Here is a 47133-nt window from a genome sequence, read left to right as displayed (position 1 = left end):
GTCCCGGACCTTCAGGATGAACCCGTATCCCTCCTCATGGAGGACATCCAGCCCACGACGGACGAACCCATCCAGTTCCTTCCACTGGCGCGCGTCCAAGGGGTGGGTCGGGAACATGGAGGCCGCCGTGATTCCCTGGGCCGTATTCACCACGACATGGGTGAAGCCCATCTTCCGGACCTCCTTCCCGATCCCCGCGGAATCGAGACCCCGTTCCGCTAGGGAGGTCAAAAAGGAAAGGTCGTAACCGGTATCCGTTTGGAAAGACCGGGGGTAATAGAGCCCCCGGGCATCCCCTACGATCAGGAGGCGCGCGTCCTTGGGCAACTCCTGGCCGACCCATCCGCAAAGCCCCTCGTAAGGATTGCGGACCGCCCTCTCCAAGTAAGCCGGGACGCTTTCGCGACAGGTCCAAACCCCGCCTCCCGGATAGTAGACCGAGCTCAGGCCCGCCAAGAACGGAAAGCAAAGGATGCCGGTAAGGGCGGGCAACCAGGCGGCCCACCTCTTTTCCGCAACTCCATCCCCGGGACCCAGGCAGGCCGCGATAAAAAGAAGGGTCAAGACCAAGGCAGGCAGATGGAATTTAAGGATCCCCGTCACGAAAAGCCCGGACACCCAAAGAAACGGGATCACCCAGGATAGAAAACGGGAGGGGACCTTGCGGAAGGCCAGGAGCAGGCCCAGGGGCGCAAGGGCCAACGGCAGGGGGCCGGCGAAATTAAAGAGCGCGGGCCGGGTCATCAAAAGATACCACGGGGCCTCCCATCCCCTGCCCCCGTGGGTCCAAAGACCCTGATCCTGCAGCATGGAGCGATATCCCACCGCCGACATATGGCGCGCGCCGATCCAATCCTGTAAATAGGGATAAAAGGGATCACCCGTATAGACGAAGTTCTTCAAAGCCCATGACCCCGCCACGATCGCAGCCAAACCGAGGATCCATCCCATGGGTTCCCAATTCCGGAAAGGCCTCGGTCCCCGACCCGCCATCGAAAGGGCCAGGATCCCGGCGGCCCAGCCAAAGACCGAAGTATATTTGATCGCCAACGCCATGCCCCCCAGAAGACCGGCCAGCATGGCCCAATTTCGCCCCACGCCTGCTCTCTCCAAGGCATAAAGGAAAAGCAACAGGAACAGGGATTGAAGGACCTCGACCTGGGAAGTCCAAGAAACCAAATGGGCCAGGGGAAGGGTGAGCACCATTCCCAAAGCCAACCAACGGGCCCTTTCACCACCGATCTCCGCCGCCCAAGCTCCCGCCACCATTCCAAGAACGCCCAAGCTGGCGATGTTCAAGCACTTCGCCGACTCGGTCCCCTGCAGGACGTATCCCGACAAAAAATAGAGTTCGCCGCCGTAAGGGAATCCCCCGAACGGTTGGGAGGGAAGGTCGGCCAACCCGTGCCTGAACATCCAATAGGAAAGGGTCCCCAAGTGATAGACCAATCCGTCCGGATGGGTCTCGGGGAGGAGACCGTGCAAAAGGGTGAAGAGCCCATAGATCACCGCCACCCCCATCAAAAAACGCAAGGGGATCTCCCGGGGCCAGGACCCTAGGATCCCATCCCCGCTCCTTCGCCTCCCCAAGAACGACAGGATCAAAAGCAGTAGGATCACGGCCATCAGGAAAGGTGCGAACCAAAGCCCGACCAACCCCCAACCCATCCATAGCAAGGAAAGGAAAATAGCGCCCAAGGCATAATCCAATCCAAAACCCATCCATGGGTCCAGGCGGCCCAAGCGGAACAAGGGTTGGAGACCCCTTCCGAGCCAGAGGGTCACCCAAAAGACAACGGAGGCGGACAGAAGGATGTGGATGAACCTAATTAAGGAACCCCAAAGGACGGCGGTCCTTTCCCCACGAAAGGAAAAAGCCGAGGCCATTAAGGAACGGGGGTCGACCGGGATGTTCAAAAAATAGCCGACAAGGACGAACAAAGCCCAAAAAAAGCACCCGATCGAGAGGGCTTTCAGGAGGTGTCTCGAAGTGGGACGAATGGATCTCAAGGGTCAGGCCATGGAAGGAACGGAGGATGAAGCACAAGGCATGTTCCCATATTTCTTCCCGGCCTTCAACGGACCCTGGGAACGTACCAGCGACGGCCGAATCCCTTGAAAGCGACCTGGTAGGAAGCCTCGACGGCTTCCACCGCCTTCGCAGGAAGAAGATATTGCCGGTCCAGGTCATAAAGTTCGATGGTCGCGAACTTCCTTTCTCGAATAGCCTTCAAAAAAGGCCCCATGTCCAACTTCCCCGACTCCACCATGGCCGTGTATTCCATGGGCATGATCCAGACCTTCTTCCCGGCCATCAAAGGAAGGTCCGCATCCAAGGCCAGGTGTTCTCCGGGCTGACGGTAGATCGAAAGGGCGGATGATTTCATGGCCATCTCTTCACGGCTCGGCAACCGCGGCAAGGGACGGACCAGGAACAAGAGCAAACCCACGAGCAAAAGACAGGCCACCGTCCATCCGGCCCAAGATGGGGCCTTTGACTTCCCAACGACCCTTCCCCACCCTTCCCCCAGGGCGAAGATCCCGTAAAGCCAGGGTTCCAAGAGGTAATTTTCGGCGGCGCCTTCCCTCCCCAGGGCCAACAAGAGCAAGAAAGAGAAAAAGAGCTGCCACTTCAGCAGGGGACGCAAGTCACGGAGGATCAGTGTGAGACCGACCGCCAGGAACAACCACCCTTCTTCGGGGACCACGGCGGCGCGGAGATAGTAAAAAAAGCCCGACCAATGGAAGGTCAGGGGCAGTGCCCGGAAGTTCCAGAAGAAGAACCAGCCTCCGCTCGACCATTGCAACAACAAATAGGCGGCCGCCACCGGAACGAGGGAAAAGGCAAGGAACCGTGCCAGGACCCGATAATCCCCTTTCCGGATGGCCGAAACGCTATAGGCCATCAAGAGGATCAGCGCGCTCTGTTTGAGAAGAAGGGCCAAGGCCGATAAGGCGGCGGCCAGTGGAAGCCTGCGTCCTTTCTTTTCATCGTCACCGTAAAGAAGGAGGAATGCGCCGAATTCCACCGCCAGAAGAAGGGTGTCCATCCTTCCCATCGTCCCCCAGACCCGCCCGGTGGGAGAGACCCAAAAGAGGAAAAGCAAGGCGGCACACCAAGCCTTGTCCCAACGCCGCCAACCCCAGGCCAGGAGAAGACCGCCGCAAGCCAGATAGCCCGACAATGCCAAGAGCCTCCCCGGAAAAAAAGGGGCGGACAGAAGTTTGGATAAAAAGCAAAGAAGGAGGGGGAACAAGGGAGGGTAGGCCGGGTAGAGGAATGGTCCATGGGCCGGGTCGAAATAGAGGTTCTCCCCCCGGGCCAGGATCCGGCCGAATTCGACATTGGCGGCTTCTCCCTGGGCGACTTGGAAGGGACAGACCAACCGGTCAAAGAGCAGTGGAAATCCGGCGAGCCAATAGAGGAAGGCGAAACCGGCGATGATCCACAACAGGGTCTCCGGAGAGGACCGGATCCCGTCCTTAGCCAACGATCATCCCCGCGGCGACGGTGTTGTTGTTGAGCTCATCGATGAGGATGAAGCTCCCCGTGGCCCGGTTGCGGGTATAGGGATCGAAACAGATGGGTTTCAAGGTCTGCACCTCGACCAAGGCGATATCGTTGAGGTTCAATTCGGAGGCCGGGTTCTTCTCCAGCGTTTTCATGTCCCGCACCCATTGGATGCCCGAGATCATGGCCTTCACCTCGGTCGCGGCCAATTTCAGGACGTATTTCTTCTTCAGGGCCATGGGTTCCTTGACCATCCAACAAAGGTTGGCCTGGAAGCGGTTGGCGACCGTGGGTTTGTTCTCCGGATAGCAGATCATGTCGCCCCGGGAAATATCGATCTCATCGGCCAAACGGAGCGTCACGCTCATGGGGGGGAAGGCCTCGTCCGATTCCCCCTCGAAGGAGTCGATGGCCTTCAGGGTCGAGGTGAAGCCGGAAGGCAGGGCAATGACCGGCTTGCCCTTTTGGGCGATGCCCGAGGCCACTTTTCCGGCGAATCCCCGGTAATCCAGGTTGGGCCTGAGCACCAGTTGGACGGGGAAACGGAAATCGTCCAGGTTGCGGTCCTTGGAGATCTCGATGGTCTCGAGCAACTCCAGGAGGGGTTTTCCCGTGAACCAGGGCATGTTGGGGCTCTTCGTGGTGACGTTGTCCCCTTTGAGGGCCGAGATGGGGATGAATTCCAGGTTGGCGAGGCTCGGGGCCGCCGGGTTATCGGCCACCAATTGGGAAAAGAAATCCGTGTAATCCTTCTTGATCCGCTCGAAAACGTCCTGTTTGAAATCCACCAGGTCCATCTTGTTGACCGCCACCACGATGTGGGGAATGCCCAGGAGCTTGGCGATATAGCCGTGCCGTTTGGATTGGATCATGACCCCGTTGCGGGCGTCGATGAGGATGATGGCCAGGTCCGCCGTCGAGGCCCCCGTGACCATGTTCCGGGTGTACTGCTCGTGGCCCGGGGTATCGGCGATGATGAACTTGCGCTTGGCGGTGGCGAAATAGCGGTAAGCCACGTCGATGGTGATGCCTTGCTCCCGCTCGGCGGCCAGGCCGTCGGTGATGAGGGCGAAATCGATGTCCTCACCGCCCTTGCGCTGGGTGGTCTTGCGGATGGCGTCAAGCTGATCCTCAAAGACACCACGGGAATCGTAGAGCAAGCGTCCGATCAGGGTCGATTTCCCGTCGTCCACGCTCCCCGCCGTCGAAAAGCGCAGCATGTCCATCTGTTCGTAATTGAGGAGGGTCTTGGCACTGAGGGTCAAAAGTAACCCTCCTTCTTCTTCTGTTCCATGGAGCTGTCGGAGCCGTGGTCGATGATGCGGTTCTCCCGCTCGCTCTTCCGCGTCTGGATGAGGTCCTCGATGATGCCCCGAAGGTCGTGGACTTCCTTCTCGTTCTGGACCGCTCCCGTGCAGGACATGCAGCCCAAGGACCGAAAGCGGACCCGCATCTCCTTGATCTCGTCCCCTTCCAGGATGGGGATGTGGGAGACCCAGGGGATGAGCAGGTTGTTGCGCTTGATGATCTTGCGGGTATGGGTGAAGTAAATGGGGACCACAGGGATCTTTTCCATCTCGATATAGAGCCAGATATCCAGTTCGGTCCAGTTGGACAAGGGAAAGACCCGGATGGACTCCCCTTCGTTGATCTTGGAGTTATAGAGGTCCCAAAGTTCGGGCCGCTGGTTCTTGGGGTCCCATTGGCCGAAAGCATCCCGGAAAGAATAGACCCGCTCCTTGGCCCTGGACTTTTCCTCCTCGCGGCGGGCACCCCCGAAGGCGGCGTCAAAACCGTGCTTGGTGAGCCCGTCCAGCAGGCCCTGGGTCTTTAAAAGACCGCAGCATTTCTGGACCCCGTATTTGAAGGGGCTGGAACCCTCGGCGATGGCCTTCTCGTTGCGCTCCACGAAGAGCTTGGCGCCGATATCGGCGATGAACTTGTCGCGGAACTCGTACATCTCGGGGAACTTGTAGCCCGTATCCACATGCATCAGGGGAAAAGGGATCTTGCCGGGGTGGAAGGCCTTCTGCGCGAGGCGGACCATGCAGGAGGAGTCCTTCCCCACCGAATAGAGCATGACGGGGTTTTTGAACTCGGCCGCCACCTCGCGGATGATATGGATGCTTTCCGCTTCCAGTTGGCGCAGGTGGGAGATGGTTCGATTGGAGAGGGTCGTCGTCATGTCGATCTTCCTGTTGTTTTCAGGCCATTATTCGGTCGCCCGCAGGGGCGTTTCCAGGGAGCGGGCCAAAAAGGACCCCAAAAATACACTTTCCCGTGGTTTTCCTCAACCGCCTAGAGGGGGAATACGTGGAAAGCCGTGATAGCGGCATAAACATCCTGACCGTCCTTGAACCCGCTGGCCAGGGCGACCCCCTTGGGGACCTGGGCGAAGATCCTCTTATCACCCCCGATATCCAACTGGTACTCGATGACCGTTCCCTTGAAGCGGCTCTTGGCGATCTTGGCCCGCACCTGCAGGGTCTCGAACTGGGCCGTCACGTAAACGTCATTGGGCCGAAAATAGATCCGGATCTTCTGTTTGGGCGGCAAAGAAGGACTGACCGAGAACCGGAAGGGGCCCCAAACCGCCAATCCCTTTTCGGCCACTTCCGTATCGATGTAGTTGGTCTCCCCCACGAACTGGGCGATGAAATGGGTCGAGGGCTTGTCGAAGATCTCGATGGGCGTCCCGTCCTGTTCGATGACCCCATGGTTCATGATGAGGATCCGACTGGCCACCTCCATGGCTTCCTGCTGGTCATGGGTCACGAAGAGGGTCGTGACATTGGTCTCCTCATGGAGTTTCAGGATCCATTCCCGTAATTCCTCCCGTACCTTGGCGTCCAGTGCCCCGAACGGCTCGTCCAGCAGAAGGACCTCCGGACGCGGTGCCAAGGCCCGCGCCACGGCCACACGCTGGCGCTGGCCTCCCGACAACTGGGCCGGGAACCTTTTCTCATAGCCCTTCAATTGGATCAGGTTGAGGAGGTCATAGACTCTCTCCCGTATCTCTTTTTCCCCTTGTTTCCGGACCCTGAGGCCGAAAGCGATGTTCTCAAAGACCGTCATGTGCTTGAAAAGGGCGTAATGCTGGAAGACGAAGCCCACGTTCCTTTCCTTGGCCGAGGCAAATGTGGCTTCCCGTCCGGTCAGGTGGATCTCACCCGAATCGGGGGTCTCCAGCCCGGCGATCATGCGCAAAAGGGTGCTTTTCCCGGATCCGGAAGGCCCCAAAAGGGCGGTCAAGGAACCGGTCTCCAATTTAACGCTCACACCTTTCACGGCCTTGAACCCGTTGAAGGTCTTGCTCAACTCCCGTACTTCGATGCTCATGCCAACCCTCCATGGATCTCATCGGGCAAATGTTCGCGCTCGAGGGCGTACTTGGCCCCCACCAGTGACTTGGCGATCAAGGTCAGGATGGCGAGGAAGGTGAGAAGGGAAGCCACGGCGAAGGCCGCCGCGAAATTATACTCGTTGTAGAGGATCTCAACGTGGAGCGGAAGGGTGTTGGTCATCCCCCGTACATGGCCGGATACCACAGAGACGGCCCCGAACTCCCCCATCGCACGGGCATTGCAGAGGATGACACCGTATAGGAGCCCCCATTGGATATTGGGAAGCGTCACCTTCCAGAAAATCTGCCACCCACCGGCGCCAAGAACCAAAGCGGCCTCCTCTTCCTCGCTCCCCTGTTCCTGCATGAGGGGGATGAGTTCCCGGGAAACGAACGGAAAGGTGACGAAGATGGTGGCCAGGACGATTCCGGGCACCGCGAAAATGATCTGGATATTGTGGTCCTTCAGCCAATGGCCCATCAGCCCCTGAAGGCCGAAAAGAAGGACGTAGATCAGGCCCGAAACGACCGGTGAGACCGTAAAGGGAAGGTCGATGAGCGTGATCAACAAGCTTTTCCCGGGAAACCGGAACTTGGTAATGGCCCAGGCCGATGCCAGGCCGAAAAGACCGTTGAAAAGGACGGCGAAAAAGGCCGCGATCAACGTCAACCGGATGGCCGCGAAAGCCACCGGCTCCCGGATGGCCTCGAGATAATAATCCACTCCCTTGGCCATCGCCGCCGTGAAGACCTGGGCCAATGGCACGATCAGGAAGAGCCCCATGAAAAGGAGGGCCAACAGGATCAAACCCCACCGGACGAAACGGGGCTCGGTCAAGGCCCGGGTGGGGTCGCCGAGACGGTCTCCCCTCACTACGACAATCAACGTCTCTTGGGGCATGGCGTCTTTCCTTTCCTCAATGGGTCCGGTAATTACCGGCGCGGGATTGAAGCCAATTGATGGTCAAAAGGGAGAAAAAGGAGATGACCAGCATGACCACCCCCAGGGAGGTGGCGCCAACGTAGTCGTACTGCTCCAGCTTCGTGATGATCAAGAGCGGGGTGATCTCGGTCTTCATGGGCATGTTGCCCGCGATGAAGACCACCGATCCGTACTCGCCGACGGCCCGGGCGAAAGCCAGCGAAAAACCGGTGATCCAGGCGGGGACCAACGTGGGCAGGATGACCCGACGGATGGTGTACCAACGGTTTGCTCCCAGGGAAACCGCGGCCTTTTCCATCTCAGGATCCAGCGATTCCAGCACCGGTTGAAGGGTCCGCACCACAAAAGGAAGTCCGATGAAGGTCAAGGCCAAGATGATCCCCAAAGGGGTATAGGCCACCTTGATCCCCAAAGGTTCCAGCCGACTTCCGATCCATCCATTGGGCGCATAGAGGGCGGTCAAGGTGATCCCTGCCACGGCTGTCGGCAGGGCGAAAGGCAGGTCCACAAGGGCGTCCATGACCCGTTTGCCGGGGAACTCATAACGGACGAGGACCCAAGCGACGATCACGCCAAAGACGGAATTGATCAAAGCCCCCACGAAAGAAGCGCTGAAGGTCAGTTTGTAGGAGGCCACCGCACGGGGTTCGGTCACAGTCTGGAGGAATTGTCCCCAGGTCAGGTCCGTGGTCTTCAGGACCATGGCTCCCAAGGGAATGAGGACGATAAGGCCTAGGTAGGCGAGGGTAAAGCCCAGGGTCGGTCCAAAACCCGGAAGGACCCCGGTGTTGTTGAAGGATTTCATAATTCGGTCTTGTTTTCCCATTCCTTGAGCAACGAACGGATGGCTTGGATGGCCTGGGACGCATCCTCCCCCTCGGCCGAAAACTCGAGTAACGTACCATAAATGGCCCCAAGGGTTAAGAGTCCCAGGAGGCTTTTGGCTTCCACTGTGTGGCCGCCGGCGGTGACCCAAATGCGGCTCTTGAAACGGCTGGTGACCCGCACCAGCTCTGCCCCGGCCCTCAAATGCATTCCCAATCGGTGTAGGATCGGGATCTCTTCAATGATCTTCACGGGGATACCTTGAACCCATATCGGTTCGTGTTGTTCAGGAACTGTCCATTCCATGATCGATTACACTACGATCCCAAGTGGAGCTAGGGCCGAAACGCCGCAAGCCCCTTTGAAAAAATCGCGGGAAACGTCCCTGACACGTTCCCCGCGTCGACCCGGAAAAGAGGGGGAGAGACCCTCCCATTGGTCCGGAATTATTTAAGCTGGTAGATCTGGTCGAACACGCCCCCGTCCCCGAAATAAGCCGCTTGCGTCTTCTTCCATCCACCGAACACCTTATTGATGGTGAAGAGATTCAACTTGGGGAAGGTGGACGAATAACGGGCCAGGACCGACTTCGAGCGCGGCCGGTAATAGTTCTTGGCCGCGATCTCCTGTCCCTCATCCGAGTAAAGGTATTTCAGGTAGGCTTCCGCCACTTTGGTGGTGCCGTGCTTTTCGGCGTTCTTGTCCACTACCGCCACCGGAGGCTCGGCCAGGATGCTTACCGAGGGATTGACGATCTCGAACTTACCCTTTCCCAATTCGTTGACCGCCAGGTAGGCCTCGTTTTCCCAGGAGATGAGGACGTCCCCGATCCCCCGTTCCACGAAGGTGGTTGTGGAGCCCCGTGCCCCCGAATCCAGCACCGGGACGTTCTTGTAGAGCTTCGTGACAAATTCCCGGGCCTTTTCCTCGCTCCCATACTTCTTCAATGCGTAACCCCAAGCCGCCAGGAAGTTCCAGCGGGCCCCACCCGAGGTCTTCGGGTTGGGGGTGATGACCGAGATCCCCGGCTTCACCAGATCGCCCCAGTCATGGATGCCCTTGGGATTCCCGAACCTCACCAGCAGCACAATGGTGGAGGTGTAGGGAGTGCTGTTGTAGGAAAGACGAGACTGCCAGTCCTCCCCGATGAGCTTCGACTTGTCCACGATCGCATCGATGTCCGAGGCCAGGGCCAGGGTGACGACGTCCGCCTCCAGGCCGTCGATGACCGCCCGGGCCTGCTTGCCCGAACCGCCATGGGACTGGTCCACCGTGACATCCTGCCCCGTCTCGGCCTTCCAGTGCTTGGCGAAGGCCGTGTTGAAGGCCTGGTAAAGCTCCCGGGTCGGGTCATAGGACACGTTCAAGAGGTGAACGCTCCCCTCCGCTCCAAAAGCCAACCCGCTTGAAATCGAAACCCAAAAGACAGCCACAGCCAGGAACCGCTTGATCCATTGCTTTTTCATTTTTCTTCTCCTTGATCTTTGATGCTCGGACGTTGGCCCGTGCGGGTTGTTAGATCTTGACCTGAACCTGGCCGATGACCTGTTCGTACTGAGCGAAATGCTCCTCGAAGTTGACGCTCAAACGCACGTCGTCATGCCCATGGAACCAGTCCAAACCCGCCGTCAGGACGTCATTATTTAGGTTGTTGGCCGAACCGACGGTCGAGTCCACGGTGTAGGATTCCGCACGGAGTCCAGGCCGCCAATCCTCGATCCGGTAATTCGCGCTAACGTACCATCCTTGGGGACGGGACAGGGCTGTGCCGGAGGGGTTGTAATTGTTCCCCGGTTCCAATTGGGCTTGGATGTACTCACCCTGGAGCTTCAAACCGCCAACATTGACCCGGCCTTCCAGGCCGAAGGCATTACGGTCCCCGGAATGGGCCGCCACGGTGCTTTCCCATCCGTCATAACCCGAGGCCCCGACAAAGACCTTCCAGTCGGCTTCCCCGTAGGTCAATCCGATCCTCCCGGCCAGGTCCTTGTTGTCGTTGTTGTCCGGCGTGTTCTGACCGGACCCCTGGACCAGGGCGACGGCATATTCCAGCTTCAACGGACCCAAGGGCACTTTGCTGGACTGGACCTGGATGGCCAGGTCCCTGCGGTCCTCAACAGCGCTCGTCACCAGGGCGCTATCGGCGAAATCCAGGTCGGCCGAGGAAGTCCGCGCCTCCAGGCCTTGGGCGTAACGCTGCTGCCCGATCTGGATGTCCGCGAAGGGGATGTAGGACAACCGAACCCAGTAGTCCTTCAACTGCGAACCCGTAGCCACACCCGCCTTGGTGCTGGTCGAGCCCAGGAAATCATACTGGACCCGGTAGGCGACCTGTTTGTTATCCAGGTCCCCCGAGAAGCTCACTTCCGCCCGGCGACCCAGGAAGAGGTCGTTGTAGGAAGCACCACCCGTTGCGGTCTTGAACCCCTTCGGTTGGAGGGACTGCACGCCGGAATTCGCGTATTGCGCCTGCAACAGCACATTGACCCGGGCCGACTTCGCCAGGTCATTGATCCGGTTGTTCAGGCCTTCGATATCGGAGACCGTGACCTCCGCGGGCGTATCCTCGAAATCGGCATCCTGCTTGGGCTCCTCCACGGCACCCACCCTTCCCACCGACAGGAACAGTCCCGCCAGTAAGACCAGCGAATAGACGTATAGCTTTTTCATTTCTTACCCCTTTTTTAATTTTCCCGTTTTGTATCGCGGCGGGTCGCCGCTCGGGGCCAACCAAAAAATCCCGGCCCCGCTTCATCAGCGGGTCGGGATTATGTGGAACACAATAATCGCAACACCGCTTTAGTCCCCTGTTCGTCCGCGCCGAGAACATCGGTCCGGAACCGGCCGGGGCAAGTTGGTCATTAAATCCCGCCGTTCAACTGCTTTAATTGTCCTCTCCCACCTCCCTTCCTGTCCGGATTCCCCCCTCTAAAGAGCCCTCACTTCTTGTTCGGCTGGGGCGTCAACCGCAGGTAAGGCCGAACCGCCTTGAATCCCAACGGGAAACGCTGCCGGATCTCGGCCTCATCCTTCAAGGCCGGCACGATGACCACGTCCTCCCCGTACTTCCAATTGACCGGGGTGGCCACCTTATGGTTGTCCGTCAACTGGAGGGAATCGATGACCCGCAGGATCTCGTTGAAATTGCGGCCCGTGCTGGCCGGATAAGTGATAAGGGCCCTCACCTTTTTGTCCGGGTCGATGACGAAGACGGACCGCACTGTGGCGTTGGCCAGGGAATTGGGGTGGATGAGGTCGTAGAGTAGAGAAACCTTATGGTCGTGGTCGGCCAGGATGGGGAAATTCACCCGGGTGTTCTGGGTCTCGTTGATGTCCGGGATCCAGCCCTTGTGGTTCTCCGCCGTATCGACCGACAGGGCGATCACCTTGGCCCCGCGCTTCTCGAACTCGGGCTTCAAGCGGGCGGTCTCACCCAGTTCGGTGGTGCATACAGGCGTGAAATCCGCCGGGTGGGAGAACAACACCACCCAGTTCTTTCCGGCCCAATCATAAAAATGGACAGGCCCTTCGCTCGACTCCTGCGTGAAATCCGGCGCGATATCTCCAAGTCGCAATGCCATGACGTGCCTCCTAAATTTTTTGAGGAGGCCCAAGAAAAAAAACCGGGCCACCTTTGAGGCGGCTCGGGTTTCCGGAATTCTGGAAAGCAGGCGCCGCTTTAGCCCCCTGTTTTCTCTTTCGAGTGCTGGCCGGGGCAAGTTGGCGAAAAACCCTTGTTTTTATGGTTTTTCGGGGCGATTCAACACCGCCCAATTAAAGCCTCACCAGGGCGCTTTTCATGAAAAGCGACAAAAAGTACCCGAAAATAAAAAACCCGGGCCGCTCTTAAAGCGGTCCGGGTTTAGGGATTTCTCTCTAAATCGCATCTACCGCTTTAGCTCGCTGTTCGGTCCTTTTGGGAACCACGCCGGAGCAAGTTGGAACTTAAAGCCCGCGTTGTTTAGAAAAAATACTTTCAGGCGGCCGAAATGTCAAGCGGTTTTATCGGGCTTGGACTTCGCAGTTCCCGGCCACTGCGCCTATCTCCACCTTTCCTTGGCCGCAAGCCTGGCATTGCGGGTCCCGTTCAGGGAGGAGGGACCTGGCTTCCCGCCTCAAGGCGTTCCATTTCCAGAGCCGGAAAGGGCCCTCTTCCTTGGCCAACCGAAGGGCTTCCAAAGCCTGGAAATAACCGATCGCCTGGGAGAAAGAGCCCAGGACCCCCGCTTCCCGACAAGTGGGCATGGCGAAGGGCGGCGGGATCTTGGGGATAAGGCAGCGAAGACAAGCGGTCTTGCCCGGGAGAACGGCCATCACCTGGCCCTCGAACCCGACCACCCCGGCATGGACATAGGGCTTGTCCAACTTCACGCACCAATCGTTCAGGATGAATTTCTTTTCGATGCGATCCAGGCCGTCAATGACCAGGTCGTACGGGGAAAGGATCCGTTCAGCGTCATTCCCCGAAAAGGAACCCTGGATGGCCTCAACTTCGAGTCCCGGATAAAGGACTGCCAGGCGCTGCCGGGCCGCTTCCACCTTGGGCCGCCCCAGGTCCTTCTCCGAATAGAGAACTTGCCGGTGGAGGTTCGAAAGTTCGACCTGATCCGGGTCCAGGAGGGTCATCCGCTTCACACCGGCCGCGGCCAGCCCCAGGACGGCCGGACAACCTAGCCCGCCGACCCCCACGATCAATATCCGAAGGTCCCTCAAGTTCTCACCTCATCAAGGAATAGACCACGATGAGGATACCCCCCGCCATGGAGAAAAAGCCAAGGGCCCGCAAGGTCCAGTAGGCCCAGGGCAAGGAATCCTCGTCCTTTTGGGCCCTATAAAGGCTGAACATGGTGGAGAACTGGAAAAAGCCGAAACCCAGACAAAGGATCCCGAGCCCTAGAACGAAATATCCCAATGAAATCTCCAGATCTTCGAATTAGTCAAAGGGACCCCGGGCCTTTTCAAGGCGAAGGACGTTTGCGCACCAGGACCCGGTTGACCGACTTCCCCTCCCTCGATAGGAGGACCCAATAATCACCCGGGGGACTGTCGGCCCCTCGGGCGTCCTTCCCGTCCCAGACCGTCCATTCTCCATGGTCGGCTATGACCTTTTTTTCAAGGATCCTTTTGATCGGGGTCGAACGTGAATCCAGGACATCGACGGTATAAAGGCCCGGACCGTCCGCGAAGGTCACATAAATATTAGCAGGGGGACGGTCAAAGACAATGACCTCCCCCCCGATCGCCGGGATCGGGGACAGGACCGGAACCGCGGTGGGCGTAAAGGTCGGTTGGGCCAGGAATTCGTGCAAAGGCCGGTAAATGTCCAGGGCTTCCTCGGTCGGAGTCGCCACAACCGCCGGGGTCAGCGTCCCCGGAGCGTGCAGGACGGCCGACAAGGACGGAACGGAGGTCGGGGTCGTTAGGACCGGATGATCACGATAAGTTCCCGGACCCTTGGGCACCTCAGCCCAAAAACCCTTCCGGGTCGAAGGCGGACAATAAGGACTGGGCCCGATATCCAAGGAGAACCGGCGGCGGTATAGATGCCTTTCACCGGGAACGGGTCGTTCCCCGGGCCTCGTCGTCAGAAAAGCCACCGGCGCGTGCGTCTCCGGGTCGGTCAGTTCAGCCAATCCCTGTACATGAAAACCTCCGTTCGATGCGCTAGGCCAGCCCGAGTCGTCGAACAGGGTCCCGTGCCACCCCTTCGGTTCCTTCTCTTCCCGGTCGGCCAAATAGAACGAACGGTTCTCGGGGACCTCATTGCTGGTCAAGACCATCCTGGAACCATCGGAGAAACGGAGGTGAAGGGCATAAGCCAGTCCCACCTGGTCCCCCGGCAACGGAATAGATGAATAGGCGTTGGAATTGGAAATGGCCAGGACATTGTCCCGATGGAAATAACAGAGGTGGTCCGGCAAGCACTGGATGGTCTGGAAACCCTTGCTGGCCGGGGTCCTGCGTTGGCTGTCCACGATGGGGATGCCGTTGAGCCAGATGTCGGCCCAATCATCCACGGAGATATAGAGGGTGGCACCGGTCAGGTAGGGTCGGGGCGTTTGCGCGCGGCCCGGGCCCATGGCCCCCAAGAATCCCAAGGCCAATAAGAGGATCGGGCCTTTCCAGGTCGCCATCTCCTAGCGGGCCGCCATTTCTTGATGGCGCTTCTGGATGTGGAACGAGACCTCCACACCGAAAAGAATGACCAGCCAGGAAACATAGAACCACAGGAGGATGACCGGGAAGATCCAAAGGGCCCCGTAGATGTTCGACTGTTTGAACACCACATGGGTGTACCAGTTCATCCCCCATCGGGCCACCCCGATGAAGAAGGTGGAAGCCAGGGCCGCGCCCGCCGCCGCGCCGAACCCCACCCGGGTATTGGGGATCCATTGATAGAGCCATCCGATCGCCGCCCAGGTCATGAGAAAAGGGACGAAGGTGGAGAAGACCCACAGGTTCAGGTCGGGTCCCAGGATCCTCAGACCTTCCATCCAGCGTTTCAGGTCCATCAAGAGGGTCAGGGCCAAGGGGAGTCCGACGAAAAAGGTCATGTGCCGCAGCCACTGGGACCCCAGGGGCCTGGGTCTCTCGATGCGCCAAAGATGGTTGAAGGAATGCTCCACGTCCCGCAGGAGCAGGAAAACGACCATCAGGAATCCCAGGAATCCGAACCAACCGGCCCGCTGGGAATGGAAGGCGAATTTCCGGACCGAGAAGCGGATCTGTTGTTTCCCGATCTCATTGAGTTGCTTCAGGTTCTGGGATTCGGATGGGTCCAAGAGCGAGTTCGGGTCGGACACATCGACCGGATAGATCCCGTCCACCAACTGGTCCAAAAGGAGGTTCCGTTGGCTCTTGAAGGCCTCGTTCGACAGGACCGCCAGGAGGATGGCCAGGGCCGGGACCAGGGCCAGGATGGTCTTGAAGGCCAAGGAACTGGCGTAAAGGGGTTTCTTGCGGCTTTCCTGGTTGTCCCCTTTCAAGAACGCTTGGCGAATGGCCCAAGGGATGGTCCGGAAATCGGTCCAAAGCGAAGGGTCTTCCCTTCGAAGGCGGTCGTGTCCACGAAAGTGAGGCAAGCTTGTGTCCTCGGGTTAGAATGAGGGTCATTTTATTCAACCAAGACCGACTTTCGGAACTTATCACGCCATGAGCACCAAAAAATCCCTGCCCCTTCGCACTGCCACCCCACCTTCCTGGGCCCCATCGGTCCTGAAAGACCCCATCGCCCTTCTATCCGACCAGGCTTATCTCGAAAAGAAAGCCGCGAACAATGCGCTGGAATTCTTGAACCTATGGCCCGGGCCTGAAGCGCCTGAACATTGGCTTTCGTCGGTCGCCGCCATCGCCCAGGATGAAACAACCCACATGAAGATGGTCCTGAAACTGTTGGAGAAAAGAGGCGGAAAGCTCGAAAGGACCCATAAGAACCAATATGCCATGGACCTGAGGTCCTGTATCCGAAAGGGCAAAGGGCTCCAGGACCTGGCGGACCGCCTGTTGATCTCGGCCCTCATCGAAGCCCGTTCCTGTGAACGTTTCGAACGCTTAGCGGAGGCTTGCGAGGATGGCGAATTGGCTAGGTTCTACTCGGGCTTATTGGAATCTGAGAACGGCCACTACCGGCTCTTCGTGGACATGGCCAAGAAGGTAATGCCAACGAAGGAAGTGGAAAGCCGGTGGGATAAATTGTTGGATATGGAGGCCAAGATCATCCAGGAACAGGAAAAGGGTCACCGGATCCACAGTGGATCCTTTTAAGATCACGAACCGGCTTGTTCAACAGCCTTCTTAAAAACTTCCAGACTTTGCGCGCCTGACACCGCCAGCTTGTCGTTGAAAACAAAGAACGGCACCCCCTGGATACCCAGGTCATAGGCCTTCTCTTCGGCGGCCCGGACTTCCTCTTCAAATCCATTGCCCGCTAAAAGCTTCTCGACCTTGGTCTTATCCAATCCAGCCGAGGTGGCCGCCTCGATCAGGACCTTCTTGTCCCCGAGGTCCTTCCCATCCGTGAAATAGGCCTTGAAGAAGGCGTTATGCGCCGCATTTCCCTTCCCTTCCTGGTCAGCGAGCCATAGCACCCGGTGGGCATTGAAGGTGTTCGGCGTCCTTTGGATGTCGTCGAATCGGTAATCGATGCCGACTTCTTTTCCCAAAGCGGTCAAACGGGCATGGGCCGCGTCCAGCACATGACGACCGCCGAATTTGGCTTCCAGATGGGCCTTATGGTCCAATCCCTCGGCCGGGGTCCCCGGGTTCAACTCATAGGGAAGGAAACGCACGTCGGCTTTGCCGTCCCATTGTTCCAAGGCGGCTTCCAGCCTTTTCTTCCCCAGGTAGCACCAGGGGCAGATGACATCGGAATAAACATCGATCTTCATGGTCATGGCGACCTCCACCCCCACCTTAAGTTCCTGCCAATCCGGTGGCAAGCCTTCCCGGGTCCTGGGAGGTTACCGGCGATATACTGGAGGCATGAAGATCATCAAGATACGCACCCACCAGCGGGACGAGATCCAGGACATCACGCCCCTGTTGCAGGATTTCGTGACCAAAAGCGGTCAGGAATCCGGGCTTCTATCGGTCTTCTGCCCCCATACGACCGCGGCCGTCTCGGTCAACGAGAACGCCGATCCGGACGTGAAACGGGACATCCTCTACCACCTCAAAAAGTCCATCCCACAGTCCCCTGAGTTCAAGCACAACGAGGACAATGCCGACGCCCACATCAAGTCGGTCCTGACCGGTGTGACCCAGATGCTCATCGTGGAAAAGGGGCGGATCTGCTTGGGGATCTGGCAGGGGGTATACTTTTTGGAGTTCGACGGGCCCCGGGAACGGGAAGTCTGGCTGAAACTGCTGCCGGGTTGAAAACCAAGGAGGGAACGATGAAAAGGCTCGATCAAAAAGGCGAAGGAATGGTCATGAACCTCATCCTCTTGGCCGTAGTGGTCGCCTTGGGCTATGTCGGTTACGTCTATCTTTGGCCGATGGTGGACAAGCCCGGGACCACCCAGGCCTCCAACGCAACACCGGTCCCTGGCAAGGACGCTCCCGCCGGTTCCCCCGCCGCGGGCATGGTGCAGGGCGCCGAGGCCGCCGGGGATGTGCTCAGCTCCGGGCGCTGAAAACCCTCACTTCTTCTTTTCGAATTCCTCTTCCAGGCTGAAATAGCGCTCGCCCATGTCGCAGCAGATGGTCACAATGCGCTGGTCCGGGCCCATGGACTTGGCAAGCCGCAGGGCCGCCGCCACATTGGCGCCCGAGGAGATCCCCAGGAGAAGCCCTTCCTCCCGGGCCAAGCGCTTGGTCATGGCGAACGCTTCCTCATCGGTGACCGTCATCACCTCATCCACCACCGAGCGGTTCAAAACCGACGGAACGAACCCCGCCCCGATGCCTTGGATACGGTGGACACCCGGTTTGCCCCCTGAAAGCACCGCCGACGCCGCGGGTTCCACCCCCACGATCCGGACCTTGGGGGACTTGGCCTTGAAGTATTCTCCCACCCCCGTGATGGTCCCTCCGGTGCCGATCCCGGCGACAAAGGCGTCCATCTTTCCTTCGGTGTCCTTCTCGATCTCGGGAGCGGTCGAGCGCTTATGGGCCTCGGGGTTGGCCCGGTTGGCGAACTGTTCGGGCATGAAATAATGCGGGTTCTTTTCCTTGATCTCACGGGCCTTGGTCACCGCCTCGGACATGAGACCCTTGGCCGAGGTCAGGACCAATTCGGCCCCATAAGCCTTCAAAAGGACCCGGCGTTCCTGGCTCATATCCTCAGGCATGACCAGGATGAGCTTGTAGCCTCTTTGCGCGCAGACCAGGGCCAATCCGATGCCGGTGTTTCCGCTGGTGGGCTCCACCAGGGTCCCGCCGGGCTTGAGGATCCCTTTCTTCTCGGCGTCCTCGATCATGGCCAGGGCGATACGGTCCTTGACGCTCCCACCCGGGTTGTAGAACTCCAATTTACACAGGACCTGGGCATGGGCCTTGTCCGGAATGTTCTGGAGCCGCAGGAGCGGCGTATTACCGATGATCTGGGTGACGTTCTCGGCCAAAGGATAGCGATTATGGCTCATGGGGTGACAACCGCTCCTTCCTCGGCCATCCGGGCGGCGCATTTGTAGGTGGGGTGGACCGCGTGCTGGACCGAGACCCCGGCCCCCAGCGCGTTGATCCAGACCTTTCCGGTCAGAGGCGTTCCACCTTTGAGGATCCAAAGGAGCGCTTCGGTCGCCGCCAGGGCTCCGGTCATTTCCTGGATGGCAGGGGTCCCCTGAGTGAAGGCCTTGGGATTCATGACCTCGAAACATTCCAGGCAGGGACATTGCCCGTCTTGGTGTTCCACCGCCATCAAGGCAAAACCCGAAGCCGCCGGCCAACCGAAAAGGGCCGACTGAGCCTGACGCCGGAAAGAACGGCTCATCGCCCGCCGGAACGCCGGGTCTTCGGAAAGGACCATCCCCAAAGAAACGCTAGGAAGCGTTCCCGGGGCCTCCCGAAGCAGTTCCAACCTCAGTTGGGGAAATTGTTCCGTCAAAGAGGAACCGTCAAAGGGGGCCTTTGAAAGGAGGATGATCTGGTGGATCCCGGAAGAGGCGAGCCCTAAAACGGCGGACTTCAGCGCGGGGCCGTCCCCGGCCAGCAGGACGCGGGCCTGGGCCCATTTGGCCTGACCTTCCTTCCCCACGCCGGAAAGGATCTCCTGCCGGAAAAAGCGGTCCTCGACGGTCATTTCGGGCACAGGCTACTCGACGATATCTTTGACGATGGGGTTCACGTCGATCCCCTGGGCCGTCAGGTCGTCCAAGGCCTTCTTGACCTCGGCCTCCGGACCCTCGATCTCCATCTGGACATAGCCGAAACCCTTGGTGATGGAAGCCCGGCGGATGTTCACGGTCACGTCGTATTTCTTGATGATGGCCGACAGGACGGGTTGGGTGACCTTTTCGGTGGGGTAATCGAGTTCGACGAGTTTCTTGATGGAAAGCATGGGACGCTCCAGGATCGAAAGGCTCCCCGCGGGAACCGGTTGGCTTTTAGCGAACTCCGCCCGCGATGGCCGGGACGATGGAGATCTGGTCGCCCGCCTTGACGGCAGTGGCTTCCCCTTGCAGGAAGCGGATGTCCTCTTCGTTCAGGTAGATGTTCACGAAGCGGCGGATCTTGCCGTTCTCGTCACAGAGCCGGTCCTTGAGGCCGTTGTAGTTCTTCCCCAGGTCGTTGATGAGGTCGGCGACCGTGGCGCCATCGGCGTTGACCTCGGCCTGGTTGTTGGTGAGGTTCCGCAAGGGGGTGGGGATGAGCACTTTCACGGCCATGAACTTCCTCCTGGTGGGGTGTGAGAAGTCCCGATTATGGACGAAAGAGCCCCGGAAATTCCAGGGGAAAAGACCCCAGGACTAATCGAGCGGCTCCGTTCCCGGTTTCAAGATGGCGGATCCCCGCGGACTTGTCAAAACGGCTTTTTCCTCGATGACAGGCACCTGGATCGGGACGACCACCTTCTCGAACTCGGCCCCCACATTGATGCGCATCAGGTAGAAGGATCGCCAGACGAAATGCAGGGCTACCGAAAGGAACAGCAGGAAGACGATGGCGCGTGCCACCGGCGAGACCGAGGGACTGATGGCCAACTCCACGGCCAACAGTCCGAAGAGGGTGGTGAATTTGATGACCGGGTTCATGGCCACCGACGAGGTGTCCTTGAAAGGATCGCCCACCGTGTCCCCCACCACCGCCGCGTTGTGCAGGGCCGTCCCCTTCTGTTTCAGGGTGGTCTCCACGATCTTCTTCGCGTTGTCCCAGGCGCCCCCCGCATTGGCCATGAAGATCGCCTGATAGAGCCCCGAAATGGCGATGCCCACCAGGTAGCCGATGAAGAAATCCGGGTCCAGGAAGGCGAAGGACAGGGTGGCCGCGAAAAGGGCGATGAAGATATTGAGCATCCCCTTTTGGGCGTAAAGGGTGCAGATCTCGACCACCCTTTTGGAGTCGGCCACCGAGGCCTTGGGCGACCCCGAATCCAGTTTGATGTGGCCCTTGATGAACTCGACCGCCCGGAAAGCGCCCGTGGAGACCGCCTGGGTGGAGGCGCCCGTGAACCAATAGATGACCGCCCCGCCGGAGATCAATCCGAGCAGGAACATGGGATCCAGGAGGGAGAAATGGACCGCGACGGCGTCCAATTGGGCCTGGGTGACCTCCCCGGCCGAACCCGCCCGGGCCAGGAGCACGACGATGGAAAAGACCAGCGTGGTGGCCCCCACGACCGCGGTCCCGATGAGCACCGGCTTGGCCGTGGCCTTGAAGGTGTTCCCGGCCCCGTCGTTCTCCTCCAGGTGTTCCTTCCCCACCTTGAAGTCGGGTTTGAACCCGAAATCCCGCTCGATCTCCTTGCCGATCCCCTTGATGGACTCGATGGTGGAGAGTTCGAAGACCGATTGGGCGTTGTCCGTCACCGGCCCATAGGAATCCACCGCGATGGTGACCGGCCCCATCCCCAGGAACCCGAAGGCCACCAAACCGAAGGCGAAGACCGCCGGCGCGACCATCAATCCATCCAGGCCCATCTTCGAGATGAAGAAGGCGACCCCCATCAACAGCACGATCGAGAACCCCATCCAAAAGGCCGAGAAGTTACCGGCGACGAACCCGGAGAGGATGTTGAGGGACGCCCCCCCTTCCCGCGAGGAATAGACCACTTCCTGCACGTGGTGGGAACGCACCGACGTGAATATCTTCACCACCTCGGGGATGATCGCCCCCGCCAGGGTGCCGCAGGTGATGATGGAAGCCAGTTTCCACCAGAGGGATCCGTCCCCCAGGTCCCCGATCATGAAGGCCGACGCCAGATAGGTGACCAGGATGGAGATGAAGGAAGTGATCCAGACCAGGTTGGTCAACGGCGCCTCGAAATCGAACCTGGCCTTTTCACCGTAAAGGGCCCGGGACACCACGCTGTTGACGGTATAGGCCAGGCCGGAGGTGGGGATCATGAGGATCCTCATGGCGAAGATCCAGACCAGCAATTTCGATTGGATCTGGGGCTCGGGAACGGCCAGGAGGATGAAGGTGATCAAGGCCACCCCGGTCACCCCGTAGGTCTCGAATCCGTCGGCGGTCGGCCCCACCGAATCCCCGGCGTTGTCCCCGGTGCAGTCCGCGATGACACCCGGGTTCCGGGCATCATCCTCCTTGATGTTGAACACGATCTTCATGAGGTCCGAACCGATGTCGGCGATCTTGGTGAAAATGCCCCCGGCGATGCGGAGGGCCGCCGCCCCCAGCGATTCCCCGATGGCGAAACCGATGAAGCAGTAGCCGGCCAGGTTGCCGGGGACCCCCAGGAGGATGGCCAGGAGCAGGAAGAGCTCGATGGAAATGAGCAGCATCCCGATGGAGATGCCCGCCTTGAGGGGGATATCGGAACAGGGATAGGGCTTGCCCGCCAAGGAAGCGAAGGCGGTCCGGGAATTGGCGAAAGTGTTGATCCTGATCCCAAACCAGGCCACGCTGACCGCACCGGCGATCCCCAGGAGGCTGCAGGCGAGGATCAGGGCCACGTTCAACGCTCCCACGGGTTTCAACCATCCGAAATAGACTAGGATGATGGCGCCAATGAAAAGCCAAAGGAGCAGGATGAACTTGAGCTGGGTCCTCAGATAGGTCTTACAAGTCTCGTAAATGAGCTCCGAGATCTCCAACATGGAACGATGGACCGGCAGGTTCCGGAGGTTCCGGTAGATCCTTCCGCCGAAAAGCATGCCTCCCAAACAGACCCAAAGGCCCGCTTGAAGGACCTGGGTCCCGGTGATGCCAAGGAAATGGACCGACCCCAGGTCCGGGATCGCCAGGTCGGCTTCCCCGGCCAGCAGAGGGGAGGCCATCCCCATCAAAAGGAGCGTGATCCACCCGGCCATCGGCATGAAGTTCCGTCCGCTTCGCATGGAAGTCTCCTTGGGGAGGTTTAGCGCAATTATTGAAAGAGTTCGGGGCCCGGGTGATGACACGGGTCATATTGCGGGAGACGACGGGGAAAATCGAGGAAAGGCACATCTTTTACCTGAACGAAACGCAGCGGGATCCAGATGCCTTCCGATGATGTTTTGGGTCCCGTTTCGGGAAAATTTTCCCGTTTTAACCTTAAAGAGGTCCGCCTTAATTTTTTAGGAGCGGGAACTCGGTCACCCGCAACCGGGCCGAACCATAGGGCACCAGGACCAGGTCCTCCAGGGGCTCGGTGCTCGCCACCGGGCTTTGGGGCGGCGGGAGAGCGGCGCCTTGGGCGAAGGCCCAGTCGGGCAATTTCCTTCCGCGGGCCCTCACATGGATGGGAACATCCGACAAGGTGAAGGGATCCCCCGACAAGGCCGTCACTTGGATCTCCAAACTCTTCTCCGGGTGTTCCGTATCCAACTGGAGGGCGTAATTCCAAGCCGTTTGGGGCAGTACGAAATAATCGAAACGCTTCTTGTCCTTCGTTTGGAAGGGAAAAGGCCGAGCCTGCTTCCAAACCTCCGGCAGCCCCAAGGAATAGACCAAAGGCCCCCGTTCGACGCTCACCGAATCCTCGTAACCACGGTGGATCTTGAAGGTCATCGGCAGGTGAAGTTGGACCCGTTCGTCCCCCGTCCAACGCCGGGCGATCTTCAAGTACTTCCCCGCTTTACCGCCGAGTTCCTTCCCATCGGGCAAGGTCACGGAAGCACCCTTCGCCCAACCGGGTATCCGAAGATAGAGGGGAAAATCCGACCCTGAGCCGGAATGGACCGTGAAGGTCAGGTCCTCAGAAAATGGATATTGGGTCTCCAACTCGATGGAAACGTTCCCGCCCGCGACCCGGGCCGTCACAGCACAAGGCGCATAGGCCACCGCGGCCAGGCCCCCGTCCGGGGTCCCCATCCATAGGTGCGAAACGAACTTCGGCCAACCCTGGTGGAAATTGGCGGTGCAGCAGCCATATTGGGGTTGAAGGCCGAAAAGGTTCGACTCTCCGCGGTTGGTGGTATAGACCGGCTGTTGGTAGAAGACACAGGCCACCTGGTTGGCCTGTTCGTCATATTGATGGCCCCAGTAGTCGGGACTGATGGCCGCCGGAAGGGCGTTGAAGGCGATCTTCTCCAGGCGGTCCGCCGGGGCACAGCCCCCCAGGATGGAAAGCTGGGTCTCCAACGAATACATGGTCTCCACGATGGCGCAAAGCTCGGTCCCTTGGGAGGGACTTCGTCCCGCCAAACACTCGTCCCCGCTGAAAAGACCGTTGGGCTCCCCGTGGTATTTATCCAGTTCCCCGATGGCCTTGGGCGACAGGTCCTTGAACTCATCCTGGTCCGTCAAACGCCAGAGGAGCGCCGGCACCTTGAGCCCCATGGCGTTGTTGACCACATGGCTGTACCAGTTCCAACCCGGCGATTTTTCCTTGATGGGCAGGTCCTCGAAATGCTTGGGCCAGTTATAACCTTGGGAAGCGGCCCGATAGGCCAGGGCCAAGGCCGCCGGCTCATGGGTACGGTCGTAGTACCAGAACAAGGTGGTGAGAAGGTCCCCGTAACGGAAAAAATTCCAATCGTAGAGGGACTTTTGCTCCAACTGGCTGGCGAGGGCGGCCAAGTCCCGGCCTATGGCAGGAAGGATGCGGGGATCCCCCGTGGCTTCCTGGTATTGGGCCAGGGCCTTCAGGATGACGAACTGGGGCCAGGGGTCCCGGGAATCGGGCGGCGGCCCCGGGATTCCGAAGGGACCCCGGATGGTCTGGGGACCCAGCCATCCATCCTTCTGGGCATGGGCCAGGATATAGTCGATGTGCTTGGTGACCTTCGCGATCAGCTTCGGGTCCCCGGTCAGATAGGCCAGGGGGATGGCTCCATCCAGCCAATAGGGCGCCCTCTCCCATCCCTCCCCATCGCCGCCGAACCAGCCGCTTTTCGCCACATCCGGCCAGAATTCGTCCAGGTGTCCCGATAGGCCCGCAGCCTGGAGCTTCAGTTGGTCCAGGATCCAGCCTTTGGGTTTGATCGCGCCCAACGGCAAGGGTTCCATCGCCAGGGGTTCAAGTCCCAGGGGGCGGTTGGCTCTTTGGTCTTGCTTGTATTTGCGGTAATAAAGGAACCCCAGGAGCCCGATGCCGACCGCCAAAAGGGCGATCAGGACCTTGGGAAGGATGCTTGAGGTTTGGGGAGAAGTGTCCTCGGTCAAGTTCCGTCCTTTCCGGGAGGCGATCGAGCCACCACTTTAACAGGACGTCCGGGAGGGCCCCTAAGGAAATGCCCGTTAAATGGAGATTCAAGATTGACCTGGAACGTCCGTTAGGACTACCGAGGAATCCTATGAACCCCTTACAAGCGATCCAGGACCTGGAACAGGCCCTTCAAACCCCGGCCCATAAGAACATCCCCGCCGCCGACGGCCCTTTGGCCGGTTTCGAGCAGGCGATCGACCAATTGGTCGCCCAAAGGAACGCCACGGCCAAGGACATCCAAAAAGCTTCGGTGGAAAAGGCCAAGTGGGAAGCCGAAAAGCTCGCCGCTTACCGGAAAAAGCTCGCCTATCTCGAATCCCAGGTCGAAGCCGCCCGGGTCGCCCTTGCGGCCTCGGAGGGAAGCTCCGCTTCCCCCGCCCAAGACCCCAACCAGCTGTTGGATTTTAAAAAACAGGAATTGGCCTATTGGCAGGGGAAGTTGAGGCAGATCGGACCGCCCCAGGATGACCCGAACGTCCCCTGTGTTACCCTCGAACCGTAAAGTACTAGGCCTATTTCCGGGTCAATCCGTTCAAGTCGAACCACTTCCCCTTGGGCAGTTTTTCCTGGAAATAGCGCCCGGCTTTCCAATAGACCCGGTAAACCCCTGCCGTCGGTTTGGAGACCACAGCCCGGGCTTTGTCCCCAACCACTTCCAAGGCCGCGCAATTGTCCATGGCCAGGGCGACACCCGGCGTCTTTTTCATCATTTCTTTGAGTTCGGGTTTCCGGTCCCTTTCCCCATCGTAATGGGGACAGCCTAGGGCGTCGATGAACCCTAATCCGGTCACTTTGATGAGCTTCGCTTTGGGATTTTTGAATTTACGGGAGTCCGAATTCCCTTGCCGGAACCAGCAAATGGCCCCGGCACTGGGACCGCACAGCACCTTTCCCTTTTCCCGCGCTTCCCGCAGGACCTTATCGACCCCCAATAATTTCCAGCGCCTCATCATTTTGAGGGTGTTCCCTCCCCACACAAAGACCACGTCCGAGGCCATGACCTTCTTACGGATTTGGGCGATCGCAGGCTTGGTTTTAACGAGATAGAGGGTATCCAAACGGCACCCAAGACGCCTGACAAAAAGCCGCTTCACCATTTCCACGGTGGCAAGGCGGTCATCACTGGCCGTTGGAACGAACAAGATGCGGGGATACTTTTTGCCGCTTAAATGGATTATTTCTTGGCAAAGAGGGACGACATCAACGGGGGGATTCCCCCACCCGAACCTTCCCCCGCCGATGGCGACGATCTTGAGCATCGAATATCAGGGCGCCGGGGCTTTACGGGACCGCCACCAGCGCTGGCCCCAGAGGGTCCAGGCCAAGGTGCCGAGCGAGATCAAGATGGAAAGGATCGGCAGGGTCCGGGAAACGAAGTCCTTGGAGACCCAGGGACTGGCCGCGCGGATCTTGGCCTCGAATTTTCGCAATTCGGGGTTGTTGGGATGGAGACGGAGGCTCTCGTCGATGGCCAGGATGGCCTCGGTGCGATTGGCGACCTGGTAATAGGACTGGCCCAGCAGTTGATAGGCCTGCCAGTAATCGGGCCGTTGTTCCACGGCCGCATGAAAATACTTCACCGCCTTCTCGTAATCCTTGTGGTCGTAGAGGTCCTTGCCCGCGTTGAAATAATCCTCGGGAGCGACCGCCCAACAGACGGCCGAACCCAGGAAAAGGGACAGGAGAAGGAGCAAGTTTTTTCGCACGTTCAGGCCGTGACCAACTGGGTGGCCTCGAAAGCGGCCAGGTTGGGCTGGATGACCTCGTGCTTCTTCAAATGGCCCATGACCGCTTCCTGGGTCTTCAGCCCCGTTCCGGTAATGAAGGCCACGGTCACCTTGTCCGGGTCCAGCGCCCCGGACTCGGCCAATTTCTTCAAACAGCCGATGGTCACGCCGCCCGCGGTCTCGGCAAAGATGCCTTCCGTGCGGGCCAATAGCTTGATCCCCTCGACGATCTCCTCATCGTTGACCATTTCGGCCCCGCCGTTGGACTCGGCGATGGTCTTGAGCGCATAGAAGCCGTCGGCCGGATTCCCGATGGCCAGGGATTTGGCGATGGTGTTGGGTTTCACAGGACGGAAGGTGTCCGTCTTGGCCTTGTAGGCCGTGGTCACGGGTGAACATCCTTCGGCCTGGGCCCCGAAAACCCGCATGGGCCGGGCCTCGATCAATCCCGTCTTGGCGAATTCCTGGGTCCCCTTCCAGATCTTGGTCAGGAGCGATCCGGAGGCCACCGGCACCACCACCTGCTCGGGCGACTTCCATCCCAATTGCTCGGCCACCTCGAACCCAAGGGTCTTGGACCCCTCGGCGTAATAGGGCCTCATGTTGATGTTCACAAAGGCCCATTTGTACTTCCCCGCGATCTCGCTGCAGAGGCGGTTCACATCGTCGTAGTTGCCGTTCACCCCGATGAGGTTGGGATCGTAGATGAGGGAGGCCGTCACCTTGCTGGGCTCCAGGTTGGAAGGGATGAACACGAAACGCTTCATGCCGCCCTTGGCCCCATAGGCGGAAACCGCGTTGGCCAGGTTGCCGGTGGAAGCGCAGGCGAGGGTGTCGAAGCCCAGTTCCAAAGCCCGGGTCGAGGCCACTGAAACGACGCGGTCCTTGAAGGAATGGGTCGGGTTGGCGCAGTCATTCTTGATATAGAGCTTTGAAAGACCCAATTCCTCGCCCAGGCGGTCGGCCTTCAAGAGCGGCGTGAAACCTTCGCCCAGGCTGTTGAACTTGTCCCCTTCCACGGGCAGGAACTCGCGATAACGCCAGATGTTCAGCGACCGGGAGGAGATCTTCTCCCGGGTCACGTCCTTCTTGATCTTGTCGTAGTCGTAGGCCGCCTCGAGGGGGCCGAAGCAGAACTCGCAGACGTATTTGGCGGCCTTCTCGTATTCCTGGCCGCACTCCCGGCATTTCAAGGCTTTCACGTAGCTCATCGAAGTCTCCTGAGGTCGCCCCGGAAACCTTCTTTAGCTGGAACTAAAAAAGGCCTCCATCGTGAGATGGAAGCCTTTGGGGGGTGGTTTTCCATCTCTCATCTTTCCCCGGGTCTTGATCTTTCCCGGAGCAGGATTTGGCACCTGGCGCCCTTTCGGGCCGGTTGCCGTGGCATCAAAGGGCCTGTCCCTCCGCCACTCGCGATAAGAGCGTTAAATTTTGAAAGATACTACCGGTCCCCATTCTCCTTTGTCAAGGTATCCAAGGGGCGGCTAATCGGTCCCCACTTCGATGTTGAGCACTTGGTATTTGAGGGTTCCGCGGGGCACCTGGATATCCACTTTCTCACCCACCTTCTTTCCGATGAGCCCACGGGCGATGGGGGTCCGGATGGAGATCTTGTTCTTGGCGAAATCGGCCTCTTCCTCGCCCACCAGCCGGTAGATCTCGTCCTGCTGGCTGTCCAGGTCCTTGACGGTCACCTTGCAACCGATGGACACATGCTCCCCGGTGATGTTCTCATCCTCCAGGATGCGGACCCGGGACAGCTTGTCCTCGATCTCCCGGATCCGGGCTTCCAGGATCCCCTGTTCCTGCTTGGCCGCATCGTATTCGGCGTTCTCCTTCAGGTCCCCATGGGCCCGGGCCTCTTCCAGGGCCTTGGCCACCTGGGGCCGTCGGACGGTCTTGAGGCGGTTGAGCTCGTCCTGAAGCTTGTCGCGGGTCACCCGGGACACCAAAAAATCAGCCATGACGTTCTCCTGGTCCGGAATTGATCATTTACCGCTTTTCTGGCACTTCTGGCACAGACCGTAAAGCTGCATCCGATGGGAGGTGATCTTGAAGCCGTGCTTCCGGCTGACCTGCTCCTGCAACTCCTCGATCTGCGGGTTCAGGAACTCGATATAGGTCCCGCACTGGGTGCAGATCATGTGGTCATGGTGTTGGCGGTTGAATTCGGGCTCGTATTGGACCCGGCCATCGCCGAAATCCAGTTCCCGGGCCAACCCGCACTGGCCCAGGTGCTTGAGGGTCCGATAGACGGTGGCGAACCCCACGTGGGGTTGCTTGGCCCGCGCCCTCTGGAAAAGCTCTTCCGCCGAAACATGGCCCCGGCTGGCCAGGAAGGTCTCCAGGATGAGCTCCCTTTGCGCGGTCAGTTTCAGGTCCTTTTCCTTGAGATAAAGGCTGAAGACCTCGTATTCCACGCCCTTTGGTTTGACCGGTCCCTTCAACATGGACATCGCTCCCCCTGAAATCAAAAACCGGGGTTCCCAGGGGAACGACCCGGTTCCAACACGGCTTTATCGGTTTAATTCAACATGACCGGCATCAGGACGTTCGAACGCACCACGTGCTGGAAAGCGCCTGCGATATTATCGGTCACGTCGCTGAGGGTCTGGAGGTAGTCCTCCTCCACCTCGCGCTCGTCCACCAAAAAGGAGGTCTTCAGGAGGACCGACAGTTGGCCCTTGATGACCTTGGAGACCCGCAGCATCTCGTTGCGGAAATATTCCGGGTGGTCCTTGCGCACCCGCTTGGGCAGCCGAGGCTTGGTCCACTTCTTCTCGTGGAGGGCGATCCCCGCGATCATCTGCGCCAGATGGTTCTCCAGCATGGGTCGGTCCACATGCTGTCCGTGGACCAGCCGCTCGATCACCACTTCCAGGAAGGAGACGTGGGAGAAAAGCTCACGGTAAAGTTCAAGGAAACTTTCCCGAACATCGGAGTCCTGTGCTTGACCCATGGCGCCCTCCGTTCGGCTTTTTGGAATTATACCCCGCCCCCCTTCCCAAAGAAAGTCAGGGAGGCTCACTCAGCCAACAGCTCTTGCACGGCCCCGTCCAGGTCCTCTTCCCGGTGGAGGCCCACGAAAGCCAGGGCCACCCGGCCCTTCTTGTCGATGAAATAGGTGGCGGGGATGCCGCTCACCCCGTAATCCTTGATCGTCTGATCGAAGGCCAATCCGATCGGATAGCTCAGGCCGTTCTTGGCGATGAAATCCTGGAAGTAAGCGTCAGGCTTGTTGTCCGCGGCTTCAAGGGACAATCCCCACATTTCCAATCCCTTCGAATGATTGTCATCGTAGATCCTCACCAGGGAAGGCAGTTCCATCCGGCAGGGACCGCACCAGGTGGCCCAAAAATCGAGGACCACGACCTTCCCCTTCATGGAGGAAAGGCTCAGTCCGTTGGAGGCGTTCAGGAAGTGGGCCTTGACCTCGGGAGCGGGAAGCCGTTCCGCGGCCGGAATGAGGTCCGGACCCTTCCCCGAGGGGGAGCAACCCAGGACCAGGAGGGACAAGGCAAAGGCCAGGCGGATGCAACGGGCCATGGGGCCCCCTTTCCCGGGAACCCGGGTCCCGGATCAGAAGAAGCTGATGTATTGGACGCGCAGGACCCGGGCAAAAAGATCGGGACGGTTGATGTCCCTCAGGTCCAGGCCGATCCGAAGCGGGTTATCCAGGTTGAACATCACGTTGGCGTTGTACTGCCAATAGGTCGTCAAAAGCTGGTTCACTTCCATGTTGAAGGCCAGCACGGGAGTGACCGCGAAGGAGGTCCCGAAAAAACAACCCAGGTCCTGGCTCGCGTCGAAGTTGTCGAACTTCACCAGATTGACCCCGCCGTGCAATTGAAGCCAACCCAGTTCCTTGAACTCGTGGCTGGCGGCCACGTAGAAGCCCTCTTCGGTCCCCGGGAAGAACCGTCCCCCGTTCACCACCCCGTAACCCCGGTCGTCCCAGGCGATCGCCAAGGCCACCGGGGAAGTCCCCTCGTCCAGGGGCTTGAGCTTGAAGAAGAGCCGGGGGGCCTGGACCTGGATCGTTCCGTTCCCCACCAGGTTGGTGCCGTTGGCGGAGAACCCGAACATGAAGAACTTCTCGAACCCGACGTTGGCCCGGACATAGACCCCGCCGTTGTCGTACATTTCGGTCACCAGGTCATAACCGCCATGGCCCAGGGTATAGGCGGTGGGGGCCATGACCATCTCATAATTGGTCGGGTCGGTCACCACGTCGTTCTTGGCCCAAAGGGCCGGGCTCCAGGCAAGGGAAAGGATCAGGAAGGCAAGGGCGCGGGGGCGAATGGGGGACCTCCGGAGGTTTTGTTTCATTTTAGGGTCCAGGACCCCAAAGTCAACGGAACGGCATCCTCAGTAATTTTCGATGAAGACCTTCTCGACGGTGGCGATATGGCGCCCCAGGAAGCGTTGGGCCTGCTCCTTGAACTTACGGGAAAGGTCGCTGACGAAGAACCGGCTCCCGCCCCGCCCGCTCAACTCGACCCCGTGGGTCTCCAGGTTGCGCCGAAGGGAACGGGCGGTCTCCTCCGCCGAATCCACGATCCGGACCCTTTTCCCCGCCACCTTCGAGAGGGTCCTTTTCAAGAGCGGGTAATGGGTGCAACCCAGCACCAGGGTGTCGATCCCGGCCTTCAAGAGGGGCTTCAGGTATTCCTTGGCCACGGCCTCCGGTATGGGTCCGGTCAGTTTTCCTTCTTCCACCAGCGGCACGAAAAGAGGGCAGGCCCGGGAGAAGACCCGCGCCTTGGGCATCAAGCGGCGGATGGCCTTCTCATAGGCTCCGGAAGCGACCGTTCCCTCGGTACCGATGACCCCGATGCGGCCGTTGCGGGTCACCTCGACGGCCGTGAAGGCCCCGGGTTCGATCACACCCAGGATAGGCAGGGAAAATTCCTTCCGGACGGCCTCCAGGGCCCAGGCCGAGGAGGTATTGCAGGCCACCACCACGCACTTGACCTTCTCTTTTTTACGGAAGAACCGGATGATCTGCCGGGCATAGCGGATGATGGTGTCCGGGCTCTTGGTACCATAGGGGATGCGGGCCGTGTCGCCGAAATAGACGATCCGTTCGTGGGGAAGTTCCTTTTGGATCGCCTTGAAGACCGTGAGTCCCCCGAGGCCCGAATCGAAGATCCCGATGGGCAGGTGCTTCAACGGCCGGACTTCCTGGGTTTGCGCCCTTTGGAATCCTTGAGCAGCTTATAGTCGATGGAATCGACCAGGGCCTCCCAAGAGGCCTCGATGATGTTCTCACTGACGCCCACGGTGCCCCAGGCCCCTTGGGGGTCCCGGCTCTCGATCAAGACCCGAACCTTGGCGGCGGTCCCTTCCTTGGCGTCCAGGACACGCACCTTGAAGTCGCTCAAGCGGACTTCCTTGAGGGAGGGATAGAACTTGGTCAATGCTTTCCGCAAGGCCTGGTCAAGCGCGTTGATGGGCCCGTCGCCCTCGCCCACCGTGTTCTCCAGGACCCCGTTCACCCGCAGCTTGATGGTGGCCTCGCTCACCAGTTTGCCGTCCCCCCGGTTCTCCACGATGACGCGGAAGCCCACCAGGTCGAAGAAGTTGCGGTGCTGTCCCAGGGCTTTTTTAAGGAGTATCTCGAAAGAGGCCTCGGCCCCCTCGAACTGGTAGCCTTCGCTCTCCATCTTCTTCACTTCGTCGATGATGGCGCGGGCTTCGGGCGTGTTGCGGTCGAGCTTGATGTGACGGGTCCCTGCCTGGTGAAGGACGGCGGAGGCCCCCGCCTGGTCGGAGAGGACCAGTTTGCGCGCGTTCCCCACCTGTTCGGGATCCACGTGCTCATAGGCCTCCGTGGCTTTTTGGACGGCGGAGATGTGCATCCCGCCCTTATGGGTGAAGGCGTTCTTGCCCACATAAGGGGCCCCCGGCCGGGGGCTTTGGTTGAGGATCTCATCGACCCGGTGGGACACTTCGGTGAGCTTCTCGAGTTTCACCGGCCGCAGGAATCCGAACTGGGTCTTCAGGGCCAGGGTCGGGATGAGGGAGGTCAGGTTGGTGTTGCCCACCCGTTCCCCATAACCGTTCATGCAGCCCTGCACCTGGGTGGCGCCGGCGGCGAGGGCCGCCAGGGTGTTGGCCACCGCCAGGTCGGAGTCGTTGTGGCAATGGATACCGAGGGCCGCGCCGGGGAAACGCTGGCGCACCCGGGTCACCACCGCCTCGATGTCCTCGGGCAGCGATCCCCCGTTGGTATCGCAAAGCACCAGGCAATCGGCGCCGCCCTGGAGGGCCGCTTCCAGGCAGGAGAGCGAGTATTCCGGATTGCGCTTGTAGCCGTCGAAGAAATGCTCGGCATCGAAGAAGACCTCATCGGTCCTGGACTTCAGGAATTTGACGGAGTCGTTGATGATCTCCAGGTTCTGGGGAAGCTGGATCCCCAGGGCCTTCGTCACGTGGAAGTCCCAGGTCTTCCCCACCACCGTGATGGTGGAGACCCCGGCCTTCACCAGGTTGAGCAGGTTCTGGTCCTCGCCGGCCTTGTGGCGGGCGCGGCGGGTCATGCCGAAGGCCGAGAGCCGCGCCTTCAATTTGAGCTTCTTCACCCGCTGGAAGAACTCGGTGTCCTTCGGGTTGGCCCCGGGCCAGCCCCCCTCCAAGTAATGGAGCCCCAGGTCGTCCAGGGCCTGGGCGAGCGCCAGCTTATCCTCGACCGAGAGGTTCAACCCCTGGGTCTGCGGACCCTCCCGCAATAACGCGTCATAAAGAACGATCTTATCGGACACGGTCTCCCCTTAAGCTTTCTTGCCCAAATGGAACTTCTTGTGGATGGCCGAAACGGCCTTGGCCACGTCCTTCTGGTCGATCACGACCGAGATCTTGATCTCCGAGGTCGAGATCATCTCGATGTTCACGCCGGCCTCGGCCAGGGCGGTGAACATGTTGGCGGCCACGCCCGAATGGGAGCGCATGCCCACGCCCACCACCGAGACCTTGGCGATATCCTCGTCGCTGATGACCCCGGCGGGTTTCAAGGACTTGGAGGCCTCCTGGACCACCTTCATGGCCTTCTTGAACTCGCCCTTGTCCACGGTGAAGGAAACGTCCGAATGCCCCTTCTCCCCGATGTTCTGGATGATCATGTCCACGTTGACGCCCGCCTTGCCCAACCGGGAGAAGAGGATGGAGGCGATGCCGGGGCGGTCCGGAACGCCACGCACCGTGATCTTGGCCTCGTTCTTGGTGTAGGTCACCCCGCTGATGACCACCTTTTCCATGGCTTTGGTCTCTTGCATGACGATCGTCCCTTCCTTTTCGTTAAATGTGGGCCGCACATGGATCTTGATGCCGAAGTTCTTGGCGAATTCCACCGAGCGGGCGTTCAGGACCTGGGCCCCCGCACTGGCCATCTCCAGCATTTCATCGTAGCTGATGACGTTCAGTTTACGGGCATCCTTCACCATGGAGGGGTTGGCCGTGAAGACGCCGTCCACATCCTTATAGAACTCGCAGACGTCCGCTTTCAAGGCCGCGGCGATGGCCACCGCCGTCAGGTCGCTCCCGCCCCGTCCCAGGGTCGTGATCTCGTTGTTGCGGTTCATGCCCTGGAAACCGGCCACCACCACCACTTTCCCGGCGTTCAAGGCCTTGCGGATGGTCGAATCCCCCACCTTCACGATGCGGGCCTTGGTATGGACATTGTCGGTCACGATCCCGACCTGGGGACCGGTGAAGGAGATGGAGTCGCAGCCCTGGGCCCGGATGGCCATGGCCAGCAACGCGATGGATTGTTGCTCACCGGTGGCGAGCAGCACGTCCATTTCCCGCTCCTCGGGATCGTCGGTGATCTTCTTCGCCATCTCGATCAGGTCGTCGGTGGTGTCCCCGGGTGCGGAGACCACGACCACCACCTGGTTCCCTTTTTTGCGGGTCTTGGCGATGCGGGCGGCCACCTCCAGCATCTTGGCCGCGTCGGCCACCGAGGAGCCGCCGAATTTTTGGACAATGATCGCCATTTTTCTTTCCTTAGGGACCCCGGCCTTAAAAGCCCAGGGCCTTCAAGATCTCGCCCATCTCGGGCTTGATGACCAAAGGTTTATTGCTGCGCATGACCGCCGTGTCCGGGTCCTTCAGGCCGTGGCCGGTCAGGGTACAAACGATCCGCTTCTCCCCGTCGGTGAAATAGCCTTCTTGGTTCTTCTTGATGACCCCGGCCAGGGACGCGGCGGAAGCGGGCTCGCAGAAAATGCCCTCCAGGGAAGCCAGCATCTCGTAGGCCTGCAGGATCTCCTCGTCCGTGACCGCTTCGATGAGGCCTTTGGACCCGTCGCGCGCGGCCTCGGCCGATTTCCACGAATAGGGATTCCCGATCTTGATGGCCGTGGCGATGGTGTGGGGGTTCTCCACCACCTTCCCCGACACGATGGGGGCGGCGCCCGCCGCCTGGAACCCGCACATGCGGGGCAGCCGGGTGGACTTGCCCAGTTGTTTGTATTCCTGATAGCCCTTCCAGTAGGCAGTGATGTTCCCCGCGTTGCCGACGGGAATGGCGTGGTATTCGGGCGCGTCGCCGATGGTGTCCACGATCTCGAAGGCGGCCGTCTTCTGGCCTTCGATGCGGTAACGATTGTTCGAGTTCACCATGGTGATCGGATATTTGTCCGCCAACTCCCGGGTCAGGGCGAGGGCTTGGTCGAAGCTGCCTTCCACCGCCAGCACCTTCGCGCCATAGATCATGGACTGGGCCAGCTTGCCGAGCGCGATGGAACCATGGGGCAGGAGCACGGCGCAGGAAAGCCCCGCCCGGGCCGAATAAGCCGCCGCCGAGGCCGAAGTATTGCCGGTGGAGGCGCAGATGACCGCCTTCGACCCCTCCTCGACCGCCTTGGAGATGGCCATGGTCATGCCCCGGTCCTTGAAGGAACAGGTGGGGTTGAGTCCCTCGAACTTGAAATAGACCTTCAGCCCGTTTCCCAGCTTCTCGGAGATGCGGGACCCATAAAGCAGGGGCGTATCGCCTTCTTTGAGGGAAACGACGGGGGTCTTGTCGGAGACCGGCAGGTAGGACCGGTACTCCTCGATGAGTCCTCTCCAATAAGCCATTATTCCCCCCGGTCCATGCGGATGAGGAGGGTCTCTTCCTGGATGAAGGGCAGACCGTTGATCTTCTTGAGGGCCTCCTGCACGTTCTTTTCCACCGCCTCGTAGGTCACGATGACGACCGGCACCTTGTCGCCCTTCTTTTGCTCCTTTTGGATGACGGACGCGATGGAGATCTGGTGCTCGCCCAGGATGCGGGAGATGTTGGAAAGCACCCCGACCTGGTCGAGCACGGTGAACTTCAGGTAGTAGCGCGACTTGATATCGCCCATCTTCTTCAGGCGCTTGATCTGGGGGTTATCGGACAGGAACCAGCAATTGGAGATCTCGCCCGCCACGTTGTCGCTGACGCTTCGGCCTACGTAGATCAGGTCGCTCATCACCGCCGAGGCCGTGGGTTTGTTGCCGGCCCCCAGTCCGTAGTACATGGTGGTGCCCACGAAATCGCCCGTCACCAGGACGCCGTTGTATTCCCCGTCCACCTTGGCCAAAAGGTGCTCCTGGGGGATGAGGGTCGGGTGCACGCGCACTTCCAGTTCATCCCCCTCCACCTCGGCGATGGCGAAGAGCTTCACTACCCGGCCGAATTCCTCACGGGCGAACTCGATGTCCTGGAGGGTGATGCGTTCGATCCCCTCCACGTAGATATCCTCCACCTTGACCCGCTTGGAGAAGGCCAGGGAGGCCAGGATGGCCAATTTATGGGCCGCGTCCATCCCGTTGATGTCCAACGTCGGGTCCGCCTCGGCCAGGCCTTTCTTTTGGGCCGTTTGGAGGGCTTCCTTGAAGCTCTTTTTTTCCTCGGTCATCTTCTGGAGGATGTAATTGGTGGTGCCGTTCACGATGCCGTAAATGGACATGATGTTGTTGGCGGCCAACCCGTCGTTGATGGCCTGGATGACCGGGATGCCCCCGCAGACCGCCGCCTCGAAATAGATGTCCACCTTGTTCTGTTGGGCCGTCTCGATGATCTCGTCCCAATGGACGGACAGGACCGCCTTATTGGCGGTGACGATGTGCTTCCCCTTCTTCATGGCGTCCAAAAGATAGGTGCGGGCGGGCTCATAGCCCCCCATCAATTCCAGGACGACGTCGATCTCGGGGTCATTGAGGATATCCTCGTACTTATCGGTCAGCATCCCCTCGGGGGTCGTGACCTCGCGTTGCTTGGCCAGGTCACGGACCATGATGCGCTTGATGCGCATTTGGGCCCCGACCTTGGCCTCGATGAGGGTGCGGTTCTTTTCCAGGAGGCGGTAAAGCCCCTGGCCCACGTTGCCGAAGCCGATCATGCCGACCTGAACGATGGTTTTTCCCCCAGCCATGGTGCGCTCCTACCGGAAATGGAAAACGCCCCGTGCTTATGAAAAGCCGGGGCGTTTGGTGAAAAGGAGCTACAGATTATAAGAAAGGGGGGTCTTCTTCAAGGAAAAGGCCCGTAAAGCGGGGCTTAGACGGCTTCCTTGATCCGGCGCAGTCCCTCTTGGATGACCTTCTCGCTGGTGGCGTAGGAAAGGCGCATATAGCCTTCCGCGCCGAAAGCGATGCCGGGCGTCAAGGCCACCTTGGCCTTGTCGAGCAGGTACTCGGAAAGCTCCAGCGAATTGGAGCGGCCGGGCTTGAACAGACCCTTCACGTTCGGGAACACATAGAAGGCCCCGGCGGGCTTCAGGCACTGGATGCCCGGGATGGCGTTCAAGCCGTCCACGATCATGTCCCGGCGTTTTTGGAATATCTCGACCATCTTCTGGATCTCCGAATCCGGCATGGCACAGGCGGCCACCCCGGCCTTCTGCACGATGGCCGTGGGGTTGGAGGTGGATTGGCCCTGAAGGTCCGAGATGGCCTTCATCACGTTGGCGGGACCCGCGGCGTAACCCAGCCGCCAGCCGGTCATGGCATAGGCCTTGGACATCCCATTGACCAGGATGGTCTGGGCGGCCACTTCCTTGGAAATGGACGGGAAACAGGTATGGGCCTCGCCGTAGACCAGCTTGGCGTAGATCTCATCGGAGACCACGATGAGCTTGTGCTTGAGGACCAATTCCGCGATGGACTCGAGCGCCTTGCGGCCCACCACCGCGCCCGTGGGGTTGCTGGGGGAATTCAGGACCAAGACCTTGGTCTTGGAGGTGATCTTGGGGGCCAGGACCTCGGCGGTCAGTTTGAATTCCTGCGATTCGGGGCAATCCACGAAGACCGGTATCCCGCCCGCCAGTTTCACCTGCTCGGGATAGCTCACCCAATAGGGGGCCGGGATCAGCACCTCGTCGCCCGGGTTCAGGATCGCCATGAACACGTTATAGAGGGAATGTTTCGCCCCGCAGGAGGCCACGATGTCGGTGGGGGCGTATTGGACCTTGTATTCCCGCTCCAGATATTGGGCGATGGCCTTGCGCAGTTCCAGGGTGCCCGGCACGGGGGTGTACTTGTGGACACCGTCGTCGATGGCCTTCTTGGCGGCGTCACAGATGACCTGGGGCGTCTTGAAATCCGGTTCCCCGGCCCCGAAGTTGAGGACGTCCACGCCCTCTTCCTGGAGCTTCTTCGCCTTCGCGTCGATGGCCAGTGTCATCGAGGGCGCGATCTGTTTCATGCGGTTCGAGATTTCCATTCAGCACCTCAAATCTTGGTATGGTCCGATATCGGGAGATCCTAAGGGAGCGGGGCCTTCGATTCCTATGACCCAGGACAGCCGCCCGGACCCAGGTTAAAACAACTTCTTCATGTTCCTCAAGGCCTGCCGGATGCGGTCCTTGTTCTCGACCAAGGCCATGCGGATGTAACCCTCCCCCAAGCTCCCGAATCCCGTTCCGGGAGAAACGGCCACTTCCGCTTCCTTCAAAAGCTTCATGGCGAAGTCCATCGAGTTCAGCTTGCCGAACTTCTGGGGGATCTTGGCCCAAAGATACATGGCCGCCCGGGGTTTTTCGATGGGCCAACCCATGCGGTTCATCCCCTCGACCATGATGTCCCGGCGCTCCTGGTAGACGGCGGCCAGCTTACGGAGGTTCTCTTCGGGGCTGTCGAGGGCCGTGATGGCGGCCACCTGGATGGGGGTGAAGATGCCGTAATCCATGTAGCTCTTGATCTTGGCCAATGACGCGATGACCTTGGGGTTCCCCGCCGCGAAACCGATGCGCCACCCCGCCATGTTGTAGGACTTGGACATGGTGAAGATCTCGATGCCCACGTCCTTGGCGCCGGGCGTGGCCAGGAAACTGGGGGATTTGTAGCCGTCGAAGACGATATCGGCGTAGGCCAGGTCGTGGACCACCAGGACCTGCTTTTTCTTGGCCCACTTCACGACGTCCTTGAAGAACTCCGGTTCGATGGAAATGGTCGTGGGGTTATGGGGAAAATTGATGATGAGGATCTTGGGTTTCGGGGTGGACTTGGAATAGGCCTTGTCCACATGCCTTAAGAAGGCCTCCGGTCCATCCAGGATGGGGATGGTGACCAGGCTTCCGCCGGCGATGATGACGCTGTAATGATGGATGGGATAGGTCGGGTTGGGCACAAGCACCTTGTCGCCGGGGTTGATGACGGCGAGCCCCAGGTGGGCCAAACCCTCTTTGGAACCGATGACCGAGACCGCCTCGGTATAGGGGTTGATGGGGACCCCGTATTTGCGGTCGTACCAGCGGGATACGGCCTTCAGGAAAGCCGGGATCCCCTTGGAGGTGGAATAACGATGGGACTTCTTGTCCTGCACCACTTCGATGAGCTTGTCCACAATGGGCCGGGGTGTCGGATTGTCCGGGTTCCCCATCCCGAAATCGATGACATCGATCCCCTTCTGCCGCGCGGCCAGTTTCTCGGCGTTGAGCCGGGCGAAAAGATAGGGCGGGAATTTCTTGATGAGGTTAGCTTCGGTGCGGATCGGCATGGTCTCTCCGGGTGATTAGATCTTGACCTTCGGTATCGAGGCGAACTTGTGATAGGCCACCGACCTTTGTTTCAGCTTCGCCTTGGTGAGCCCGGCGATGGCCTTGGTGCCGAATCCCTGCACGGTGAAGGAAGCCACCAAATTGCCCGCGATGACGGCCTGTTTCAAGACCTCGGGGTTCAGTTTCCCAGCCCGGGCCACGTAACCGATGAAGGCGCCCGCGAAGGTGTCCCCGGCGCCGGTCGGGTCCACCACATAGTCCAAAGGCACGGCGGGCGACAGGAAGGTCCAACCGGGTCCGAACAACATGGCCCCATGCTCGCCCTTTTTCACGATGACGATCTTGGGCCCCATCTTCTGGAGCGCGCGGGCTCCCTTCATCAGGTGCATTTCCTTGGTCAAAAGCCGGATCTCCTGGTCATTGACCACCACCAGATCGGTCCGCTTCAGGACCTTGATCAGGGCCGGACGGGTGATATTGATCCAAAGGTCCCGGGTATCGAGCACCGTGAACTTGGGGCGCTTCATCTGGTTCAGGACATTGATCTGGAGGTCCGGGTGGATGGCCGCCAGGAACACATAGGGGATATCACGGTGTTTCCCCGTGATATGGGGGTCGAAGCGCTCAAAAACGCCCAGGTCGATCTTGACCGTATGGGCGACCGACATGTCGTTCTCGTAATAACCCTTCCAATAGAAGGTCTTGCCCTTCTCGCGGGTCACCAGGCCCGTTTGGATGCCCTTCCTGCGCAGGCGTGCCAATTCAACTTCCTTGAAATCGTCCCCTACCACTCCCACCATTTGGACCTTGGTGAACAAGCTGGCCGCCAGGCTGGAATAGACCGCCGCCCCTCCCAGCACCCGGTCCGCGGACCCATAGGGGGTCTTCAACCCGTCATAGGCCACCGAACCAACGATCAATACCTCGGACATTCGCTTCACCCTTTTTCCGTGCCGTCGAACAGCACATAGCCTTTATAGGAACAAAAAGCCACGAACCCCAGGACCGCCAAAAGACAGTCGCCGACCAGCTTTAGGATGAGCGGATTGTCCTCATGCTTGTTGCATTTGACCCGGGGGCCCCAGGCGGTCTTCCCCACGAAGTAATAGTGCTTTTGATGGTCATAGGTCTGGGGGGCCAGGAAGCCGGCCTGAACGAGGGCGTTCTCGTCGATGTCCTCGGTGACGGGTTGGTCGGCGTGGACTTGATTCCACTGGTCCACCGCCTTTTGGATCACGTGGATACGCGCATAGCAATTGAGCTCATCCCGGTCGATGAGGGCCTGCCGCAGCCCGAAGACCACGAAGAACGTGATGACCCAACTGACCGCGTAAAGCGTCAGTCCCTTCTTCCAGGTCAACTTTTGGAGCTTTTTAGGCATGAAAACCCCCGAAATTTCGCAAGAGTATAGCAAAAGGGGGCGCTTTTTTTGGAAGTTAGTGTCTTCAGGGAAGAACGGCAAGGACCCGATCGATCCCACGGAGGAAGAGGGCGGATGACGGCTTCCGATCCCTCACGGCAAAGTCCTCAGGAAGGTGGCAAAGGTCACAAGGACCCTTCCACCGTGGCGTTCGGCCGGGACGATTTCCGACTCATCCCGGGCGAAGGACTTTCCTTCCAGGCTTGCGTCGAAGGGACCGGGTCTTTTTCAGCGAATGACGCCCAGCTTCAGGATCTGTCGCTGGATCCCGCCGGTCGGCGGCTTTATTTCCACGACCGCCAGATAGATGCCCGTCGCCACCGTGGAAGCGTCCCAGGCGGCGCTATTGGCGCCGGTCGCTCCCTGGATCTCCCCGACCAGTTCCCCGGCCAGGTCATAGATCTTGACCCGAAGGGTGTCCTGGGCCCCCGTGGGTCCCTGGAAAAGGGCTTGGGCCTGACCCTGGGAAAGCCGGACCGGGTTCGGGCCCACGGTCACCTTTTCCCGGTCCGGTCTCCCCGAGGCGATGGTGAAGGTCTGGACCAAGGTCTGTTCCCCACCCTGGGCGCCGGTCCAATGCCCTTCCACGAAATAACGCCCGGCCGTCAGATAAGCCCCCGAACTTCCTGTCCCGTCCCAGGACAGGGTGACCGGGGATCCCAGTATGGTCGAAAGGATGATCGTTTCCTGGAGCGGACCTGAGGCCGGGTCCAACACCGACGAACCGAGGGAAAGGGTGGCCAGTCCGTTCCCCTGGCTGTCCTGCGCCGTCGTCAGGAGCTCCCGGACGATCTCGCCCGCTTCGTTATAAATGGCCACATGGACGTGGGCCAGGGACCGGCTGACCGTCACCTGTTGGGTGGTGCTCAGGTCCATGCCTTGCCCGTTCACATTGTCCACCTTCAGGTGGTAAACACCGTTGCTGACCGGGGACCCCGAACCATTGGTCCCGTCCCAGGTGGTCAAGGCCACCCCGCCGAAATAGACCGTCACCGAGCCATTGGGACCGGAAAGGCTGGTGATCGATCCGTTCCCGCTCCCAAAGTCGAAATTTTGGATCGCCTGGGAAAGTTGCTCCTGGAGCAGGACCACCACCAATTCCCCTGCCTCGTTATAGACCCCGATCGTGACCTCATAGGAGCCCACCACCACCGAGGGCGCGACACTGGTGAGGCCCGCCGAAGGACCCAGTTCCAGGACCGCCTGGTTCAGGACCTGGGTCCCCGAGACCAAAAGATCCTTCACCCGGGTTCGATAGGTAAGGTCATAGGTCCCCGGACCCAGGGCCGGGAGGGCCCAGGAAAGAACGGACTGGGCCGGGTCATAAAGCGGCGTCGGAAGGCTTGCAGGAACATTGGGCCCCGCCCCCGTAAAAACAAGTTGGGGGGGCAATCGGTCGGTGATGGTCGCTCCACCCAGACCGGCGGCTCCCACGGTCAATTCCAGCGTATAGGTCAAGTTCCCGCCGGACTCCACCGTCAGGGCCGAGACCTTTTTCGAGAAGGAGATCTGAGGTAAAGGGGTGGAAGTCGCCGTGGCCGTCGCCGTCCAAGTGGGGGTCCAGGTGTCGCTCGGGGTCGCCGTCCATGTATCGGTGGGGGTTCGGGTCGGGGTTGCCGTGGAGGTCGCCGTCCAGGTGTGGGTCCAAGTCCAGGTCCAGGTGGGTGTTCGGGTCGGCGTAAAGGTCCGGGTCGCCGTGGGGCTCGGGGTATCGGTGGCGGTGCGGGTCGGTGTCGGCGTGGAAGTGTCCGTCCATGTATGGGTGGGTGTCCGGGTGGCTGTGAATGTCCTTGTATCCGTCGCGGTCGGGGTCGAAGTCGGGGTCGAAGTGGCGGTGGCCGTCGGGGTCCAAGTGAAGGTCGACGTAAAGGTCCTTGTATCCGTCGCTGTGGAGGTGAAGGTCCAGGTCCGGGTCGCCGTGGACGTCGCCGTCGCCGTTCGGGTCCAGGTCGGGGTCGGACTATCGGTCGCCGTAAAGGTCGAAGTGAAGGTCCAGGTATCCGTCGCGCTGTTCGTGGGGGTGGGGGTCGGCGTGGGGGTCCGGGTTTCGGTGGAGGTCCGGGTGGACGTAGGGGTGAAGGTATCCGTGGACGTGGCGGTCGGGGTCCCGGTGGCGGTCCAGGTCCTAGTTGCGGTGGAGGTGGCGGTATCGGTCCGGGTATTGGAGGCCGTCGGAGTGTCCGTCACGGTGAAGCTATCCGTGGGCGTCGCCGTGAAGACCAGCGTATGGGTCGAAGTGGAGGTAGCGGTCGAGGTGCGCGTATCGGAAGCGGTCGCGGTGAACGTGGCGGTCCTGGTATCGGTCGCCGTGGAGGTGGCCGTCCCGGTCGAGGTATCGGTGGAGGTCGGCGTGGAAGTGCGGGTATCCGAAGGGGTGAAGGTGGAAGTGGGGGTCTTGGTGGCGGTCGGTGTACCGGTATCCGTACTGGTGGAAGTCGCCGTCCTGGAAAAGGTCGCGGTCGAAGTATCGCTCGCGGTGGAACTGGCGGTCCAGGTCTTGGTCGGGGTCCAGGTGGAGGTTTCGGTGGAGGTATCCGTGGTCGTCCAGGTCGAGGTGGAGGTCCGGGTCGCGGTCGAGGTAAAGCTGCTGGTGGAGGTCGAGGTGGAGGTGGCCGTGTCGGTGGCCGTCCGGGTGGAGGTCGGGGTCGAGGTCGCGGACGGCGTCCGGGTGGGGGTCCCGGTCGAGGTCGGGGAGGGGGTGCAGCCTCCGACCACGTTGGTCACCGCGTTCGAAAGGATCATCTTCCGAACGGGCGTCGCGGTCGGACCGATGGGTATTGGGGTAAAGGTCGGCGTGTCGGCGGGCCCACCCGATCCGGTAAGGGTGGGGGTGACCGTCCGGGTTGGAGTGGAACTCCTCGTCGAGGTGGGGGTGTTGGTCCGGGTCGGGGTGAACGTAGGGGTACCGGTGGAAGAAGAGGGGCAAAGGGAGATGCCTGTCGTCCCGATCACGGTACTTCCGCCGCATAAGTAAGTGCTGTTCTCGATCCCGACCACTGCGAGGGTCGTCCAAGGGCCCGAGATCGTGGCCGGGACCGTGACCGACTGGACCAAGGTGACCGCATCCGCGGTGGGGAGGGAGCCCGTGTTATAGGAAGCGGTGCAACCCCCGGGGAACGAAAGGGTCGCGGCACTTCCGAAACCGATGCTGTAATCGTCGGTTTGGAATTGATCGTTCGTGGGACCGAACACCAGGGTGACCGACAGGGTCTGCCCGACGGTGACGCAGGAGGTGGTGGCGCCGACGGAGATGGTCGAGAAGGTCTGCCCCCGGACCGCACCCGCGGCCAGGGCAAAGGCCAGGGAAAGGGCCAGCCGAAGCCTCCCCCATCCCATCCCATCCATCCTCGGTCCCTTTTCCATCGGCGCCCTCAATAGCAAGCCTGTTCCAGGTCGGATAAAGACGCTTGGTTGATGATCGTCACGCAGGATTGGCTTGCCCGGACCTGGAAACTAAGGGTCCCGGAGGCTCCGGCGGGCAGGTTGCCGATGGACCAGCCCACCTGGCCGCCGCTCACGAAGGTATTGGGCATGCTGGGGCTGCTGGTCTGGGACCCGGGCACGAAACTGGTCCCCGGGGGGATCGGGTCCGTCACCGTCACGCCGCTGGCCAATCCGGGGCCACTGTTCCCATAGGTCAAGGTATAGGTGATGACCTGGCCTTGGGTGACCGGGCCCGACGGATCGTTGGACTTGGTCAAGGACATGGTCGGTGGTTGGGGGCAGGCCGCCCAGGTCACATCGTCCACGTAGCCCCAACCGTAATGCCCCCCTTGCCCGCAATCGTAGTCAGTGAACCGAAGGGTGACCTGTTGGCCCACGTATTGGCAAAGGTTGATGGTGTAATTGGTCCAGGGAAGGTACCCCCATCGGTTCTCGGTGGTCGGGTTGACCGCGCAGATCGCGCCACCCGTCCCGGTCAAGCCGTCAAAGACCACGATGGCCAGGTTGTTGGCCCAGTTATAGACCAGGGAGGCGATCGTGGTGCCGCCCACGATCACGTCGGCCTGGATATAGGTGTCCTCCGATTGACCGACCTCATAGTGATGGTCCTCGAAGACCGCCGCGAACCAAAAGGAAAGGCAGGTCCTCCCGTCCGACGGGACCACATCCGTTTGCTGGATGCGGGCCCAATCCTGGTGGTTCTCATCGCCCCGGGCCGAGTAGAGCTGGGCGGCACAATTTCCCCCATGGACCATGGGAAGCATATTATTGGAAAGAGGGGCCCATCCGACCGGAACAGAAGAGGCGGTCGGGGGCCCGCAGGCAAGATTGGCCCCTGAATTGGTCGAAGTGGTCCAACCGGTCAGGTTGCAGGTCTCGAAATCCCCATTGACCCAGGCCAGGACCGGGGAAGGAAGAAGGGCCCAAAGGAAAATCAGAAAAGCCAGGCCCCAAGAAGGACGGAGCCGCCCGAAGGGAGGAACATCAAGGCCAGGATCGGTCCTCGAAGGTTCAACGGCTCCTTGGAGTTCCCCGATCTTTAAGGATCTTTCTCGGATCAAAACACACCACCATGGCCGAAGGCGATCGACCGAAAATCATTTTTATGGACGACGAGCAAATGCTATCGCCCATCGCATTGGTTTTTCGTAAAGAAGGGGTAAAGAAGGATTAAAGGAACGGCAAAGGAAGGGCCATCGGTTGAAAATGGATCTCGGTCAAACTTTGGGCGATCGTCCCGTTTGGGTCCTCCGGAATTGATGGGGCGTCTTCCCCGTCGCCTTCTTGAAGACCTCGAAGAAGTAATGGAAGTTCTTGAAACCGCTTTCAAGGCTGACCCGTTCGACCGAGAGTTGGCCATGGGTCAAAAGCTCCTTGGCCTTCTCGACCCGAAGATCCCTCAGGAACACTGAAAACCCTTTTCCGAACCGTTCCTTGAAGCAACGGCCGAAAACCGAGGTCGAAAGCCCGAACTCGACGGCCACCTTCCCCAAGGGGATGGATTCCTGGAAATGGGCCCGGATGAAGTCCCGCGCGCTGTCCAAACGGTCTTCTTTCATCCCTTGCCGGGGTTTGAGGGCCAGACGATAAATGCGTTCCAACCCGTCCTTGAACATGGCCTCCGGGTCCCCCCGTTCCATCGATCGGGCGTTCTCCGCCAGGACCTTATCCAAGGCCGGGGCCAATCCGGGTTCCATTTTGGAGAGCTCCAAGGCCAAGAACCCAAGGGCGTATTGGAAATGGACGACCGCACCCCGTCCTTGCATCCGGACCCGATGGACATAAAGCTGGAAAGCCGCCTCCCTCTCCGACATCCGCCCTTCCCGATAGACCTTTTGGAGCCCTTGGAACGCGCTCAGGAGTTCCCAAAGGGCGGACCGTTCCGGCGGGGATGTTTCCCCGTGGTCCGGGCCTCGCAGGGAAACCCTATCGACGGGAGCTTCCAGGATCTCGGTCATGACGCACCACCGGCCACCGGGTCCGAAGGGGGCGTCGGGGCCTCCCCATCTTCGGGTTGGGAGACCTCCTTCATGAAGGAATAGAACCACCGGTCCCAAACATCCTCGGTCCAAGGAGGCAAGTCCTCAGGGCTCTTGGTTCGGATCATGGTCCATCCCTTCCCCATGCCTTTGCGGCACGGCTTTCCAGGGATGAATTTAAGGAGAAAAGGGGTACGAACGGGGTAAAAAGGCGGCAAAGGAGCGGTAAAGAAGCCGTATAGGCCCCGGGATCACCGCTTGGACAGGACCCACTTGTAGCCGACCTGGGGAACGGTCTCGACCCGCTTTCCTTCCGGACCCAATTTGGCCCGAAGATGCCCCACATGGACATCCACCACTTTGGGGACGATGGCGGTGGCCGGTCCCCAGGCCAAACGGACGATCTCCTCCCGGGACAGGGCCTTCCCCGGATTCTCCAGGAAGATCCGAAGGATGTCGAACTCCCGTAAGGTCAAGGCAATGGGCTTGTCCTGGCACCAGACCTCATGGGAGGTCGGCGAAAGTCGGACCTTCCCGGAAATGATCTCATCCTTGACCGGGGTCGTGGAAGAATGCCGTTTCAGGATCGCCCGGACCCGGGCGAGGAATTCCCTTTCGTTGAAGGGTTTGCTCAGGTAGTCCTCCGCGCCTGCCTCCAACCCCCGCACGATGTCCTCGGAGGACCCGCGGGCGGTCAGGATGAACACGGGCATCTTGCCCTTCTGCG

At 59.9% G+C, this 47133-nt stretch carries 47 protein-coding genes, 1 pseudogene and 1 riboswitch; of the genes and pseudogenes, 4 read left to right on the top strand and 44 right to left on the bottom strand.

Features of this window, described 5'->3' with window-relative positions:
* The 15 genes and pseudogenes from VHE12_10020 to VHE12_09950 form a co-directional block, all read right to left on the bottom strand.
* On the bottom strand, positions 1 to 1752 hold a 1752-nt coding region (locus VHE12_10020; protein ID HVZ81110.1), incomplete at its 3' end, for a hypothetical protein.
* A gap of 323 nt (positions 1753 to 2075) precedes the next feature.
* Entirely contained in the window at positions 2076 to 3452 is a 1377-nt protein-coding gene (locus VHE12_10015) for a hypothetical protein (protein HVZ81109.1), read from the bottom strand.
* A 37-nt stretch (positions 3453 to 3489) separates the two neighbouring features.
* A pseudogene (gene cysN / locus VHE12_10010) lies at positions 3490 to 4776 on the bottom strand (sulfate adenylyltransferase subunit CysN).
* Positions 4773 to 5696, bottom strand: a complete 924-nt coding sequence (cysD, locus tag VHE12_10005) for a sulfate adenylyltransferase subunit CysD (GenBank protein ID HVZ81108.1) — start codon at positions 5694 to 5696, stop codon at positions 4773 to 4775. The pseudogene cysN and the gene cysD overlap by 4 nt, the downstream one beginning before the upstream one ends.
* A 113-nt stretch (positions 5697 to 5809) precedes the next feature.
* The gene (gene cysA, locus VHE12_10000; protein HVZ81107.1) at positions 5810 to 6850 is read right to left on the bottom strand and encodes a sulfate ABC transporter ATP-binding protein; all 1041 of its coding nucleotides are present in this window, start codon (positions 6848 to 6850) and stop codon (positions 5810 to 5812) included.
* Positions 6847 to 7755, bottom strand: coding sequence for a sulfate ABC transporter permease subunit CysW (cysW, locus tag VHE12_09995; GenBank protein HVZ81106.1), 909 nt, complete (start codon positions 7753 to 7755; stop codon positions 6847 to 6849). The genes cysA and cysW overlap by 4 nt, the downstream gene beginning before the upstream one ends.
* Before the next feature lie 16 nt (positions 7756 to 7771).
* Positions 7772 to 8602, bottom strand: a complete 831-nt coding sequence (gene cysT / locus VHE12_09990) for a sulfate ABC transporter permease subunit CysT (protein ID HVZ81105.1) — start codon at positions 8600 to 8602, stop codon at positions 7772 to 7774.
* Entirely contained in the window at positions 8599 to 8874 is a 276-nt protein-coding gene (locus VHE12_09985) for an HPr family phosphocarrier protein (GenBank protein ID HVZ81104.1), read from the bottom strand. Before VHE12_09985 ends, cysT begins: the two co-directional genes overlap by 4 nt.
* 194 nt (positions 8875 to 9068) lie before the next feature.
* Entirely contained in the window at positions 9069 to 10088 is a 1020-nt protein-coding gene (locus tag VHE12_09980) for a sulfate ABC transporter substrate-binding protein (protein ID HVZ81103.1), read from the bottom strand.
* Between the two features lie 49 nt (positions 10089 to 10137).
* Positions 10138 to 11292, bottom strand: coding sequence for a porin (locus VHE12_09975; GenBank protein ID HVZ81102.1), 1155 nt, complete (start codon positions 11290 to 11292; stop codon positions 10138 to 10140).
* A gap of 269 nt (positions 11293 to 11561) precedes the next feature.
* Positions 11562 to 12203: a peroxiredoxin gene (locus VHE12_09970; GenBank protein ID HVZ81101.1), complete on the bottom strand. Its 642-nt coding sequence runs from the start codon at positions 12201 to 12203 to the stop codon at positions 11562 to 11564.
* A gap of 421 nt (positions 12204 to 12624) precedes the next feature.
* Positions 12625 to 13335 (bottom strand): HesA/MoeB/ThiF family protein, encoded by a 711-nt coding sequence (locus VHE12_09965; protein HVZ81100.1) that lies wholly within the window; start codon positions 13333 to 13335, stop codon positions 12625 to 12627.
* 4 nt (positions 13336 to 13339) lie between these two features.
* The gene (locus VHE12_09960) at positions 13340 to 13534 is read right to left on the bottom strand and encodes a hypothetical protein (protein HVZ81099.1); all 195 of its coding nucleotides are present in this window, start codon (positions 13532 to 13534) and stop codon (positions 13340 to 13342) included.
* 46 nt (positions 13535 to 13580) lie between these two features.
* Complete coding sequence (locus tag VHE12_09955) at positions 13581 to 14756, bottom strand: hypothetical protein (protein HVZ81098.1); 1176 nt, start codon at positions 14754 to 14756, stop codon at positions 13581 to 13583.
* A gap of 3 nt (positions 14757 to 14759) precedes the next feature.
* Positions 14760 to 15608: a YihY/virulence factor BrkB family protein gene (locus tag VHE12_09950; GenBank protein ID HVZ81097.1), complete on the bottom strand. Its 849-nt coding sequence runs from the start codon at positions 15606 to 15608 to the stop codon at positions 14760 to 14762.
* A gap of 166 nt (positions 15609 to 15774) precedes the next feature.
* Here VHE12_09950 and VHE12_09945 point away from each other — a divergent pair, with 166 nt between their 5' ends.
* Entirely contained in the window at positions 15775 to 16386 is a 612-nt protein-coding gene (locus VHE12_09945; GenBank protein HVZ81096.1) for a tRNA-(ms[2]io[6]A)-hydroxylase, read from the top strand.
* 2 nt (positions 16387 to 16388) lie between these two features.
* Here the strand turns inward: VHE12_09945 and VHE12_09940 are convergent, their stop codons facing one another.
* Complete coding sequence (locus tag VHE12_09940) at positions 16389 to 17015, bottom strand: DsbA family oxidoreductase (GenBank protein HVZ81095.1); 627 nt, start codon at positions 17013 to 17015, stop codon at positions 16389 to 16391.
* Here VHE12_09940 and VHE12_09935 point away from each other — a divergent pair.
* Together VHE12_09935 and VHE12_09930 are read left to right on the top strand one after the other, a co-directional pair.
* On the top strand, positions 17014 to 17499 hold the full coding sequence (locus tag VHE12_09935; protein ID HVZ81094.1) for a secondary thiamine-phosphate synthase enzyme YjbQ: 486 nt from the start codon (positions 17014 to 17016) through the stop codon (positions 17497 to 17499). The genes VHE12_09940 and VHE12_09935 overlap by 2 nt on opposite strands.
* Positions 17500 to 17516: 17 nt before the next feature.
* Entirely contained in the window at positions 17517 to 17756 is a 240-nt protein-coding gene (locus VHE12_09930; protein ID HVZ81093.1) for a hypothetical protein, read from the top strand.
* A 6-nt stretch (positions 17757 to 17762) separates the two neighbouring features.
* Here the strand turns inward: VHE12_09930 and cysK are convergent, their stop codons facing one another.
* The 6 genes from cysK to VHE12_09900 all read right to left on the bottom strand — a co-directional run bounded on the left by cysK (position 17763) and on the right by VHE12_09900 (position 24825).
* Entirely contained in the window at positions 17763 to 18707 is a 945-nt protein-coding gene (cysK, locus tag VHE12_09925) for a cysteine synthase A (GenBank protein HVZ81092.1), read from the bottom strand.
* On the bottom strand, positions 18704 to 19372 hold the full coding sequence (locus VHE12_09920) for a hypothetical protein (protein HVZ81091.1): 669 nt from the start codon (positions 19370 to 19372) through the stop codon (positions 18704 to 18706). The genes cysK and VHE12_09920 overlap by 4 nt, the downstream gene beginning before the upstream one ends.
* 3 nt (positions 19373 to 19375) lie before the next feature.
* Positions 19376 to 19621 carry an NIL domain-containing protein gene (locus VHE12_09915; GenBank protein HVZ81090.1) on the bottom strand — a complete coding sequence of 82 codons (246 nt, stop codon included), beginning with the start codon at positions 19619 to 19621 and terminating at the stop codon, positions 19376 to 19378.
* A 46-nt stretch (positions 19622 to 19667) separates the two neighbouring features.
* Entirely contained in the window at positions 19668 to 19949 is a 282-nt protein-coding gene (locus VHE12_09910) for a MoaD/ThiS family protein (GenBank protein ID HVZ81089.1), read from the bottom strand.
* Positions 19950 to 20030: 81 nt separating this feature from the next.
* A complete protein-coding gene (locus VHE12_09905; GenBank protein ID HVZ81088.1) occupies positions 20031 to 22556 on the bottom strand; it encodes a sodium-translocating pyrophosphatase in 2526 nt (841 codons plus the stop codon).
* 232 nt (positions 22557 to 22788) lie between these two features.
* A complete protein-coding gene (locus tag VHE12_09900; GenBank protein HVZ81087.1) occupies positions 22789 to 24825 on the bottom strand; it encodes a hypothetical protein in 2037 nt (678 codons plus the stop codon).
* Between the two features lie 131 nt (positions 24826 to 24956).
* On the opposite strand from VHE12_09900, the gene VHE12_09895 reads away from it, so the two are divergent.
* A complete protein-coding gene (locus VHE12_09895; protein HVZ81086.1) occupies positions 24957 to 25370 on the top strand; it encodes a hypothetical protein in 414 nt (137 codons plus the stop codon).
* Between the two features lie 10 nt (positions 25371 to 25380).
* Here VHE12_09895 and VHE12_09890 read toward each other — a convergent pair whose 3' ends face one another.
* From VHE12_09890 to VHE12_09785, 22 genes are all read right to left on the bottom strand, one after another.
* Positions 25381 to 26127, bottom strand: coding sequence for a peptidase E (locus VHE12_09890; GenBank protein HVZ81085.1), 747 nt, complete (start codon positions 26125 to 26127; stop codon positions 25381 to 25383).
* A 6-nt stretch (positions 26128 to 26133) separates the two neighbouring features.
* Entirely contained in the window at positions 26134 to 26562 is a 429-nt protein-coding gene (locus VHE12_09885) for a tetratricopeptide repeat protein (protein HVZ81084.1), read from the bottom strand.
* A 14-nt stretch (positions 26563 to 26576) separates the two neighbouring features.
* Entirely contained in the window at positions 26577 to 27806 is a 1230-nt protein-coding gene (locus tag VHE12_09880; GenBank protein ID HVZ81083.1) for a threonine synthase, read from the bottom strand.
* A gap of 95 nt (positions 27807 to 27901) precedes the next feature.
* A riboswitch (SAM riboswitch) is annotated at positions 27902 to 28017 on the bottom strand.
* A 62-nt stretch (positions 28018 to 28079) separates the two neighbouring features.
* Positions 28080 to 28559 (bottom strand): transcription elongation factor GreA, encoded by a 480-nt coding sequence (gene greA, locus VHE12_09875; protein ID HVZ81082.1) that lies wholly within the window; start codon positions 28557 to 28559, stop codon positions 28080 to 28082.
* A gap of 24 nt (positions 28560 to 28583) precedes the next feature.
* On the bottom strand, positions 28584 to 29051 hold the full coding sequence (locus VHE12_09870; protein HVZ81081.1) for a transcriptional repressor: 468 nt from the start codon (positions 29049 to 29051) through the stop codon (positions 28584 to 28586).
* A gap of 68 nt (positions 29052 to 29119) precedes the next feature.
* Positions 29120 to 29554, bottom strand: a complete 435-nt coding sequence (locus tag VHE12_09865) for a hypothetical protein (protein ID HVZ81080.1) — start codon at positions 29552 to 29554, stop codon at positions 29120 to 29122.
* Positions 29555 to 29619: 65 nt separating this feature from the next.
* Positions 29620 to 30141, bottom strand: a complete 522-nt coding sequence (locus VHE12_09860; protein HVZ81079.1) for a TlpA disulfide reductase family protein — start codon at positions 30139 to 30141, stop codon at positions 29620 to 29622.
* Positions 30142 to 30174: 33 nt separating this feature from the next.
* Complete coding sequence (locus tag VHE12_09855) at positions 30175 to 30924, bottom strand: hypothetical protein (protein ID HVZ81078.1); 750 nt, start codon at positions 30922 to 30924, stop codon at positions 30175 to 30177.
* Between the two features lie 39 nt (positions 30925 to 30963).
* Positions 30964 to 31767 carry a glutamate racemase gene (gene murI / locus VHE12_09850; protein ID HVZ81077.1) on the bottom strand — a complete coding sequence of 268 codons (804 nt, stop codon included), beginning with the start codon at positions 31765 to 31767 and terminating at the stop codon, positions 30964 to 30966.
* A complete protein-coding gene (gene cimA / locus VHE12_09845) occupies positions 31764 to 33359 on the bottom strand; it encodes a citramalate synthase (protein HVZ81076.1) in 1596 nt (531 codons plus the stop codon). Before cimA ends, murI begins: the two co-directional genes overlap by 4 nt.
* A gap of 9 nt (positions 33360 to 33368) precedes the next feature.
* Positions 33369 to 34589, bottom strand: a complete 1221-nt coding sequence (locus VHE12_09840; GenBank protein ID HVZ81075.1) for an aspartate kinase — start codon at positions 34587 to 34589, stop codon at positions 33369 to 33371.
* A gap of 25 nt (positions 34590 to 34614) precedes the next feature.
* Positions 34615 to 35676: a threonine synthase gene (gene thrC / locus VHE12_09835; GenBank protein ID HVZ81074.1), complete on the bottom strand. Its 1062-nt coding sequence runs from the start codon at positions 35674 to 35676 to the stop codon at positions 34615 to 34617.
* Positions 35676 to 36998, bottom strand: coding sequence for a homoserine dehydrogenase (locus VHE12_09830; protein ID HVZ81073.1), 1323 nt, complete (start codon positions 36996 to 36998; stop codon positions 35676 to 35678). Before VHE12_09830 ends, thrC begins: the two co-directional genes overlap by 1 nt.
* A gap of 125 nt (positions 36999 to 37123) precedes the next feature.
* Positions 37124 to 38287: a pyridoxal phosphate-dependent aminotransferase gene (locus VHE12_09825; protein HVZ81072.1), complete on the bottom strand. Its 1164-nt coding sequence runs from the start codon at positions 38285 to 38287 to the stop codon at positions 37124 to 37126.
* Positions 38288 to 38383: 96 nt separating this feature from the next.
* Entirely contained in the window at positions 38384 to 39562 is a 1179-nt protein-coding gene (locus VHE12_09820; protein ID HVZ81071.1) for an aminotransferase class I/II-fold pyridoxal phosphate-dependent enzyme, read from the bottom strand.
* Between the two features lie 15 nt (positions 39563 to 39577).
* Positions 39578 to 40495, bottom strand: coding sequence for a PfkB family carbohydrate kinase (locus VHE12_09815; protein HVZ81070.1), 918 nt, complete (start codon positions 40493 to 40495; stop codon positions 39578 to 39580).
* 5 nt (positions 40496 to 40500) lie between these two features.
* A complete protein-coding gene (locus VHE12_09810) occupies positions 40501 to 40944 on the bottom strand; it encodes a hypothetical protein (GenBank protein HVZ81069.1) in 444 nt (147 codons plus the stop codon).
* A 267-nt stretch (positions 40945 to 41211) separates the two neighbouring features.
* A complete protein-coding gene (locus VHE12_09805; protein ID HVZ81068.1) occupies positions 41212 to 44346 on the bottom strand; it encodes a hypothetical protein in 3135 nt (1044 codons plus the stop codon).
* An 8-nt stretch (positions 44347 to 44354) separates the two neighbouring features.
* Positions 44355 to 45488 (bottom strand): DUF11 domain-containing protein, encoded by a 1134-nt coding sequence (locus VHE12_09800; protein HVZ81067.1) that lies wholly within the window; start codon positions 45486 to 45488, stop codon positions 44355 to 44357.
* Between the two features lie 156 nt (positions 45489 to 45644).
* Positions 45645 to 46385 carry a helix-turn-helix domain-containing protein gene (locus tag VHE12_09795; protein HVZ81066.1) on the bottom strand — a complete coding sequence of 247 codons (741 nt, stop codon included), beginning with the start codon at positions 46383 to 46385 and terminating at the stop codon, positions 45645 to 45647.
* Positions 46382 to 46534: a hypothetical protein gene (locus VHE12_09790; GenBank protein ID HVZ81065.1), complete on the bottom strand. Its 153-nt coding sequence runs from the start codon at positions 46532 to 46534 to the stop codon at positions 46382 to 46384. Before VHE12_09790 ends, VHE12_09795 begins: the two co-directional genes overlap by 4 nt.
* Positions 46535 to 46657: 123 nt before the next feature.
* Positions 46658 to 47133: response regulator transcription factor (locus VHE12_09785; GenBank protein ID HVZ81064.1), on the bottom strand; the 476-nt coding region annotated here is incomplete at its 5' end.

It is taken from the genome of bacterium (assembly GCA_035549195.1).
Taxonomy (GTDB): domain Bacteria; phylum Oederibacteriota; class Muellerivitia; order Muellerivitales; family Muellerivitaceae; genus DASZRK01.
The sequence above is the reverse complement of the archived record's forward strand: the minus strand, read 5'-3'. Positions and strand labels throughout refer to the sequence as shown.

Bases quoted from the DNA above. Each gene is read 5' to 3' on its own strand.
- cysD (HVZ81108.1), bottom strand. From the start codon at position 5,696: ATGACGACGACCCTCTCCAATCGAACCATCTCCCACCTGCGCCAACTG.
- cysA (HVZ81107.1), bottom strand. From the start codon at position 6,850: ATGAGCATCGAAGTACGGGAGTTGAGCAAGACCTTCAACGGGTTCAAG.
- cysW (HVZ81106.1), bottom strand. From the start codon at position 7,755: ATGCCCCAAGAGACGTTGATTGTCGTAGTGAGGGGAGACCGTCTCGGC.
- cysT (HVZ81105.1), bottom strand. From the start codon at position 8,602: ATGAAATCCTTCAACAACACCGGGGTCCTTCCGGGTTTTGGACCGACC.
- VHE12_09980 (HVZ81103.1), bottom strand. From the start codon at position 10,088: ATGAAAAAGCAATGGATCAAGCGGTTCCTGGCTGTGGCTGTCTTTTGG.
- VHE12_09975 (HVZ81102.1), bottom strand. From the start codon at position 11,292: ATGAAAAAGCTATACGTCTATTCGCTGGTCTTACTGGCGGGACTGTTC.
- VHE12_09970 (HVZ81101.1), bottom strand. From the start codon at position 12,203: ATGGCATTGCGACTTGGAGATATCGCGCCGGATTTCACGCAGGAGTCG.
- VHE12_09955 (HVZ81098.1), bottom strand. From the start codon at position 14,756: ATGGCGACCTGGAAAGGCCCGATCCTCTTATTGGCCTTGGGATTCTTG.
- VHE12_09945 (HVZ81096.1), top strand. From the start codon at position 15,775: ATGAGCACCAAAAAATCCCTGCCCCTTCGCACTGCCACCCCACCTTCC.
- VHE12_09935 (HVZ81094.1), top strand. From the start codon at position 17,014: ATGGCGACCTCCACCCCCACCTTAAGTTCCTGCCAATCCGGTGGCAAG.
- VHE12_09940 (HVZ81095.1), bottom strand. From the start codon at position 17,015: ATGACCATGAAGATCGATGTTTATTCCGATGTCATCTGCCCCTGGTGC.
- VHE12_09930 (HVZ81093.1), top strand. From the start codon at position 17,517: ATGAAAAGGCTCGATCAAAAAGGCGAAGGAATGGTCATGAACCTCATC.
- cysK (HVZ81092.1), bottom strand. From the start codon at position 18,707: ATGAGCCATAATCGCTATCCTTTGGCCGAGAACGTCACCCAGATCATC.
- VHE12_09915 (HVZ81090.1), bottom strand. From the start codon at position 19,621: ATGCTTTCCATCAAGAAACTCGTCGAACTCGATTACCCCACCGAAAAG.
- VHE12_09910 (HVZ81089.1), bottom strand. From the start codon at position 19,949: ATGGCCGTGAAAGTGCTCATCCCCACCCCCTTGCGGAACCTCACCAAC.
- VHE12_09905 (HVZ81088.1), bottom strand. From the start codon at position 22,556: ATGCCGATGGCCGGGTGGATCACGCTCCTTTTGATGGGGATGGCCTCC.
- VHE12_09895 (HVZ81086.1), top strand. From the start codon at position 24,957: ATGAACCCCTTACAAGCGATCCAGGACCTGGAACAGGCCCTTCAAACC.
- VHE12_09890 (HVZ81085.1), bottom strand. From the start codon at position 26,127: ATGCTCAAGATCGTCGCCATCGGCGGGGGAAGGTTCGGGTGGGGGAAT.
- VHE12_09880 (HVZ81083.1), bottom strand. From the start codon at position 27,806: ATGAGCTACGTGAAAGCCTTGAAATGCCGGGAGTGCGGCCAGGAATAC.
- greA (HVZ81082.1), bottom strand. From the start codon at position 28,559: ATGGCTGATTTTTTGGTGTCCCGGGTGACCCGCGACAAGCTTCAGGAC.
- VHE12_09870 (HVZ81081.1), bottom strand. From the start codon at position 29,051: ATGTCCATGTTGAAGGGACCGGTCAAACCAAAGGGCGTGGAATACGAG.
- VHE12_09865 (HVZ81080.1), bottom strand. From the start codon at position 29,554: ATGGGTCAAGCACAGGACTCCGATGTTCGGGAAAGTTTCCTTGAACTT.
- VHE12_09860 (HVZ81079.1), bottom strand. From the start codon at position 30,141: ATGGCCCGTTGCATCCGCCTGGCCTTTGCCTTGTCCCTCCTGGTCCTG.
- VHE12_09855 (HVZ81078.1), bottom strand. From the start codon at position 30,924: ATGAAACAAAACCTCCGGAGGTCCCCCATTCGCCCCCGCGCCCTTGCC.
- VHE12_09840 (HVZ81075.1), bottom strand. From the start codon at position 34,589: ATGGCGATCATTGTCCAAAAATTCGGCGGCTCCTCGGTGGCCGACGCG.
- thrC (HVZ81074.1), bottom strand. From the start codon at position 35,676: ATGGCTTATTGGAGAGGACTCATCGAGGAGTACCGGTCCTACCTGCCG.
- VHE12_09830 (HVZ81073.1), bottom strand. From the start codon at position 36,998: ATGGCTGGGGGAAAAACCATCGTTCAGGTCGGCATGATCGGCTTCGGC.
- VHE12_09825 (HVZ81072.1), bottom strand. From the start codon at position 38,287: ATGGAAATCTCGAACCGCATGAAACAGATCGCGCCCTCGATGACACTG.
- VHE12_09820 (HVZ81071.1), bottom strand. From the start codon at position 39,562: ATGCCGATCCGCACCGAAGCTAACCTCATCAAGAAATTCCCGCCCTAT.
- VHE12_09815 (HVZ81070.1), bottom strand. From the start codon at position 40,495: ATGTCCGAGGTATTGATCGTTGGTTCGGTGGCCTATGACGGGTTGAAG.
- VHE12_09810 (HVZ81069.1), bottom strand. From the start codon at position 40,944: ATGCCTAAAAAGCTCCAAAAGTTGACCTGGAAGAAGGGACTGACGCTT.
- VHE12_09805 (HVZ81068.1), bottom strand. From the start codon at position 44,346: ATGGAAAAGGGACCGAGGATGGATGGGATGGGATGGGGGAGGCTTCGG.
- VHE12_09795 (HVZ81066.1), bottom strand. From the start codon at position 46,385: ATGACCGAGATCCTGGAAGCTCCCGTCGATAGGGTTTCCCTGCGAGGC.
- VHE12_09790 (HVZ81065.1), bottom strand. From the start codon at position 46,534: ATGATCCGAACCAAGAGCCCTGAGGACTTGCCTCCTTGGACCGAGGAT.